The sequence below is a fragment of the Tychonema sp. LEGE 06208 genome, from assembly GCF_015207505.1.
Classification (GTDB): Bacteria; Cyanobacteriota; Cyanobacteriia; order Cyanobacteriales; family Microcoleaceae; genus Microcoleus.
Map to the genome: position 1 here is coordinate 1 of NZ_JADEWT010000030.1, position 55,959 is coordinate 55,959.

A 55,959-nucleotide genomic window follows, 5' to 3' on the forward strand; every position below is an offset into this window, starting at 1 on the left:
AGTAGTCAGTAGTCAGTAGTCAGTAGTCAGTAGTCAGTAGTCAGTAGTCAGTAGTCAGTAGTCAGTAGTCAGTAGTCAGTAGTCAGTAGTCAGTAGTCAGTAGTCAGTAGTCAGTAGTCAGTAGTCATACCAAATCTTAGTGACGCACTCCCTTTATGATGCGGTAGGGTGCGTCGCTACCGCATCGTTGCAAATAGCCAGAATTTTCGATGGCGACGCACCCTACTTTTACTCTTCCTCTGTGCTCTCTGCGCCCTCTGCGGTTCAAAAAAAAGAGATATCAGGTACAGAAACGCGATTTCTGGATATTTTTACGCAACGCCGAGTAAAGTTTTGTAACAAGTTTCGTGAAAATGCGTAAAAATCCCGCGCCAAGCCTGATATATAAATGCTGATTCATAGTACGGCGATCGCCCTAACTTTATGCCAGTTGGGGCGATCGCTTTTTTTACTAAGGATCGAAAACTTAACAACTTAAACACCTCCGACAGTCCTCTCTCCCGTAAGTTGCCAGATAAAAGGAGGCTCTTCCTCGCCCCAGAAGCATTACCAGGCAGAGCGAAAGTAACGAGCAATAACTGCTGACTGCTGACTAATGACTCATGACTACTGACTACTGACTACTGACTAATGACTAATGACTACTGACTACTGACAACCGTCAACTGTCAACTAGCTACTCGATCGCGCCCGCCCGACTTAGCCCGATAAAGCGCCTTATCAGCAGTTTCAATCAGCATCTTCGGCGAATTTTGATTTTCAGAAATCGTCGCCACCCCCATGCTGAGAGTCACGCAATCGGTGACAACAGACTTGGCGTGGGGAATTGCTAAAGCCTTGACGCGCTGGCGGATTCCCTCAGCAACAGCCTGTGCGGTCGCGATGTCGGTATTTGGCAAAATCACCCCAAATTCCTCGCCACCGTACCTAGCAGCTAAATAAAGGCGTTCTGCGGGTGCGTTCGTGCAACTATCCCCGATCGCGCGCGCGACTTGCTGCAAACAAGCATCCCCAGCCTGGTGGCCGTAGTTGTCGTTGTAAAGTTTAAAACAGTCAATGTCGCACATAATCAAAGATAGCGGTTCCGAACTGCTCGATAGTTCCCATTCGCGGTTAATCACCTCGTCAAACCGGCGGCGGTTAGCTAGCTGAGTCAGACTGTCCAAATTCGCCAAGCCATCCAACCGCTGGTTAGCTGCTGCTAGCTGCTGATAAAGTAAAGATTGTTCGATCGCCATCGCCACTTGAGTAGCCAACTGACTGAGCAAATCCATATCAAACTGCTGCCACTGGCGGGGGGCAGAACAGTGGTGGGCAATCAGCAAACCCCACAACTTCGGTAATTGACAAGTAGGATTACCGTTGCGATTTTCGATTCCCTGCTGCACGATGGGCACAACTAAATTCGCTTTCACCTGACACCCTGCCAAAAAATTGATGTGGCACTCAGCAAAATTAGAAGTGTGAATGTCCTCGACCGCTCGAATTCTGTTCTTCAAATACTGTCCGACATAAGTATTAGCAAAACAGCAATCCTCTACACCCATACCCATCAGCGGCATCCATTCTTCCCCAACCGACTCCACCACCACATCTCCGTTCCAATCGGGTCGGAAGCGGAAAATAATCACGCGATCGGTTGCCAAAAATTCCCGCACTTCCGCTACTGTAGTGTTGAGAATATCTTCGATATCCAGAGAAGAACGGATGCGCGATTGAATCTGCGCGATCAGGCGTTCCCGTTCTACCTGCTGCCGAAGCGCGACTTGCGCTTGCTTGCTTTGAGTAATGTCCCTACCTTCCGGCAGCAGCAATACTATTTTGCCAGTTTCATCCTCGACAGGTTTGAGAGAAAAATCAACTGTTGCCGTTTCATGTGCGCCTTGAACTTCCACTTCATAGCGGACAAATTCGCCTTTGGCCGATCGAGAAATTGCCTCTTGTAACTGTTCCCGAACTTCCTCAGAACTTCCCCACCACGGCCCCTCCCAAAACGGGCGGTTTGCCACATCCCGCAGCTTAATTCCCGCAAAATCCAGAGAAGTTTGGTTAGCTTCCAGTAGAGTGCCGTCCGGTTTTAACAAGCTGACAAATTGAAACGAAGAATCAAAAATTGCTCGAAAGCGCCGTTGAGAATCTCCCAACATTGCCGTCACCTTTTCGCGAGAAGTAATATCGCGGAAGCGCCACACCCTGCCAATAATATCTTGTCCGACTCGAATCGGCTGCGTGTAGCGCTCAAAAGTCCGACCGTCTTTAAAATCGAGAATATCGCAGCCTTCGGACTCCGCATCGCTATAAATTTCTTTAATTTTCTGCAAAAAAGCCCTCGGGTCTCTAACGTGCTTGGTGAGAAATGTCAGCCGCACCGTTCTATCCATCGAGTTTCTAACTTCTTCATGAATCCCCCACATTAAAACTAACTGTTCGTTAAAACTAATCAGTTCTCCGGCGGTACTAACGGCAAGAATGCCATCGGTCGTTGCTTCCATAGTAGCGTGCAGCAAAGAGCGCGATCGTTCTAATTCCGATGCTATTAATTTGCGTTCCGTGAGGTTTCGCACTGCTTTTACCTGCACTAAACGACCGTCGCAAACGACGAATTTACTCCGCACGTCAGCAGGAAAAGCAGTCCCGTCCCGCTTGAGAAAAACTGCTTCGCAGACTGTATTGGTGCTGGCGGAAATCATTTGTGGCGCTACTTTATAAGATTTTGGCGACAACAGTTCCAGCAAGCTCATTCCCACCATTTCCTCTGGATTGTAACCGAACATTTCGGCAAAATCGCTATTGACGCTCAACATTGTGTCGCGGTCGGCGATCGCCACTGCTTCAAAATAAGCTTCGCTTTCGAGCAATTGTGCTGCTGTCGTGCTGCCATTTCCCACAGTATAACTGCTATTAATTAGCTGTTGTAGTTGCGTATTTGCCGAATACAAAGCTGCCATTGCTTGCCGATACATAGCAGTCCTTTTCTCGACTTTTTCCGTGAGTCGATCGCGATATCTTCGCAGTTCCCTTTCGACTTTAATTAAATCTGTAATATCTACTGCAAACACGATCGCGCCAGCAATTTGACCTGTTTCATCCCGGTAAGGTATCCTATCTATTCGCACCCAGCATTTTTGACCGGAGACTGTGGGCAGAAGTTCGATTTTCCCCAGCTTGGGAACCCCCGAATTCATGACTTCCAAATCTTCTAAATAATATTGCTCTGCTTCGTCTGGATAGATTTCATAAAAAGATTTTCCTTCTAATTGATTGGCTGGCAAACCTCTCGATGCAGCGGCAGCTTTGTTAATTCGCAGCAGGCGACTTTCCCGATCTTTGTACCAAATCATCGCCGGCACAGAATCAAAAATAATTTGTTGTTCTTGGTGTTCCCGGCGCATTTCTGCTTCTGCTTGTTTTCTTTTAATTATTTCTTGTTGTAGTTTTGTGTTAGCTTTTTTGAGCTCTGCCGTGCGTTTTTCTACTCTTTCTTCTAGTCGGTCGTAGTATTTGCTCAGCAAGTTTTGTTGCTGTTCGCGCCGCATAATTTCTGATTTAGTATTTTCGCTAGCTAACAAACTTGAAGATACAAAATCTGCTAATATTTTGGTTAATTCCTGTTCTTCTTCCGTCCACTGACTCCCGAAACTTTCACGTTCGGCGCTGATTATTCCTACCATTTGACCTGCTAGCACAATCGGTACGTTTAACAAAGCAGTCTGACCGCGATCGGCAAAATAAAGATTGGCAAGTTCTTGCGTTCTCGGGTCATCTTCTGCCGCCACAGTGGCGATGGTAGTTGCGGATTTTAAGGCTTGAAAATAGGCCGGACAGTCGGCTGCTGTGACGATTATTTGTACTGAATGAAGTTTAGTATTTTCTTCGTAAAAGTCGATGCAGTGAAGCTGAGTTTTGTCTTCGTCGTACAGCCAAATGCTGGCTCGATCGCAGTTGACGATACTGATAGCGGCTTCTGTGACTTCGCGGATGAATTGTTCTATATTGTTGCGTTCTTTAAGTTGAGTTTTGGCTAATTTGGCGATCGCCAAAGTTGGACTGCGCCAATTTTTTCTCAGGTTTGGCGACGCTGCTACGGGCGAAGCCGCCTTAATTTCTTCGCAAACTAACAGTACAGTCGGTCGCTGGAAATTGACAATTGAGCGATCGCCATTATTGTCCTCTATTTTCCAGTCTACCCCAGCCAAAGCGCGCGCCGTTGCTTTGACCCAGATAATCCTGCCATCTTTGCAAGTCAAGCGACCTTCCCAATAGGCAACTCCAGCAGCCAGCTTACCGTTTTTTGCCTGTGTTAGTGCAGCAAATTCGGTCTGCATTTTCTCTTGATCTTGACAGTAAAATATGTTAAAAATTGAATGATAAATTAATTCCTGCGACCTGTAGGCGAGACGAGACTCGCCGAATTGATTGATTGAAAAAACTCTTCCCAAAGCGTCTAAAACGAAGTAAATGCCCGGAAAATTGTCGTAGAGAGTTCGATACCAATCCTGTTCAACTTGTTTGTTGCACGAAATGTTCGCTGCAGCGAGATCGCCGCCCGTACCGCCCAAGTGAGAATTGTGGTTTTCTGCGTTGCTTGAATGAATTTTTTTAGCAAACACTTTTAGCTTAACTCGACTGTAATTAGTTTTACTTTCTGGAATTGAACTTTCTTGTGAAACTAAATTAAACCTGTTATTTTAAAAAAGTTACAAATTGTAACAAAATTGCAACTTGCCCAGGGCGCTGGTTTTTGCTTCCCGATGCAAATCCTCTGTTTGTTTGTTTGTAGTTGGTAGATTGTCTGTTGGCGATATTTCCCGCTAGTTGCGGTGCTAGCAGGTTGAGTTGCAATTACCGCGTCTGTACTTGTAGTATCTCCGACAATGGAACAAACCGACACTCAAGGATTTTAAGTATCTATGATAACACTCAACTATCTAATCTTGGGGCTGACTTACTTGGGTTTCGGTTTGGGATATTTGCCGGGGCTGCGGATGAACCGGGCTGCGATCGCAATTGTCGGGTCAGCTTTTGCCGTAGCTTTGGGGATACTCGACCTCAAAACTGCTTGGGAGGCGATCGACCCCAGTACGATCGTTTTTTTGCTAGGAATGATGGTGATTAATTCTACCTTGGAAGCATCGGGTTTTTTTCAACTAGCTTTAGAGTTTTTAACTCGCTTTACTCGTTCTCCCTTCGGCATTTTAGTAGCTGTTACTTTTGGCAGCGGTATTTTATCAGCATTTTTTCTCAACGACACTACTGCTATGTTGCTCGCCCCATTAACACTCACTCTAACTCGCTCTTTATCCCTCAATCCTCTCCCTTATCTTTTGGCTTTAGCAGGAGGCACTAATTTAGGTTCGGTAGCAACAATCAGCGGGAATCCACAAAACATTCTCGTCGGTTCTTTTTCGGGAATTAGCTATTGGGAATTTTCCCGCTCTCTCGCACCGGTAGCGTTAATTTGTTTAGTGGTTCAAGTAATTTGGTTGTGGTGGCTTTATCCCGAAGTGCGCTCTTGCAAATCTTTGCCTGCGGTTTCTCAAGTTCGGTATCGGTTATTCAAGCCTTTACTAGCGAAAAGTTTGTTGGTAACAGCAGGACTTTTGGTAGCTTTTTTAGCCGGAGCACCTTTAGCCGAATCTGCCTGGATAGCTGCTAGTATATTGTTGATTACGAGGCGCGTCAAGTCCGATCGCATTTTGCAGCGCGTGGATTGGAATTTGCTAGTGATGTTTGCGGGATTGTTTATTGTGACCAAGGCCGTTCAACAACTCGGTTTGTTGGATAACTTAACTAATTTGACTGGTACGCCGCTAAGTTTGTTGGGAACAACAGTAATTCTTTCTAACTTAATTTCCAACGTACCGGCCGTGTTAGTTCTGCAATCGCTGATTCCGAAAACAGATACACAAGCTTGGCTGTTGTTGGCGGCGGGTTCTACCCTGGCAGGGAATTTAACTTTATTGGGTTCTGTAGCTAATTTAATTGTAGCTGAAATTGCCGAAAAAGCAGGCGATCGTTTGACATTTAAGGAGCATTTAAGATTCGGACTACCGCTAACTTTCGTGACGTTGGGAATTGCGTATTTTTGGATCTAATTTGCAGAACAGCACCAGCCTAAACTTAGCACTTAACCCGCCAAAAATCTCCTCATCTCTTCCCTTCCCTTTCTTCCTTTGCGTCCTTTGCGCCTTCGCGGTTCATTACAACAGTAAAACTTGCAATTTTCCAAGGCTCTATCTTAAAACCTCGCCCTTGAGACAACTTTTCAGACAAATTTGCAGGTCTTTCTAACAAATCAACTGACCCTACAATCTCCAATTGCAAATCGCTATCCAATTCTAGCACAGCCTCTTTCCCCTCCGATTCGCAACACCGCAAAATCCAAACATTAGCATCATCGTCCGACTGTTTAAACGCCATCAGCGCTAAATTTTTGGCAGACAAATCCAAGAACTTGCCAACTGCTGGTAAACTCTTGTTTCCGTTTTCCCCTAACTGCGGGAACACCTTTACTAGCAGCGGCAAATTTAACTCGTAACCCTGTCGAACTGTACCGGCATCTTGCCAATTTCCAGCGTGGGGATAGACTGCACAAGTAAATTCCGAAACTCCTTTATCTGCTTGTTCGTCCGGCCAAGTCGAACCCCGGAGTAAAGTCAGCCGGATTTGATTTTGTTGAATGTCGCAACCGTATTTACAATCGTTGAGCAAACTCACTCCAAAACCCTCATTGCTGATATCAGTCCAGCGCAAAATCGGTACTTCCCATTTGGCTTTTTCGGCGGGTGTTTGGGGTTTAGTTGTGCGATCGATCGCCCCGCCGGGAATTTCGCAAGTTACAAAATCTGCTTCTACATTTAACCCAAAAGCTGCTTTAACCAAAACGTGAGTTTCTTGCCAATCTACAACCGTCTTAATTTTCAGCAGCGGCGAACCTTTTTCTAGCGTGTAATCTTGGCAAAACTCCGATTTGCCAATTTGCAGAACAACCCGCAAACTCTGCCGTAATTCTCCCCGATCGATCCAACAAATCTCTTTGAGTATGGGCGCGGGTAATTGATGTTTTTGATAATTCGGATCGATGTTCCAAGCATCCCAATATTGACCGTTGTCTTGAAAGGCTTGCAGTTGATTGCCTCCGGCTGCATTCAACACTTCTCTATGATTGACTTTATCCCAAATGCTGGATAAACTGCCAGTTTCTCGGTCTATTTTTGCCAGAATAAGTTCATTTTCTAACACCATTTCTGGGGTGGTAAAATGCGTTTCTTGACAAAGTGCATTTTTTTGTGCTATACCGTATGTAAGTTTCGATAAATCTGTCTTGTTTTCGGTGGCTGGACTCGCGCCCGCATTACCCGCAGTTTGAGAGTCTTCGCGACACAGCCAAAACACGCGGTAGCCGATCGCCGGAACATCCTCTGCACAAAATAACATGATAAATTGCGATGGCGGTCGATCGCCCTTAACTATTTGCGAAACCAGCCTCTGTCCCGACAAATCGTAAATTTGCCAAGGTAAACCAGCAGAATCGGGAAGCGGTAGATTGACAACCTCAGAGCGCGACCAATTGAGAGGATTAAAAATCAGAATCGGTTGAGCGTCCGGCTGCGGGGGAGAAGGCAGAGAAATTTGAGCGGCGATCGCATCTAAGGATTTTAGCAGGATTTGGTGGCAAGCGCGATCGGCCTCGGCAAAGGCTAGATTAGCATCCGCGTAGACTTGGGCGATCGCCGAACCGGGCAAAATATCGTGAAACTGGTTAAACAACACTTGTTTCCAAGCCGATTCTAACTCAGATTTCGGATAAACCGCACCCGTGCAAATCGTTGCCAGCGAAGACAACAACTCCGCTTGATAGAGCAATTCTTCACAGCGGCGGTTTTGGCGTTTTTGGTCAGCGCGAGTCGTGTAACAGCCCCGGTGAAATTCTAAGTAAAGTTCATCCTTCCAAATCGGCAGAGTGCCGAGATTTTTGAGTTGCGAGATAGAAGGATTGGCAAATTCTAGCGCCCGCAAATTCTCCTGACTGTCAGATTCTGGAACATCATTTTCGGGCAAAGTTGCCGCAACTTCCGGCAAAAACTGACTCTCAATCAAAGCCAAATAATCAACCGCCTTGGCAAACTCCAACCTGGGGAAAAAAGGCGACAATTTCCAGCGTTTCGCCACCTCTAGCATATCGCGAGTCGGGCCGCCGCCGTGGTCGCCAACTCCCGGCAACCAAAGAGCATCTGGCAAATTAGTTTTAACTTGCCAATCAAAAGCATAACTTGCCATTTTTACAGATTCTATACTTTCGCCGATCGCCCCAGACATCATGCTAAATATTTTAGTACCATCCAACCCTTCCCACCAAAAAGCACCGTAGGGAAACTCCGTCGAATCATTCCAGCGCAACTTCTGAGTCACAAAATAATCAACACCGCCGCCGCGCAAAATCTGAGGTAATTGCCATCCAAAACCAAAAGTATCCGGTAGCCAAGCCACCCGCATCAATTCCCCAAACTTTTCCTTTGCATAACGCTGTCCGTAAACAACTTGTCGCACCATTGACTCAGCAGAAATCAAGTTTAAATCCGGTTCAACCCACATCCCGCCGACAACTTCCCAACGTCCGACAGCCACCTGTTTTTGAATCGCTGCAAACAAGTCCGGGCGGTGCTCTTCCATCCAAGCATAAAGCGCCGGAGTTGAATGGCAGAAAATCAAATCAGGAAACTCCGATTGCAATTTCAACACCGACTCAAAAGTTCGTTCAGCAGCTTCCCAAGTTTCCGGGACAGGCCACAGCCAAGCTAAGTCTAAATGAGCGTGACCAACCAAATAGATTTTACTTTTATATATAGATTGATCTCCGCCATTTTTCCCTATATATATAGATGTACTGTACTGATTTTCTCCCACCTCAAAAACTCGATCTATTCTTCCCTCTGTGTCCTCTGCGGCCTCTGCGGTTAAATCATCTAAATCCCCAGAAAAAGATATCCTCTCGCCATTTTCTCCCACCTCAAAAACTCGATCTATTCTTCCCTCTGTGTTCTCTGTGGCCTCTGCGGTTACATCATCCAACTCCCCAGAAAAAGCTCGGAGATATCCCAGTAAATTGTGCCGCAGAACAGAGAGAGAGCGATCGAACTTGGCGCGATTCGGAAAAGCAGACCAATCAATCAAATTAACCGCCAAATCAATCTCAGATTTCAGCAAATTCCCCTTGACAAACCAGGGATGATTTGCTATATTTTCGGTGGGGAGGTATTGGGAATTTTTATTTTCTGAATTACCAGCCAAAGATTTTTGCAAAATTTCTAATTCGTCGGCCACAAAACCCGGATCGAAACAAGCAGAATCTGCCGCTTCGTACAAGCAAATCGATCGCACTAAAGCACCGCTATCGTGGCCTGGACTTACCAACCGCAACATCACCCAAAATTCATCTCCCGGATTTGCCGACGCACTCAACAAAACTCGATCGGCACAATCGAACAAATCACCTTGTCCGACTAACTCGCCGCCGACAAAAATCTGAGCATCTTCGGCCCACCAAGTCAAGCCCAACAGCAACCGCAAACCAACCACAGGATAGCCGTGCAAATTGTTAGGAATGACAAATTTCTGCCCTAAATAAACAACTTGCTTCCCAGATGGCCAAGCAATATGTCCTTTCCCGTTCAGTTCGGCAACCGGCCCGTTACAAATACCTACCGAACCCGCCACCGAGTCACCGTCGCAGTACCTCCAGCCAGACTGAACCTCCACTTGACTGAGGCGGCGCAACTTCTCTACAACTTCAGAAATATTATTGCTAGCGGGTGTCACAGAAGCGTTCATTTTTAGCTAAAATAGGAATTGCGTAGGAATCAGGATCGGAATCGAACCGCGAAGGCGCAAAGGACGCGAAGAAATAATGGTTTCAGAGGGTTTGAAACTGCGATTAATATCTCGGTTTGATTTTACAGCAAAATTTAGCAATTCCGGCGCAAATCTAAAACCTGAATTCAATAATTAAACTTATGTCTAACGGTTACTACGGCCCATACCAAAGCCGAATATTAAATTTTATATCCAAACAGTCCCGCCAAGTCGCCGATAATTGCGATCGCACTTGGCGACAAATTAAACAAACAACCCTCAGCGGTACCCAAATTCTACTTTATCCAGCTTACTTGCTGGTGCAAAGTTCCCGAATGTTGACCAGACAGTTGCGGGAATCAAGTCCCAAGGTAGATTTACCTGAATTGCAAAAAGATGTTGGGGACGAAAATCCCGATTTGCTACCAAATTGGGATGAGGGAGAAACGTCGGAAAGTTCGATCGGCAAAATCCTGCACTTAGCCGAAAATCTTCTAAATCCGTCACAAACTGCCAAAACTTTAGCCAGTGCCCCGCTGTTAATAAATCAGACAAATTCAGCAACGGAGAAACCAGCTAGGGGTTTGCTTCCAGCTATCAATTTTTTCAGTGGAAAAACTGCCAAACATCAAACAACTTCCGCCTTAGAACATCCGCTAACCAAAACTCAATTAGACAGCAAACCACAAGTTAGCGCCATCGCGACTTTCATTCCGGCGCGCACTTTAGTTTTGGTGGGAAGAGAAAATCAGGTGTTAGATATTTTGACACCCCAACAGCAGGAATTGCTGGAAAATCGGATAACTTGGGAAGTCGCCAACAACGGGCCGGAACGGCGGCACATTGCCCAAAAAGAATTAAAGTTTAATCTCGGTTTGGAGTCGGCTGCTAAAAAATCTCAGTTAGCGCCGGTGCGTCGTTTTTGGGAATTGATGGCTTGGCTGCAGACAAGTCCGGTTGCGGTGAAAAGAAATCAGTTTGGAGAATCAATTTTCGCAGTCAAAAAATCGATCGACCGCAACGCTATCTTACTCCAAAAAGCCACAGCGCAGATGGCTGCTGCGACAACAACCGCACTGCAGCAGTCGATTTCTGCATCAAATTCTACTGATGACAATACGCCAAAATTAGAAACTTATTTTAACAACAAGCTCGATCGAGCGCCCAATCCTCTCTCCTTTGTCACATTACTCGATCGCGCCGCCCTCAACCTCGAAGAATTTACCGTCCCCCCAGCCGACAAAACCACCGCGGCCAATCCCGAGGTAAAACTTGATACATCAGTCGCGCCAACCAATTTAGGTCTGACCGCCCGCGAAATCCTGGAGAAATACGCTCAAAACATCGAAACAATGATTTGGTCGTCAGTAGACCACCTGCTGGGCAAAGAAACAGCAGCCAGTGATAGCACGGAGAAATCTGTAGCAATTAGGTATTATTTGCAACATCAAGGACAGCTAGAGAAAACCGAAAACACCCAAGAGGTCGATCGACCTTGGTTGAATTGGCAAGACTTATTCGGGGAACCAGGGCCGCAGCAGTCGATCGAGGGCAGTTCCGAACCCGACGGCGCAACAGATCAAATCTCAATATCACAAAACAGATCAAAAGTCAAGGAGGAAATGGCAGAAGGTCGATCGACTGCAGTCTCAATATCGCCCTACCCCAAATCAATTCACCGCCTGCTCGCCGGACTCAAGCAGAGCTTGCTCGCACCAGAGTCAAAAAGTCAACCCCAAAAAGCCTCAAATTTAGCAGTAACTCAAAAAAATAGCCCTGCACCCGCAACACCATCAACCCCTGGGGGGAAACAGGAAACCCAAGTGCCAAAATACACAAACCCCAACACCGCGCCAAACAGCCAATCCCCAACAGCAATCACCCAGCAAACCAGCAAATATACCCCAACAGCCACAGCGGCCCAACCAACAAATCGCAGCGCCACCGTCCCGCCCGCCGACGAATACTTAGAAACAAAATCCGAATCAATGGGTTACATTAAACACCCGCTAGAACAAGTGCTCGAATGGATAGACCTACTCATGGTGCGACTAGAAAACATCCTAGAGCAACTCTGGAACTGGGCAAAAACCAATTGGCCAACAATCCTCCAAACCAAAGATAAAATTGAGTAATCTTTAGCCTATGATAAAAAAAGTTGCACTCGCAGCAATCAGCTCAGTATTAAACCATCTTTGGAGGCTCCCACAGTGCTAACCCTCAAAATCGTAGTTAATGTAGTTGTCCTATTTTTTGTTTCCCTGTTCGTATTTGGATTTTTGTCCAATGACCCAGCCCGGAACCCCAACCGCAGAGACATGGAATAAGCCAGCTATCTGGGCCGCTAGTTCGGGGGGCCGACACCGCAGCCCCCGAACCAGGGCACGAAGCCACAACAATGAGTAAATCAAAACTTGACCTCGCACCACCAGCGAGGTTATCTTGTGGCAAAACAAACCCGTTTGCTAGGAAATATTCGCTGATTCCCGCGAAACATCTAGTAAGCAACCAAGTTTATAAAGATGAGCCAGCTAACAACTCCGCGCAGCAAAAAAATTTAGCTTAACTTTGAAACGCTGGCTGTTAAGTGCGAAAATTTGGACGATCGATTCTCAGCTATAAAAAACCTCTAAAATCTAAAATCTAAAATCTAAAATCTAAAATCTAAAATCTAAAATCTAAAATCGGATGACTCACCTGTTGTAACTATGCCATATCCGGTACCGCCGCCCGAACCACCTGCCATCATCTACATCGCGAAACCAAAGAAAGCAGCCCTAACTGTCGCAGCCAGTGATGGAGACACCCCCAGCAACTCCGTAGAAACACCGGAACCAAGTTCAGAAATCGTTCAGCCACCCCAGCAACCGGCCCAAGTAGAAGAAGCAGCAGTCCTCGATACCCCCCCAGCCAGCAACCAACAGCCTCCAGAAATCGCACACCCTCCAGCCATAGTCGAAAGCGACGAAGCAGTAGCGGGATTTGGGCACCCGGTTGCTGCGGAAAAACCCGAAACTCCAGCAGCTAAGCAAGATTCCTCATTTACTGCTTACCAGTTAGGTTCGGTAGAAAATGCTGTGGCAGCTCGGAATCGCCAAAAAATAGTAGGGGAGCAGAGAAAAGAGGACAAGAATGCGCTAAAACCGCAAGAAAGTTGGTATCAGGCCCAAGGCCGACAGTTAGAAGAGAACGCTCCCGTACCAACAGAGATTCCCGTTCCAGAACCCGCGCCAGAACAGCCTCCCACCGAGCAGCAACAGTTCGAGATTCCCACACCAGGAACCGCCCCCGCACCAAGAACCGCCCCCAAACCCGCAACAAGAGAGCCCAAACCAAAGCCCAAACCAGCCGCGCCGGGAGTCCGCACCGCACCATCTCAGCGGACGGTGCCTTTTCCGGTGAGTCCGGCCGATACCATCGAAATTAAGGCCGACCGCCAAGAATTTGACGACAAGCAGCAAATTGTCACGGCGGTTGGTAATGTTGTGGTGCGGTTCCGGCAAACTGTGATAGATGCCGATCGCGCGATCGTCAACCTAGTCACCCGCCAAGTGGTAGCATCAGGCAACGTCGCCTATAGTCGCGGCCAACAAGTAGTCCGCGGCCAGCAGATGGAATTCAATCTCGGCCTCAACTCCGGCGCAGTCGAACAAGCAAGTGGCGAAATATTCCTGCCCGCAGCAGGTAGCGAATTAACGCCCACACTACCCACAGATATTAGTGCCGGAACCATTCTCGAACAGCCTCTGAGCGATCGAATTACCAGCCAGCAGCCCCTGCGCCAAGTCAAATCCCCAGGAGCGGCCAGCGTCACCATCGGCGGCGGCGGACAGCTAGCAGCCCCCCAAGTTGTCGGCGCAGTCAACCGCATCCGCTTTGAAGCAGAACGCCTCGAACTTCTGCCCAACGGCGCCAGAGTCGCAACCAACATTCGGATTACTAACGACCCGTTTTCCCCGCCAGAATTTGAATACAGGGCGCGGAGGGCGACGATTAGAAGCATTTCGCCCACGGCTGAAGAATTAGTCACAAATTCGCCCCGCTTAGTATTTGACAACCGCATCAAAATACCCGTGTATCCCCGCAGACAAGTGTTTGACAGCCGACAGCAGAACGGCCCTTGTTTGACCTTTGGCTACGACGGCGGGGACAGGGGCGGTTTGTATGCCGAGTGCGGTTTTCAGGTGTTGCAAAACGGGCCGGTGCGGCTCACCCTGACACCACAAATATACCTTCAGCGGGTCGTGGCAGATCACGGCGGCAATCCGTTTTTTCCCGACAGCTACGGACTCAAAGCGAAGTTGACCTCTAGGCTAGGCCCTCGTACCAATATCGAAGCCTCGGCGATATTTCTGAGTTTCGAGGATTTCCCGAATTTGCCAGAAGACAGCTTTCGGGGCAATGTGCGCCTGCTGCAGTCGATCGGCACTCACTCTCTAGCGGCAGAATACAGTTACCGCGATCGACTGTTTAACGGCTCTCTGGGCTATCAAACCGTGCAGAGCAGCCTCGGGGCAGTCCTCACTTCCCCCGTCATCCCACTCGGCAGCACAGGCATCAATCTCAGCTATCAAGCCGGGTATCAATTTATCAATGCTGACACCGATAGACCAGACTTGCTCGAACCAGTGCGCGAAAACAACCGCATCGATTTAGGCCGCGCCCAAGCCAGCTTCGCCTTGAGCCGCGGCTTCAACCTGTGGGAGGGTAAAGCGCTACCCCGCACTCCCACCCAGGGTTTGAAGTACACGCGCAACCCAGTGGTTCCTTTCTTGCAACTAGCCTTGGGAGTCCGGGGAGTTGGCACTTATTACAGCAGCGGCGACACACAAAACTCGATCGCCAGCAGCGTCGGCATTCAAGGGCAGTTCGGCCATTTCTCCCGCCCTTTCCTCGACTACACTGGATTTAACGTGACTTACACTCAGGTAGCGCGGGACGGCATATCGCCTTATTTGTTCGATCGGCTAGTAGATTTGAAAGTCCTATCTTTTGGACTTGTCCAGCAAGTTTACGGAGGATTTCGAGTTGGCTTTCAAACAGCTATTAATTTAGAGAGCAAGGAAGCAATCAGTACGAACTACACTTTAGAATACAGCCGTCGCAGCTACGCAATTATTTTGCGTTTTAATCCTGAACGTCAAGTCGGCAGCCTGACTTTTAGAATTAGCGACTTCAATTGGAACGGCACTCCCCAACCTTTTTCTGGAGACGTGAAAACAGTAGAAGGAGGCGTGCGTTTATCCGATTAATTCAATTGGCTAATTGGGAATTGGTCAAACAGGGTATTTGGAACCAACAGTTAACAGACAACAGTCAACAGTCAACAGTCAACAGACAACAGACAACGAACCAATAACAAATGATAGAAGTGACGGCAATATCTGCACAAGCAGCGGCTCTGCTGGTTCACTACGGCTTTGACCTAGGTGGCAAAAAAGCCGAAAAATTGGCGGGTGAATGGCTGACCAAGTACCCCGGCTACTGGCTGCGTTTAGCAGTGGTTGAAGCGCTTTATCAAGGGCGCTACAAAGCTGTTTCTGTCGATCAGCTATTGAGTATGTGGCACCGGATAGGAGAACCGCTCTATCATTTTAATCGCGAGTTTGAACGCTTAGTCTGCAACAATTTTCCTCAAGATTTAAACTTTGAAAAAGAGCCTAAACTGCCGCAGGACGGTAGAGTTTTATCGAACCCCGCACCGGCAGTCAGTGTCGCAGAGTTAGATTTGCTTGCGCCGTCAGAGCCCGAAATCGATCGCGCGCCAGATGCAGAAGTCCCGAACATAGAAGTACAGGAAACAGAAAAATTACCCGATCGCGATCGTACAAAAGAAAATCAAGAAGTTGTAGTATATGAAGACCTAGCCCTTACCGCCCTCGCCGATAAAGCCGAGGTCGATCGCTTTTTACCCGACAAACCTGTGACAAAATCATTCCCAGTTGTCAAACACACTGATTTTCACACCAAGTTAAAAGCCATTGCCCTCAAAGGCCGAATCAAAAAGCGAGAAAGCAGAAAGAAAGTGTAAATTTTGGGCATTGGGCATGGGGCATTGGGCATTGGGCATGGGGCATACCTCATATCAAATCCGGTAGCATCGGAATGATTCAGATATATATTCTCGGACTCTGTGTACTCTGTGTTCTAATAAGGTTAAATCACCTGACGATACAAGCGGAAACGATATCACTACGCTTGAGAACCGCTATAGCAGATTCATCAGTGGGGTAAATCTCTGATTCCTCAATTATTCAATTGTTCAATTCTTCAATCGACCGAAAGTTAACTTTTCGCAGTTACTCCCATCCGAATTTCCGAACAAAAAGATGCCTGTTGGGTACCGTTAGCTTGCTTAACAACGCTAGTCCGCAGCCGCAGATTGGGCATGAGATACCACAGCCTTTCTTCGGCGCGGACAGTATCTGATTCTGTAATCAATGTCAGCACATCGTCATCGCCCATCACGTAGCGGGCGTTTCCCTTCTCTTGCAACACTTGACCTTCCCTAGGATTGTCGGGATTGGGGACGATCGCTAATATTGTAGAACCAATTTGTTTAGCTTGGTTGCGATCGGGAATACCGTCCCAAGAAATCCGAACGCCCTTTAGCTGAGTTGAGGTAGGGTTAATCGAGTGTTGTTGGCAAAGTTTGACAATTGCTGCATCGCTAGCTGTCACCATTTCTATTTTGAGGTCAGATTTACCAGCCTGTAATTCGCCAGACTGAAGATTGTGTACGGTACGCTGGGAAAACCATTTACCTGCACTTAACTCAAAAAACTCGATAACATCCATAAAACTTGTCTCTAAACTTAAATACTTCTTTATTTTCGATCGCCACGGGCGTGCTATAAACTCAGAAACCCGGTTTCTACCTGCGTACCTAGCGGTTAAACCAATGATTTTAGCTGATAAACCAGGTTTAAGAGTGCAAGTGCCACTCTATATTTTAAAGGAATAGGGCGCGCCTGCAAAACTTTCCGGGATTTGGGTCCAGCAGATTGCAGGTTTGGTTGAGGTACGAAACCCCACCGGGCGACAGCAGGCTGATGCAGCCGAGTTGACAGAAAATTAGATTCGGCATCGTATGGCGCTAAAAAAGTCTGATTCGCGCATCCAATAGGATTGCGGTACCTTAAAAAATTGAGCTTTGAGAGTGTTAGCCGATCGACAATCATCATTCCCAGACCAGCTATATTAAGAAAAACAACGATATATGTCAGGTTTTGTCGATCGGTAGATTTGGCGCTGCAGAGTTGAATTTTCACGGGCTGCGGTTGATAGCAATCGCACTCATTAAAAATTCTCAAAGCAGACACGGACTCAAATACCAGCGATTCATTGAACCATCAGCCTCATCGAGGGCAGTAGCCCGGTAGCAAATAGCCTTCAAATATGTCATCCTAAATAAACGAGAAAAGATTCTCGAGCGAGTTTCCAGCAACGTGCAGCTAGCGATCGCATACATTTAAAAAAAAGACATCAGCAAATTTATGAGCGAGTTTACGGAAGGGCTGGACACAATGCAGTCTGCAGAACAGACACACTGTCTGGAAATGCTGCCAAATCAGCTAGCAGCGACTTCAGACTCAGAAAAATTATACAGCTTACTAACAGATTACAAATTTATTGAATCCAAGCTGTCAGCATCAGGAGTACAAGCCCTAATAGAAGATTATGATTTAGCAAAAGATCCTGATAATATCACCGATCCAAAAACCGAAAATCTCAAGTTAATCCAAGAAGCAATCAGACTTTCTGCCCACATATTAGCCAAAGACAAAAGCCAACTAGCAGCGCAACTAATTGCCCGCTTAATGCGCTTTGAAACCCCCGAAATCAACAAACTCCTAACCCAAGCAAAACAGCAGAAAAACCCCTGGTTGCGACCCCTAACGCCCAGCTTTACCCCTCCGGGCGGCAGATTGCTACGTACCCTCACCGGACATACAGACTGGGTACAAGCTGTAGCTGTTACCCCCGACGGCAAGCGGGTAATTTCTGCATCCTCAGACCACAATCTCAAAGTTTGGCACTTAGAAACAGGAGAAGAACTTTTCACCCTCAAAGGTCATCTTACCTACGTCAATGCTGTAGTCGTCACCCCAGACAGCACTAAAGTAATTTCCGGTTCTTGGGACAACACGATTAAAATTTGGAATTTAGCAACTGGAACAGAAATATTAACATTAGCAGGCGATACTTTTGCAGTAGAAGCAGTAGCAGTAACTCCCGACGGCAAGCGAATAATTTCCGGTTCCTGGGACGGCAGCATACAAGTTTGGGATTTGTCAACAGGGACAGTGATTTTCAACCTGAAAGGTCACAGCAGTTTTGTCCAGTCCGTAGCAGTAACTCCCGATAGCAAACAGTTAATTTCCGGTTCGGGAGACAACAGTATTAAAGTCTGGAATCTAGAAACAGGACAAGAACTTTTTACCCTCACCGGACATACAGATTGGGTGAAATCAGTAGCAGTAACTCCCGACGGTAAACAAATAATTTCCGGCAGTTATGATGGCACTATCAAAGTGTGGAGTTTGTTAGAAGAAAAGCTACTTTTCACTTTAGGAGAACACAGCAGTTTCGTCCAAGCTGTAGCAGTCACTCCCGATGGAAAACAAGTAATTTCGGCAGCCGGCGACAAAACCCTGAAAGTTTGGAATTTAGAAACAAAAGCAGAACTTTTTACTTTTACCAATCACATCGCGCCCGTGAATGCTGTCGCTGTTACCCCCGACGGGAAGCAGATAGTTTCTGGTTCATCGGACAAAACCCTGAAAGTTTGGCGCTTAGAAACAGGCAAAGAAAATTTATCACCTGCAAGTCACGATGACTGGGTAAATGCTGTAGCAGTGACGGCGGACGGTACTAAAGCGATTTCTGGTTCAGGAGACAACAGAATTAAAGTCTGGAATCTCAAAAATGGGCAAGAAATTTTTACTATTGGGGGACATCAAGATTGGGTAAAAGCGATCGCAATCACAGCAGATAGCCAGCGAATAATTTCGGGTTCCGGCGACAAAACCGTGAAACTTTGGGATCTAGAAACCGGAACCGCAATCTTGACTTTCAGGGGTCATAGAGACTGGGTAAATTCTGTAGCTGTTACGCCTGACGGAACGATGGCAATTTCTGGTTCTGGAGACAAAACTATTAAAGTTTGGAGTTTAGAAACAGGAGACGAACTTTTTACATTTTTAGGTCATACAGACGGGATAAAAGCTGTAGCAGTTACTCCCGACGGAAAACGGGTAATTTCGGCGTCCGGCGACAAAACTCTGAAAGTTTGGAGTTTGGGGAAAGAAAAGAATATTTTGAAAAATATGTGGAATTTAGCCGTCAAAAATCAACTTTTTACTCTCAAAGGTCATGAGAGTTTTGTGAATGCTGTGGCAGTTACAACGGATGGTAAATGGGCAATTTCTGGCGGGCGGGAACCAAATCTGAGAGTGTGGGATTTGTCAAGTAGAAAAGAAATTTTTACTTTGGCAGGTCATGGGGATGCGGTAACATCTGTGGCGACTTTGGGAAATAAGGTGATTTCGGTTTCCGATGACAATACTCTGAAAGTTTGGGATTTGTTGAGTCGAAAAATAGTTGCTAGTTTCAGGGGAGATAGTGCTTTGAAAGCTTGCGCTATTGCACCGGATGGGGTGACAATTGTGGCGGCGGAAGCTTCGGGACAAGTGCATTTTTTGAAGTTGGAAGAGGGAATTAGTCATTAGTCATTAGTCATTAGTCATTAGTCATATCGTTTCCGCTTGCATCGGAATGATTTAACCTTACTAGAACACAGAGTACACAGAGTCCGAGAATATATATCTGAATCATTCCGATGCTACCGGATTTGATATCATTAGTCATTGGTCATTAGTCATTAGTTGTTGTGCCGATCGCACTTTTGTTAAAATTTAAAAGTGCGATCGCCCGCAGGCCCAATCCAGTCTACAATTATTCCGGGTCAATTCCCATCGATCGCAGTCTTTCCGCTAAGACAGCAACCCAAAGTGCGATACTTCTCAATACAATAACCTATTCATCTTGCTCTCTCCTCTCTAACTCCGCGCCCTCAGCGCCCTCTGCGGTTCATCAAAAAAAATCTCATTCAGCATCAAAAACAGGGCAGACACCGCCCGCCCCAGCCAACTAACGCCTCTGCAACTTCACCCCACGAATAGAATAATCCAAAAGCTCGATCGGGTGCATCAAAGTAACAGCCTTCCCCTGCAACTCCAAATGCTTCTTAATTTGCATAGAACAACCAGGATTAGAAGAAGCAATCAACTCCGCCCCAGTATTCAGCAAATTCTCCACCTTCTGCACACCCAACTCATCAGCAATTTCCGGCTGCAACATATTGTAAACCCCCGCACTCCCGCAACATAAAGCAGCATCCACAGGTTCTTTTAGCTTCACACCAGGAATTTGTTGCAACAACTGGCGCGGCTGCAAACTAATCTTTTGTCCGTGCAACAAATGACAAGCATCCTGATAAACAATTGTCAAATCTCCCTCAATCAAAGGATTGAGTTTAGCCGTAATGCCCGCACTTGCCAAAAACTCCTGCACGTCCTTAACATTGGCCGCAAAATTCTCAGCTTTCTCCCGATATTCCGGGTCATCAGCTAAAATGTGACCGTATTCCTTCAAAGTGTGACCGCAGCCAGCAGCATTAATAATTACAAAATCAACATTAGTATTTTCAAAACTGTCAATCATTTGTCGCGCCAAAGATTTCGCCTGTTCAGCTTGTCCTTGATGTTCGGGTAAAGCAGCACAGCATCCCTGACTTTTCGGAATCACAACCTCGCAGCCGTTAGCCGTCAAAACACGCACCGTAGCCTCATTAACCGGCGAAAACAACAACCTCTGCACGCAACCTAAAATCACGCCGACTCGATAGCGTTTCTCCCCTTGTGCGGGAATAACTTCCGGTAAATTATCCCGGAAAGAATCAACCGTTACCTTCGGCAAAATAGATTCCATCGCCGCCAAGCGAGGAAATACTTTTTTCAGCAAACCTGTTTTACGAATTAGTTTTGGCAGTCCTAATTTTTGATAAACAAACAGCGGTACAAGCAAAAGCCGCAACCTGTGAGGATAGGGAAAGAGATTAAAAATCAGAGTACGAATTACATTGTCAGAAAAAGTGCGTTCTTGATTTCTAGTAACTTGGTGGCGAGTTGCAGAAATTAGCTTATCGTATTGAACCCCAGAAGGACAAGTTGTCACGCAGGCCAAACAGCCCAAACAAGTATCAAAATGCTGCGAAGTTGCTTCGTTTAAAGGTGCATCGCCTTCGTTAATTGCATCCATTAAATAAATGCGGCCTCTGGGCGAATCCATTTCTTTGCCGAGTACGCGATAACTCGGACAAGTTGACAAACAAAAGCCGCAGTGGACGCAAGTATCAATTAATTTGGGATCCGGCGGATTTTTAGCGTCGAAACCGGGAATTTCCAGGGTTTGCAAATGAGGATTTTGTGCGAGGAAATTGCTTTCCTTAGCAGGCTTTAAATCATCGCTGGGAATTTGAGATGTTTCTGAAGTTTGCATATTTGAAGGAAGAAGGAAGTTCGGCAACGAGCAATGTACGGGATGTAACGGATGTAACGGATGTAACGGATGTAAGTCCGTCGGAAGAGGGAAGAAGGAAGAAGTAATATAATGGGTTTGCTAAATCAAGAAAAATCTAACTTTTAGAGAAGTTTCTAGATAGGAAGTCTACATCAGTCAATTAAACACAAACTCTTCTCTTATTTTCTTCTCTTTTCTTCCTTTGCGCTCTTTGCGCCTTCGCGGTTCGTTTAAAAAAAAATCAGGTTCACAAAAGACTTAGAAATAGATTCAAAAAGGACGGTCGTCCTCACTACGAACCTTTTAATAGAAAGCGATTTGGACTAAAAATATTTTCCGGGTCAAACTCTTGTTTGATGCGGCGCATTAAATCGATCGCACTTCCAGTATAGCCCCAAACATCTAACCCTTGCTTGATATTGGTCGGCGCTGCCAAAACAGTCAAAAAACCGCCTTTAGCTTCGCACCCCCTGCGTACCTGCAACAGCGTATCAGCAGTCGCCGTCTCAAACCGCAAAACCCCCAAACCGCTGCCGGCATGAATCAAAGCGTCCTGTACCGGCAACTCATTAATTGCCTTGACAGCCTCCGACGGTCTGATGCCTATTTTACAAATAATTGCTGAATTATTGGCAGAATTCCAGATTGTTTCTGGCAATCTTTGCCATAATTGATCCTCATCATTACCGCCGCAGCTAGTACCTTGCAATCCCAACTTTTCGCCAACTGACCGCAAGCGGGCTGATTGTTGTTTGACGCTTTCGGCGATACTTTGAAACCTGACGATTAATCCCGAACCTTTACCCAAACTCTGTTTTTCTACTAACTGCGGCGACAGAAAATCAACTGCTGTCGGAGTCAAGGCAGAGGATAATAAGATTTGAGCAGCTTGGGCTAAAGCATTAGTTTCCCCAGTCAATATTACAGTTCCCGATGATTCAGGTAATGGATAAACTCGGAAAGTTACTTGAGAAATGATTCCCAAGGTGCCGTAAGCACCGGTAAACAGTTTCATCAAGTCGTAACCGGCGACATTTTTAACAACTCGACCGCCAGCTACGGCAATTTTACCGTCCGATCGCACAAAGGTGATTCCCAACAACAAATCGCGCACCCCCCGATAGCGGTGCCGCAGAGAACCCGCACCAGCAGTAGCGACAATCCCGCCCAAAGTTGCCTGCTGCGGATATGCTGGATCGATCGGCAAAAATTGACCTGATTTACCTAAAATTTCCTGCAAATCGGCAAACTTCATCCCCGCTTCCGCAGTCACCGTTAAATCGCCCACAGCGTGTTCTACAAGGCGATTCAGGCGCGCTGTGCTCGCAGCCGCGAGTCCCCTGGCATCAGGAGATCCCCCTAAATCCCCCTTAAAAAGGGGGACTTTGACAACATCTTGCTCCCCCCTTGTTAAGGGGGGCTGGGGGGGATCCGGGTCTAATTTAACCAACCCCCCCCAATCGAGTTTGCTGCCACTCCCTGCCGGCAAGACGGCCCAGCGATTTTGCCGAGCACAAGCAATCACGGCCGCGAGTTCTGCCTGAGTATGAGGGTAAACAGTGCAGTCTATTGAAGTACCGGGGGCAATTGCTTTTTCTACCCGATTTTGCCAAACCGCCTCTGTGTCTTGCTGCAGACAGATGGCAGCAGTGCCGACAATATTTTCTAATTTTTGTGTGGTAACGTAATTTTCGGTAGATAAAGATTTCATCAAGGTTATCAAACGCCCGGTAAAAAAATAATTACAGCACTGCCTAAAACCATTAAATATTAATACTGGCCCGATATTCAAAACATGAACCAACAAATGTCTCAAAACCGACTTTCTGTAGGAATTGCCGGTCTCAACGAAGTGATTGGCGGCGGGCTGATTGCTCAGCGCTCTTATCTGGTGCGGGGCGGCCCTGGCACCGGCAAAACTACGCTGGGCTTGCACTTTTTGACCGCAGGTATGGCTGTGGGTGAAAAGCCCCTGTTTATTACTTTAGGAGAACCGGAAGCGCAATTGCGCGCCAATGCCGAAACTCTCGGTTTTGATATCGAATCGATGGCTTTCCTCGATTTGAGTCCCTCCTCGGAATTCTTTACAGAAATTCAAACTTATGACATTTTCTCCCCGTCGGAGGTTGAGCGAGAACCCACTACACAAAAGATTATCGAGCGAGTCCAAGCTGTCAAGCCTACTCGGGTATTTTTGGATGCGATTACTCAATTTCGCTATTTAGCTGCGGATGAGTTTCAGTTTCGCAAGCAAGTTTTGTCTTTTCTGCGGTTTTTGGTGGAAGGGGGGGCGACGGTGGTGTTCACCTCAGAAGGCACATTAAGTGCTCCCGACGACGATTTGCAATTCATCAGCGACGGAGTAATTTATTTGGAACTGCTGAGTGAAGGGCGCACTCTGTCTGTCAGCAAGCTGCGCGGTTCCAACTTCCGCAACGGCCGCCATTCGCTGCGCCTGACTCAGACTGGTATGGAGGTATTTCCGCGACTGCTACCGGACAACTATCAACAGGATTTTGTGGCTGAACCGATTTCTGCTGGGGTTCCTGAAATTGACGAACTGTTGCACGGGGGGCTGGAACGGGGGACTGTGACGGTGATTACGGGGCCTAGCGGTGCGGGTAAAACGACGGTGGGAATTCAGTTTATGAAGGAGGCGGCGGGAAGGGGGGAGCGATCGGTAGTTTACATTTTTGAGGAGTCAATTTCTACTCTGCTGCACCGCTGCGAATCAGTTAACATCCCGGTTGGCGCGATGATTGCGGGGGGAACTCTTTCGGTGATACCCGTGGAACCTTTGCTCTACTCGCCCGATCAGTTTGCTGCTATGGTACGCCAAGAAGTGGAGCAGGAAAAGACGCGGATTGTGATGATTGACAGTGTTTCTGGCTATCAACTTTCGATGCAGGGGCAAAATTTGGTGAACAATTTGCACGCTTTGTGCAAGTATCTCAAGAATATGGGAGTTACCGTGATCTTGATTAATGAGGTAGAAGAGATTGGTGGAGATTTTCGGATGACCGAGATCGGGATTAGCTATTTGGCGGATAATATTCTGTTGATCCGCTATCTGGAACGCCAACTGCATAATAGAACAGAAATCCGCAAGGCGATCGGAGTAATTAAAAAACGAGTCAGCGATTTCGAGAAAACTCTGCGAGAACTCGATATTACTCGCTACGGCCTCAAAGTCAGCAAGCCGATACGGGGGCTGCGCGGCATTTTGAGCTCTGCGCCGGTGTGGGTTGAGGGGGAAGTGGATGAAGATTGAATCGGGGTTGAAATGGTTCTGAATCGATTTCAATCGGCTGTTTGGCGGTCGAAAATTTAGGCATTAAGTTGATAGACGGCCTTGTTGATTGAGAGGGATTTTTCCTGAAGTACCCAGACGCTAACTTAAATATAAAATCTCCTACGGCATCAGCCTTATTCCGAGGAAGCTGACAGATGACTGGCAATTCAATAATTTTAGCAGTTGACCGCAATCACCGAAACTTGGAGCTTTTAGCACAATTTCTTCACAAAGAAGGATACCAGATGCTCGCGGCTTCTAGCTTTGAAGATGTGGCGCGAGCGATCGGTCAGCCTGCTAAAATCGGGATGGCTTTAGTAGATATTTCTGGTTTCGATAGCCAGATTTGGGAATGCTGCGAACAATTGCGAAATCACCAAATCCCTTTTCTGATACTTTCGCCCAAACAAAGCGCGGCCATTGGGCACGAAAGCTTCTCCCGCGGTGCTCGGAGCATTTTGGTAAAACCTTTGATCGTTAGAGATTTGCTATCCGTTGTTCACAGCTTGCTAGGAGAATCTGCGTGAGTCGAATTTTATTGCTTGTAGAACAGAAAGAAAATCGCCGCTTGTTATTAGAATGGCTGGCAGTTTACTATGAAATATTGCTGCCCAATTCAAAAGAAAATATTGACGATTTTTTAGGGTTAAATCAATCTTTCGATTTGGGGATAATTGACGGTCAGGCTCTGAAAAACCACTGGCAATGGGTAGCTGCCAAAAAACAGGCAGAACACCCCCTATGTTTGCCTTTTCTTTTGATTACATCTCGCTCGGATGTAAAGATGGCAACGCAATTTATTTGGCAAACTATTGATGATTTAATTATTGCTCCGGTCGAAAAGATAGAATTGCAAGCGCGGGTGGAAATTTTGCTGCGATCGCGCCAGTTGTCTTTAACTCTCAAATTGTCTCACGACCAACTCGACCGCACTCTGCAAACAGCCCAAGAACTCAACGAGATGAAAACATCTTTGCTGTACATGATTGCTCACGACGTTCGCAATCCTTTGAACTTCATCCTCGGCACTACGCAAGTTCTGACTAAATACAAATCGACATTAACAGATGAGAAAACACAAGAAATGCTAGACAAAACTCAAGCAGCAGCAAAAAGCATCGATCGGTTATTAGATGACGTTTTGCTGCTGGGCAAAACTGAGTCGGGAAAAATGGCGTTTTGCTTGCTACCGCTAGACTTAACAAAGCTTTGTGATGAGTTGGTAGCGGAATTTCAGAACAGCCTGAAGTTGAAGCCGCAAACTGAGCCGGTGACGCTGGTTTTTGTGAATCACAGTCAATCGGCGATGGCTTGTTTGGAGGAAAGTTTGCTGCGGTGCATTCTCAGTAATTTGCTGTCAAATGCTATTAAATATTCTCCTCCTAATACTCAAGTAGTTTTTGAATTAAAAGTTACTGAGGTTGAGGTAATTTTTTCGGTACAAGATGCCGGAATTGGCATACCTTTGGCAGACCAAGAACGGCTGTTTGATTCGTTTTACCGGGCGACAAATGTGGGTATAATTCCTGGTACTGGACTGGGGCTGAGTATTGTTAAAAAATGCGTGGACTTGCACGGTGGCGAAATTGTGTTGAGCAGTGAAGAGGGTGTCGGGAGTACGTTTACGGTAAGGCTGCCGATCGCCAAAATTGAAGAATAGTAGATGATTCGGCGGTTGAAACCGCCAGCAAGTCAAACGATGTCGGCCGGAGGCGACTGGTGCGTAAAGGAGATTCAAAACCCGGATTTGCTATAACAATTAGCAACTAATAACTGATAACTGACAACTAGATGATTCGGCGGTTGAAACCGCGTCTACACAAACGATGTCGGCCTACGCCGACTGGTTCGTAAAGGGGATACAAAACCCATATTTGCTATAACAACTAGCAACTAGCAACTGACAACTGACAACTAATACTAAATCTAGGTAACATACCCCCTTGATGATGGAACCGCGAAGACGCTTTAGGCGAAGTCGCGCGTCAGCGATCTTATCGCGAAGAGAAGAGAAGAGAAGAGAAGAGAAGAGAAGAGAAGAGTAAACAGAAAAGTCAGAATATACAGGAGTTGGAAAGCTCGGATTTGGTATTAGTTATTATTCTGATACAACATTGTGTGACTGCAATCAAAGTTCTACGGGAGCAACGGCGTTCAATAATTCTTCTAGAATAAATCGCAGCAAGGATTGAGTTGCTAATATTAAACCCAGTCTGGCTTGGGCGAGTTTTGGTGTTTCTGTTTTAACTTCGCCCCAAATCCGACATTGGCTGTAAAAAGTCTGAAATGCTTGGCTCAAATTATTAGCTGTTTTGAGATAATTGACTGGTTTTTGTTGGGTGCAATTATTCTGAAAAACTGGAGATAAATTGTCTAGGGCTGTGATTAGTTGCGAAATTAAAGTACGATCGCCCGGATGTACTAACCGCAGTTGCTGGCTGCTGTTGAGCCAGGGTATGGGATTTGGGGCCGCCAGCGACCAAATTTGCGGTGCTGTACGGACATCGGGTTGGGCGATCGAAATTAGGCGATCGCGGTGGGCCATTCGCAGCAGGGAACAGCAGCGGGCGTGGCTGTATTGAATGGGAAACAGTCGATCGCCTGACACAACAGGAGATAATATGCGAGATTCGGGATCTGGGAGGGAATTTTGAGCTAAACGCTGCAACCAGAGGGCTAAACCTGCATCAGTCAGCTCCAGCTCAATTATGCCCCCCGGTGCGACTTTAACGGCAAAATCTGGCTCGCACAGCGGTTTGAGAGTTTCGAGCAACTCGGCGGCGATCGCCTGCGGTGTCTGTTGCCGAGTTTTAGCCAATTTCAGGGCGATCGCAGAGACGTACAGCACCCCGGCGCTATCTTTACCCCGATTTAACGGAATTTGTGCCAGTGTGTCCTGTTGGGCGATCGCGCCCTGCAATCTTAAGAGCAAAAAACACTTCACTGTAACTTCGGGGCACTGCTCCATATTTGGTGTATCCATATCGGCCCATCATTAGGTAAAAATTACTCTCTGAGTGTTACCGCTGGCGCTGTTGTTGTACGTTAAACTGCTGATATTACAGATGAGCGATCGGCTCGCCCTGACCGGCTACATCCAATTAATCGACGTTTGAGCGATTTTTGGGCTACATAACAATAATTTACGTGAAACTCTTTGCTGAACTCTACCATTTTTATGTATTTTTTGCTACATTGAATTTTAGGTAAAACTGAAAATAATCAGCACTGTTAAGAAGCGTGCAAGTTCGATCGGGGGTTGGTTGTCTCACTTTGTATCAGAATGCTGGCAGAAGCTGTTTTTCTAACTAATTAAATATATCCCAGAGCCTCACTTATGCAATCAACTTCCACACATCTAGAGACGATCGATCGACCTTTTATCACTTGGCAGCGAATTATCGACTGGGCCCAGGAACACTACCGCTGCCGGACTTTTAGCAAAGACGAAAAGATTCCCGCCAGACCCGGACTGCTTTATTTAGTCCAGAAAGGTTCTGTGCGGCTTGTAGGTAGCGCTCAAGTTAGCGTCGGGGCGAAGCCGGGGCTAAAATCAGCTCGCAAAACTACAGAAGAAGCTTTTTTGGGCTTCGTCGGCGCGGGTCAACCTTTTGAGCTGGTTGCTCAGTCTCCGTTTACTCTCCAAGCTTTCGCTCATGCCGATCAAACTCACGTAGTGTGGATGTATTGGCACGATTTGGATAATTGGCCTCACTTTCGCCGGGAAATTTTGGATGCGTTTCGCTACCAGCACCAGCGGAAACTCCTCTGGCTGAGCACTTTGGGACAGCGCCGGACGATCGACCGACTGCTGGGTTTTCTCACTTTGTTGATCGAAGAGTTCGGCGAACCTTACGTAAGTGAGGCAGAACCGGATGTGGTTCGGGGCTACAGGCTGCCTTGGGTATTGACTCACGCTCAAATTGGCAGCGCTATCGGCTCAACGCGGGTGACTGTGACGCGACTGATGGGCAAGTTGCGATCGAAAGGTTTGATTAATACTGAGGATGACAATTTAATTTGTTTGCCGACTAAGGCTAATCCCCAAAAAAGTAAAAATCAAAAGCAGGATGTAGAAGCATTCCTCGAAGAGGATATCGAAGATTCTCTAGAAGACGATATCGAAGATGATATCGAAGATGATATCGAAGACGATATCGAAGATTCTTGATAAAATCTTCCGGGCCAGTGTCAGAAACAGCGTTTAGCTATTATATCAACCGCACCAGAGGGCGGGGAAGTTGTTCTCGCATTGCACGCCGATGCCGTCGATTGCTTCTGCTTTGGATCTAAACTAAAGCGTTATTTTGCAACGAAAATTCAAGGCTTTCTTCCCTCTTGTTTCTTCCTTCTTCCATTTCTCTTCTTGTCTCTTTTTACCCGAAGAACAACTGGTAGAGTGTAGCCGAAGGAAGCCGAAGCGAGCCTCCTTCCTGATGACCAATGAGTGTTGAGTGTTGAGTGTTGAGTGTTGAGTGTTGAGTGTTGAGTGTTGAGTGTTAGTTGTTAGTTGTTATTGGGAATTGAGAAGTGGGCGGAGCCAAGCGGAGGGATTGGGAATTCGTAGCAAGTAACCAATAACCAATAACCAATAACCAATAACCAATAACCAATAACCAATAACCAATAACCAATAACCAGTAACCAATAACCAATAACCAATAACCAATAACCAATAACCAATAACCAATAACTAATGACTAATGACTAATGACTAATGACTAATGACCAATGACTAATGACTAATGACTTCTTCGGTGTACGATGAATAGTGTAAACTTTTCCCGTTCTCTATCTTGTGCGACTGACAATGACTGATGACAAGCAAAATTCTCCAATTCCGAACGATCGGCAACGGGTGGTATTCTGCGATTTTGACGGCACGATCACTGTTGAAGAAACTTTTGTGGCAATGCTGAAGCATTTTGCACCGGAATTATCGTCTCAACTAATGCCGGAAATGTACGCAAGAAGGCTGAGTTTGCGATCGGGTGTGCGGCAGTTACTAGAGTCTATTTCTTCGGAACGTTACGGGGAAATTGTGGAATTTTCTAGGGGACAACTGATGCGACCGGGATTGGTGGAATTGCTGGATTTTTTGGACCAGCAAAAGGTGGATTTTGCGATCGTTTCTGGCGGTTTACGGATTATGGTAGAGGCGGTTATGGGTGATTTGGCACACCGGGCGATCGCTATTTACGCCGTGGATCTGGACTCTAGCGGCCCTCGCTTGCAAGTCAATTCTGAGTTTGAAGGAGATGCAGAATTGGTGTCTAAGGTGCGGGTAATGCGCCGTCACCCTGCAAAGGAACAGGTGGCAATTGGAGATTCGCTGACGGATTTTAATATGGCTTTGCAGGCTTCGTCTGTGTTTGCACGCGATCGGCTTGCCGAGTATCTAGACGAACAGCAAAAGCCTTATACTAAATGGGATAATTTTTTTGACGTGTTGGAAAATTTGTCCCAGAAATGGAGTTGAAACTATAGCCTTTCTCAGGTGAATTAGATTCTCTTGGGCATTGGGCAAACAGGGCATTGGGCATTGGTGTTTCCTGTTCGTAGAAGGGAATTGTGAATTACTTTCTTCGTACCTCACTCTGCGGTATGTGTATTGGTAAGGTGCACATTGTGCACCATACATTTAAATAGACTAGCGCAATTCTGATTAACGTAAAAGCTGGATAAAAAACTGAGGATTTGCAAAGAATGAGTGGCGATTTGAGACCGGATTTAATTGCAGCAGCCAAACATTTTTACGATCGCGGTTGGATGGTGGGGACTGCTGGCAATCTTTCGGCCCGCTTACCAGATGGCAGTTTTTGGATTACTGCTAGTGGTCGCGCGAAAGGGCAGTTGACTGAAGTAGATTTTATCAGAATGAGCTCCGAGGGTGCGATCGTCGAGCAGCCTGTTCCCGACAGCCGCCCTTCCGCCGAAACCAGCATTCATTTAGCCGTTTACAATAGTTTTCCAGACGCTAAAGCTTGCTATCACGTCCACTCCATCGAAGCAAATTTAGTTTCTCGGCTAACCGAAGGCGATGCAGTGCCTTTACCCGCGATCGAAATGCTCAAAGGTTTGGGCGTGTGGGAGGAAAACCCCCAAGTGGCGATACCCCTATTTGCAAATTATTTGGAAGTGCCTAAGATAGCCAAGGAAATCTGCGAATACTTTGCCATTTGTGCACCCTCTGTACCAGCTTTACTAATTCGCGATCACGGCATCACAGTCTGGGCAGACTCGCCAGCCGCCGCCTACAATTACGTAGAAATTGTAGAGTACATTTTTCGATACACGATCGCAGCCCGCCAATTAAATTTAGATTTGAAATATTAGATATGAATTTAGGAAATTCCTAAACGCAAAATCTAATATATCTAGGGTGTTTCGGGTGTACCTTACCGCTAAGTATCGTATCAAACACTTTTGATTTCAAAAGTGTAGCCAACAAGCAAATATCCAAAAAAGGAAACAAAAATTATGTCTAAATATAACAGAGTTTTATCCATAGACGGAGGCGGAATCAGAGGAATTATCCCCGCACAAGTTGCAGTTAGCATCGAGTCAAAGCTGCAACAGAAAAGCGGCAACCCAGATGCGAGAATAGCTGACTATTTCGATTTAATCGCCGGCACGAGTGCGGGAGGAATTTTAACTTGTATCTATTTATTTCCCGATCCCAAAAATCCCAGCAGACCTCGGTGGTCTGCCCTAGACGCTGTTAATTTTTCAATCAACAGCGGCCGCGACGTTTTTAAAAGTTCATTTTGGCAAAAAGTTCGCTCTATAGACGGTTTGATAGATGAGAAATATCCCAGCCCTCCGTTAGAAGAATTCTTTCGGAAAAACTTTAGTGATTGCCAACTCAGCCAACTGCTGAAACCTTGTTTAATTTCCAGTTACGACGTGGAAAGAAGAAAAGCTAATTTTTTCAACCAAATGGATGCGAAACAACATCCCGAAGCTGACTATTTTATCAGAGATGTTGCCCGAGCCACATCGGCCGCTCCCACTTACTTTGAAATTCCCAAAATTTACTCTTTGACAAACGAATGCTACGCTTTAATTGACGGGGGAGTATTCGCAAACAATCCGGCACTTTGCGCCTATGCGGAAGTGAGAAATAAATTCACATTTTCCGACGATCGCCCAGAGAGAGGCCCGACAGCAAAAGATATGGTCATTTTATCTTTGGGGACGGGAGAAGCTCAGAAAAAATATCCCTACGAAGAAGTGAAAAATTGGGGTCAAATTGAGTGGGTTGAGCCTTTGATTAATATCATGATGACGGGAGTTGCTGAAACTGTAAATTATCAATTGTTCCAAATTTATGATGCGATTGAAAGACCAAATCAATATTTGAGAATTACTCCCGATTTGAACCACGAACCACCGCTGCGGATTGATGATGCTTCGGAAGAGAGGATATTGGATTTGGTGAGAATTGGTAAGGATCAAGCCGAAAAGCATGACGAAGAGTTGGATAAGTTTATCGACTTGTTGCTTGCCGAGTAGCCATCAAATTTTAGATTTTGGATTTGAGACTTGAGATTTGACAATTGGGAAAAACTGAGGATGACCACAAAACTAATCAGTCTCAATCTAAAATTTAAAATGGTATAACCTACCAACGGCAAGGCTGGCAGACTAAAAATATGTTGACAAATCGCGCAGTAATTGCTGTAGAATTGGGTAAGTCTCTATTTAGCAATTATTTGCCCTGTTTGTAATTAATCGCGAGCTGTCAATAATATCGTTTCTGGTTGCATCGGAATAATAAAATCGAGTCAACAGTTAACACTCAACCATTCAGTTTTTCGACCCGCCAGTCAACAGTCAACAGTCAACAGTCACCTGACGGTGCAACCGGAATTGATATAATTGGTTAAAAAATACCAAGAAAAGCGCGATCGACATTTAGATGAAACCTTCAATAACAGGTGGTTTCAGCGGTTTTTAGTGACGCTGTTCCTGGGCGGTCAAGTGCTGCTGCGGATACTCCAATGCAAAATTGACCGCCGCAAAATCATGGAACATTTAGTAACAGTAGGCCTGGATTCTTTGCGTTCAGTGCTGCTAATAGCCTTTTTTGCGGGCATGATTTTTACTGTTCAATCGGCCAGAGAATTGATTCGGTTTGGGGCGATTGGGGCGGTGGGAGGTGCTTTTGCTCTGGCATTTTGCCGGGAATTAGCACCGGTTTTAACGGCGGGCGTGGTGGCGGGACAAGTAGGTTCGGCCTTTGCCGCAGAGATAGGAGAAATGCAGGTGACGGAACAAATAGATGCCCTGTATATGTTGAGAACAAATCCAGTTGATTATTTAGTAGTGCCGAGGGTGATAGCTTGCTGCATCATGCTGCCGATTTTAACAATTTTTGCGGTAGCGGTGGGGATTTTGGGCGGGCTGTTTGTGGCGGCTTATTTTTACGAGTTGGAACCGTCGGTATTTTTGGAATCGGTGCGGACTTTTTTGGGGCCTTGGGATTTAGTAACTGTGGCGATTAAGAGTTTTATTTTTGGGTTGATTATTGCCCTTGTCGGTTGCGGTTGGGGGTTGACAACGGCGGGCGGTGGGAAAGGGGTAGGTCAAGCTGCAACGGCGGCGGTGGTGACTTCTTGGGTGTTTATTTTTGTGGCGGATTTCTTTTTATCGCTGTTGATGTTTCACGAGTTGGGAATTACGAGAAGCGGGTAATTGTTGGTAGAAGACTCGGCGGTTTAAACCGCGTTTACACAGACAAAACCCGGATGGTGCGTGGGTTGAAGAAATAACTACATAAACTAACTTCGTAGTGAGGATTTTAGTTTTTCTTCATGGCGCAGGAATATCAGGAATATAAGGAGGGCGATAGACTCGAATTGCTTGAATGGGAACTGTGCCTTCTGTTTCAGGAATGATTTCAAGGATGTGTTTGGAGTTGCTTAAATTCTGAGCTAATGTTGTAGGATATTCGCGGTTGGAATCTGCAATTTGTGGCGGAATGTATGAATCTACAAACATCGGCTTAACTTGCCACGTAATCTCAAAGCCTTTTGGTGTAGCCTTTTTCGAGTAGTCGTAGGCATTTTGCAGCCACCAGTTTTTCGGTTCAATGGCGATGCGGCCAGATTTTGAAACGAACATTTTGTCGTTTGTACCGCTGCCGTCGTAACCTGTTTTGGAACCTATGACGTCAAATTTAAACTTGCTGGAGTCGCTGTTAATTTCGGTAATTACTGCTTTCCAATCTTCGACGATTAGCGGTTTTTGACTGGATATTTGGAGAATTGCGGGCCAAGCGACGCCCAGACTAGCGCTGGGTCTGGTGATGGTGTAAAGTTCGGGAAATTCTGAGGGTTTTTTGCCGTCGATCGCAATTTTAGCAGAAATCGCGCCGCCGTTGAAGGTTTTATCGGCGATCGCATCTATCCGATTTCCTTCAAACTCTAAAACCAACTTGCCATCTTGCCATTTAACATCAGTACCAACTGTATAGGTTTTGACTAACTCCGGCGGCGTTTGAGGAGAACTTGGGTTATATCGCAGGTGCGGTTTGATCAAAGCAGCTAGCAGAAAATTTCCCCACTCGTTGAGGTGAATGCTGTCGCTCAATAGCTGTTTTGGTTGCAAGCGATTGTCTTGCAAATACCTGCGCCAAGGTTCGCGAATTTCCGCAATTTCGCAGCCGTATTTATCTGCCAATTCTGGCAGCCATTTTGTAGAATGAGTATTGTGCCATTCATATCCTTTGACTTCATCTGGATTATCGCTACTGTTACCTGCGGGCAACCAGTTTATATGGTCTGAATGCAAGAGTATTTCGCTAGCGGTGCGGCTGCGGACATTGGCAATTATCGCTTCGTAATCCTCATCACCTCCGTAGACGTGAAAAATTAGCAAATCTGGATAAAAAGGATACAAATCGTGCTCGCTGGGACGGAGCAAAATCGGCGCGGCAAATCCTCCGATTGCCCGATTTTCAATAATCAAATCAGCGTAGGGAAATCGCTGTTTCAAATCCTTTGCGACATCTTTCCACCAATCTTGCTGAGTGATGGATTGACCGTAAAATAGGATGCGTACTTGGCGGCGTTCTGTGGGAGTGCTGGCAGCAAGTAACCCCATCGTTCTTTGAATTCTGGCCCCAAAATTAGCATTATTTGCAAGGGGAGCGGGCGGCGGAAATGGCGTTTCTGCCGATGTTTTGGGAAGGAGCGGAACTAACAGGAAGCTCAGACACAAACACAGCGGCCATAAGTAGCGATAAATTTTGGATTTTCTACTATTTCCCTGCCGTTTTGCCATTGTTTTATTTTTCCGTTCTCTAAAACTTATTCATAACTACCAACCGTAGCTGTAGGGTACGCTGCGGCGCACCTTCCGAAAGCTGTGCGGCCCATGAAAATGCGTTGTTACAATTAGCTGTACGGTAGATGACAATGCGCGCTTAAGGAGTTGCTTTTTTTCTTCGGTCTGCTATATTAGCAAGTTGAAAGCGACAAAACATGATATAATTCCAGCTAATTAATTGCAGGAGATCGATCGCACATCCAATGGATTACAAAACAGCCCGCAGTTTTCTGATCGACCAAGGAAGCGCCCTCGAAACTAAAAAAAATCCCGATGCCTTCCTGATGCGCCTCAAACAAGGTCAGCCACCGGTACCCGGACAGGTGACATCGATTTTATTAGCTTTAAAAATATTGTTTGAGGGCCTGCAAGAATCTCCCATGCTCGATCGGCAATTAATCTCGGCACTGCATTTACTCTCAGTAGAAAGTTTGCAGCAATTTGAAGCCGGACTCGACAAAGGAGTTTCTTGGCCCCCGCTGCTGAAAGAAGATTTAAGTCGAATTGCGATCGCAGTCAAGAATATTTTTGCCGGAGTGTGGCAATAGTTTAACTCAGTCAACTCCGGATTTTTAACAATCAAAGTTATCAAACTCTACTCGCGCAAGCTTTCCAAGGATGCCAAAAGAGCCGGCAGTCCCGCCAGCGAAGCAGATACCAAAGCCTCATCTTTGTAAACTCGCGATCGCGCATAGCTGATACTTTTACAGCCAGAGGCGACACCGCCTCCCTGTTCCAAATTTTCTGTTTCCAGCCGCCCTAAATTTTTAGTTTTTCGCGTCAGGCCCAACATAGCAGCATCCTCAATTAATCTCTAGATATGCGCCCGTGAGATTTCTCATGGCTTGCTCAATATTTCTATTGTTACTCAGATTCTTAATCGAGATGAAACCGTGAAATAATTATTCACGATAGACAGGGATCGAGTTAAACTGCATAACAACTCTTATTAATTTGTTACAGGCTGACGTTATTTCAGCCGATCGCCCGCAGCGCCACAGCAGGAACCAAAATCGCTGATTTCGCAAAAAAAACTCAGATAAATGATGCTAACTCTCAGTGCAGCCACCGTTATAGCTCAAATCAGGCCCGACATCCAAAATTTGCCCGATGGAGACTATCGCTTCCGAGACTCATTTGCGCTCGATCGACCTTTTCGAGAAATCCAATTTCGCAAACGAGATAAATACATCACCGGTAGCGACTCCGACAAACGCACCGGAAAAAGCTACTGTTTTCGGGGAATCCCGCAGCACAACAGCATTACGAACATCACGGTAGCGATCGATATTTCGCCGAAAACAGCGCAAAAAACCGAGTGGAAACTAGCACCGGGAAACCCGATTAATTTCGATCGGCTTTATCCGCTGCAAGCTGGGCCGGGATTAGAATTATACAAATGTCTGACCGCATTTTTACCGGAGTTAAAAAAACCATGAACCAGTCAATGTAACCTAAGAACCAGCATTGGCCAATTCTTCCCGCAGCATTTTTTTATAAACTTTCGGCAAACTCGAACTCATAGAATTGTTCTCAATTCCATATCCCAAACTCGTCCAAGTTCCCGAAAGCATCCGAAAAACATCAGTTAATCTGTCCTGCCGCAACATCTGTGAAATATCAGCTTTCCAAAACTTGCGATCGCTCAACCAAGCATAAACCACAGCATCCTGATATTCCGGTTCAAAACTGTAATCTTCCCAGAATAAAAAATTAGCGCGACGGGCGTGATAGCGCTTCGCCTTCTCCTTCCAAGTCGTAGTCAAAAATTGATATCTGCCCGCCGCCGTAGTACACTTACCTCGATTCGGGCCGTTAACAATTCTCACGCACCAGTCAGGATGGCGGCTCAAATCCAATACATATTTACCGCCGTAAACAACGTGATAAGGCCGAGAAACATTTGACTCGCTAGCAGAAATAGTACGCATCAAAGCTCGAATGTAAGGATCGCCGGTTTTCATAGCCAGCGGCGGCATTTGTCTCACCTCGCTTGCTGACTGCGAAAACGGCAAATTTCGCGGCAAATTGGCAACCAAAAAAACACTGCCGCCAATCACAGCGCCGATTAAAAGTAGAAATCCCAGGATTTGAATTTCCGATCGCCTCAACAAACCAGTGTGGCGACGGCCCCATTTCTGGGCTTCCAGCAAAGTCATTTCCATGTCCGCAATTTCGGCTAATTTTCTCGCCAGCCGCCTCCGGCGCACCCGAAAATCGTATTGATATAGCGGCGCAGCTAACAGCGTTAAAATCGATAAAACCCCCGCCAATTTGACCAGCCAGAAATCGAATTCACCCGCAATCGCCACATTTGTGAGATTAGAGATTCCTGCGAACAATTTAGCCGGATCGATCGCGCGCGCGGGCCAATAAAAAATCGCCAGTTGCACCAACAGCGCCAGATTAAACGCAAAAAAAAGCACTACAACAGCATTCAAGCCTTCTCGCAAGTGCGATCGCATACCAGTAAGCCCGCGCTTGAACTTGCGCCCTTTCCCCTTGGGGCCAGGTAGCATAATTAGTAACGGATTTAAGATTTTGACGGCGAAAAAGTGAGCGACAAAGAATAAAGGTAACTGAATCAGCCAAGCCGCCAACAACAAAGTCAGAAAGCCAATTTCATCGCTAGCGAAAGGAATGCCCCTGCGAAGGATAAAACTAAAACTCTGGGCGAGAGCAAATGCCCTTAACCACGAAATCGGATAGGGGAACCAAGCTGGCCACTTGAGAGTTTTCATCATGCTGAGAGAGGGAAATTTCAACGGCGGATGGTAAAACTATTAAGATTTTGTCAGATTTGGCGATCGAAAAATTGCTGCAGGGTGCGAAGCCTCAATTTTAAATTGGAGATTTTAGTTGCTGTAGTTGGTGTAGGGTGCGTCAGCCCAAATTTTTGACTCAAATCAGATTGTTTTTGCCTGACGCACCGAACCCAAACAAGCTTAATTCAATCAAACCACACCGGCAAACAACTCCTCAAAACTCTTTTGTGGGGCATCCGGCTTCGCCACAATTTCCACAATCTTGTTGCGAGAAGTCGGCTCAAACAGCGCCTCCACGCAGACTTGAGCTACCTTAGTGCGAGGAATGCTGTTCTCAAACAGTGTATCCGCACTGCTCATGACGATCGCATCTGAATTATCCTCATTTTTGAGACCGCCCGGTCGGACGATCGTATAAGTCAAGCCGCTTTTTTGCAAATACTCCTCCGCCTGTTTTTTCCACACCAGAATCAGCCAAAACAGATTTAGCGGGTGAAAAAACTGAGAAACGCACAGAGAAGTCACCAGCACAAAATGCTCAATTCCCTGAGCCTTAGCGGCCTCCACCAAATTTTTAGTACCCTCAAAATCCACCTTGTAAGGCCCTGTCGGGTCAAAACCAGGGGCCGCCCCCGTCGCGCACAGCAACACCGTACTATCGCCGATCGCGTCGCGCAGAGAAGTCGCATTTAATACATCCCCTGTCACTAACTCAGCCTCCGGTGGTAAAATCTGTCTAGCCGTCTCCAAATTTCGGACTAAAGCGCGCACGGGAATGCCTCGCTTGACCAATTCTGTGACAATTCGGCGGCCAGTCTGGCCTGTGGCTCCTGCTACAAATGCTTTCATAAGTCAGGTTATGCTGTTCTTGGGTAAATTTTGTTGCAATCTATTTCCCAATTGTAGGGAGGAAACTTCCTTACCGCATCCCCAAGCCGATCGATTGGCGTGTATTACAGGAGAGCATATTATGAAGCAGGATTCCGCTGAATATCAAACTACTGTTGAAGCTTCTGACGAAAATTGCTACCCAGATGCGAGTTTCCGACAGCCCGAAAGTGGAAGTGCGGATGCAGCAGAGGAAGTTGAGCCGATTTGGTTTCACGCCCATTTTGAAGACAGCATGGAGATGTACGCCGATGCTGCTACGGTGGCTGAGCATTTGAACAATCACAAGAGTTGGTTTTGTCAGTGCGCTTGGCCGATGAAAGCTGAGCCGATCGGCGAAAACGGCTACGATCTATTAATCGGGCGTTTTGGGGCTTTCGGCTACCGAGTTGAAGCGAGAATCGGTTTAGAGTTGCTGCCGCCGGACGCTGAAGGCTGCTATTTGATTAAGACAATCCCGGTTCCGAACTATACCGCGCCCGGATATGAAGTGGATTTTCGATCGGCAATGAACCTAGTAGAGATACCGTCTGACGAATTTGCCGCCGATTGGCCCGCGTCGGAACGCGCGAAGCTACCGCCTGCGATTACCAGTGCCGCGTGGAAGCTAGATTTAGCTGTGGGGGTTTGCTTTCCTAAGTTTATTCGATCGATGTCTCAACCATTAATAGAAAAAACCGGCGATGCGCTTTTGGAAAAAATCATCAAACAAGTTAACCGCCGCTTAACCTATAAAACTCAGCTTGTTTTTCACGAAAGTTTGAACATTCCTTTTCCCAAAAATCCTAAAAAACACTAACAAAACTTGCGCCCCAACTCACCTCTTCCCGGTGCCAGGGGCGCATCTTACCCTGAATATTACGAGCTTTCTGGCGGCTTTATCCTGACTAGATATCTTGCACTCAATCGCTTTCAAATTCTTCAATCATCTGCGTTTATCTGTGTTTATCTGCCTGACATCTGCGGTTTCTCAATCCAGCCAACACTTAGGCAAAATATCTAATCTTCTTTTCTCACTACCTTGAGAACGAAAATGTTTAACTCCAGCAAAACTGAGCGTCCACCATACCATATGTGCGTATTGAGCGCAGTCGAACCAAGTCACAGCGAAAACCAGATAAGCAATAGCAACTGCTGCCATCCCACCAATCGAGCATTGGAGCGCTAAAGATAAATAATATCCCCAAAGTGCGATGCCAGCAATCAGTCCCAAAACACCAAGTGAAACCGTTGTATCCAAAATCAAATTGTGAGCTTTATAAGTAGGAATTTCTCTGGTGCTAATTTCACCTTTTATGTTAATATAGTCGTAGGTAAACTCGTTCAAGTTGACAACTATAGGAGTTATTTGAGGATTTCTGATATAGGGATAGGCAATCCCTAATCCGTCAAATCCCCATCCAAATAGCGGGCGCTTTTTGATGCCTCGCGCTGAGAGTTCCCACATCGGGGAACGGCTGGACATGACTTGTTCGATGCTCGGTTTTTGCCAGTTGAGGGGTCGGTTGACGGTCATGATGCCCACAGCGAGGGCTCCTATCAGGGCTATGCCGATGAGAATTTTGTAATAAGGGCGATCGAGCAAATAAGCACTGGCAACAATCAAAGCTACAATTGCACTGCGGGTAGAAGTTAGCAGCAGTGCCGGAACAGTTAAAATCAAAGTAATTACAGTTAATTTAGTAGAGGTAAATCTCCAAAACCAACCGACAATCGCAGTAATCGCCGTCAGCACTAAAACTATGGATGCGTGTCCGCGATGGGAGTACAATCCTATAGGTTGCTGTTCTTGAAAAATGCTGCTGGCTAGAACATCTTCTCTGATTAGTCTGCCCATTGTAGCGGTGTAGTCAATCCGCCAGTCAATAATTTGAGGAAAGATACTCAGAGAAAGGATGATGCCACCAATTAGCAATCCTTGGAATTGGGAATTGATCAGTTGCGGGCGTGCGATTAGAAGCAAACTGTTGCTGAGAGTGAAGGCGGCGATTAACAGCCAGTAAAGCCAACCGTCTCCCATTTGGTCTTGACCGAAAAAAGATGTTAAAGGAAAGGGACTGTGCAGGGTAGAGATGGCTCCTATTGAGAGAAATATCGTCCAAAGTATGAAGCTATTTTTCCAGTTTTGGGGAATCGCGATGGATTTTTTTTGCGATAATAAAAGGCCGATGTTGAGGGAAATTATTAGCCAAACAATCAATACTTTGGGCGATGTCCAGATGAGGCCGCGGGTAGTTCCCCAGGGGTTGATGAGGATGATGCTGAGGGCATACAGGATGGTGTAAAGGGTTTTCATTACTCTTTGTTTTTCCTGTTTTTGAGCTTGAGAAGTAGACCTAATCCACCGAGTGCCAAGAGAGTACCTAAGCCGCTGGTGGGTTCAGGAACGGCTTCGGCGGGGAGGGCGTCGTCGTCAGGGTTTTTAGAAGCTAGGGAGTTGCTATCCTTTGAGGCTAGTCCTGGGTCTTCAAGTAAGTCGCCGCTGATGCCTGCTAAATCAAGTTCATTTTCGTTACTGTCAGTTGATGATAATTCTGGGTCTTCCAGTAAGTCGCCACTGATGCTGGCTAAATCAATTTGGTTTTCGTTACTGTCGGTTGATAATGATTCTGAATCAAGAAGTAGATTGCTGCTAATGTCAGTTAAATCTACCTTCTTTTCGCTGCTAGGAGTTGATGATAGTTCAGAATTTTCTAGCAGTTCGCCACTAACACTAGCTACGTTTACATCTTTAGAGTTGCTAGAAGTTGAGGATAGTTCAGGACTTACAAGTAACTCGTGACTGACGCTTGCTATGTCCACGTAATCAGTGGCGTAGTTATTGTTACCTTTGTTAGCACTTTCAAAAAGTGGCTTCAGGGCGAAGGTAACGGTATTAGCACTTCTGAGAGAAGAAGCGGGAACCGCCCGAATCGGACGACCGCCACCCCTGGGACTCGGTGCTGGACGCGGACTCGGTGCTGGACGCGGACTGGGGCTCGGCGCTGGACGCGGACTCGGTGCTGGACGCGGACTGGGGCTGGGGGCTGGGCGAGGACTTGGGGTAGGAGATCGTCTTGGAGTCGGGCGCGGACTTGGGGTAGGGGATGGTCTTGGGGTAGGGCGCGGAGAGGGTGTAACAGACACGCATCCGCCGCCACCGCTAGCACCGGAATAAGGTTTAGGGCTAGGATTTGGGGTAAATGTGCTTGTCCAACCCATGAAATACCATTGTAAATTTTGACAAATCCAACAGTTTTATTGTTGATTATTTTAGGCCCTATAAACTTAGCTAAGTAAAGTTCAAAATTCCAATCATTGTTATAAAAGTAACTTGGTTTTGGGTATTGTATAGAATTGTAAGGTACGTCGAACGCAGAAAACAAAAGCTCTCCTGTTTGAGCGTTGGTTTTTCCAGATGATCCTCCACCGGGATAGAAAGGGTTGAGAGGATTGGGAGTATCAATTAAATCAAAATAAGTTTTTGTCTGACCATAAACCGTTATAGGCTGACCGCCCGTATTAACAGTTGCTCTTTGAATCCAAAAAGTATTATTATCAATGTTTGGATTTGGTTCATCCTGACGGCTACGCTCGTAATCTACGGAGAAAGAAGCTCCTACTCCACCTTTATTGCCACCCGGTATAGGAAATGTCACTCCTGGATACTTACCAGCTAAATCACCTCCACAAGGAGTCAGAGGTTGACAGGGATAGTAACTTGTAACATTAAAATTCCCGTTTAAATTTGCACCTTTTTTGAATTGCCAGTTAGCTCCATAGCTTTGTCCTAGTATATTCAAAAAATCCCTGCTTCCACCCCGTTCTATTTCTTTTATATTTTTCGTTTTTACAGTAACAATGCCAGTAAGATCGCTATCGGGAATACTTACCTGTATAGAATCAGAAGAACTATTTATTTGACCTTTGATGTTAAACGCAAGGCTATGCTGACACATCGGCTCTGTCAGTACCGCTGTTGCTAAAATAATCACGGACAATTTTTGCGATCGCATTGTGGTATTTCCTTATTTTCAAAAAAGATTAGGCTTGGTTCAAATATGATGCCAAAGGCAATTGGGAAACAAATCTTGCTTAGGAAGAGACTAATTTAATTTCTACCCACGGAGTAGAAAATAGACCTTTCACAATTCCTCTTAACTTTCTAAGTTGTCGATTTTGTTGATCGAAGTAAGAACTCTCTGTATTAGCATTTTCGTAGGTAAATCGAACATGATAAGTACCGGGGCTGAAAGTTCCGAATGACAATGAACGATTTTTCCACCGATTATAGTAGGCTACAAATAGAAGGCTATTCTCATTCCAGTAGAATTCTCCTTCCCAAAATACTGTGAAGCTTTTTCCAGGTGGAACCAATGGAAAATCACGCTCAGTCAGAGGTATAAGACTCAATGCAAAGTCATCCATAAAAAGGGCTTTATCATTGAATCCTATGAATTCTGGGGTAAGGTGGTACTTATTGAAACGGATGGGTAGTGAGGTTTTGTTGGTAATGCGAATACCAAATTGCCAAGGGGTCTTTATATCTGGCATATTTTCTGGAATAGTCACTACCTGATTCGGCACAACAGTTTCAAAGATGACTCCATCTACTTCAACTGAATTGTTGGTATCAGTTAACTGAACAGATGTTAATTCAGTAGTTTTGACTGCTCTCATATTTATTGAAGCAAATACTTCGCTAGAAGCATGAGTTACTGCTAGTCCTCCAGACAGAAATAAAGCCACCAGAAATATAAAAAAATACTTCATATCTCGCCCTCTCAATTACCGGACAATCAGCGAACAAACCAGAACCACACCGCCGCACCAATTACCGTCAACCAAGATAATTTACCGCCACCGCTAGAATGTCGGGGCTGCTTCACTAAAGTGTATCGATAATATCCTAAAACAGGCTGACAATCATTTCGAGCCGACGCAGAACTAGGCCAATTTAGACTCAGATGTGAGTAGTCCTACATTCTGTGTGAGAGTAAACGCACTACTAGATGGGCCGGAAAGCACGATTATCGAGCTAGTTGATAATACGAAGAAAAATTTTCTGAATTGCATTGTTTTTACGTATGGGGGAAATTACACAAAAAGAAATAGTGATTCGCCATTCAAAGCTCGATTAAGCGGAATTCAACAAAGGGAGTATCCACCCACCCAGTCCAAACTTTTTCTATTGGCAGACTTTCAATCGACTCCCCAGCAAGATTTTTCTTCGGTATGGTATCACTCGTATTGTAATACTGGAAGCGGAAGTGATATATACCTGGCTTGAGTTGGTCAAAAGAGCATGAGCCACCATATCCGCTAGAGACACCAAGCGAAAATTGGCTATGGTTAGTCCAGAAGAGGCTGATATCTGGAAAAAATGTCACACTCTTTCCAGGTGTGACTAACAGAAAGTCAGATTCTTCAGGCCCTCTCATCCAGTCGGTAGCATAGCCTCTTCGCTGTACCTGACCATCTGGCATTATAAGTTCTGGGTAAAAACTGCCATAAAAGCTGAAGTAAAATGGGGTTGGTGTGTTGTTGGTAATCCGCATACCAATCTGTACAGATTGGTAGGAATTGTCATTCTTATGTGGCAGGGTTAACAATGGCTCAGGTATGAAAGTTTCAAAACGAATACCATCTACTTCCACGGCGCTGTTATGCAACCCAACAGGTTGAAGTAGGCGAAAATTAGCTAAGGGAGTTACCAACTGACCTGTCCCAGCTACTTCTATTCTCTCTAGCGGCATTTCTTTTTTTTCTAGTATTTCTTTAATGTTAAAAAGAGTGAATGGATTTGTGTATACTATTATCCCCGTCGGAGTTTCATAAGTGAATCGAACCTGATATTCCCCAGACCCAAGAATATCAAAAGACCAAGATTTATCGATATCAATAGGGCTTTCATCGTAGGTGGGGCGATGTAATATCAGTTGAAGTAAATTATTTTGCCAAGACAGTCTTCCCTCCATAGAGGTGGATATCTGCTGTCTGACCCCAACTAACGAGCCATGATATTCTCCGTTCCCAATTTGCCTATTTATCGGTTCTCTTCGGTGCAGTGCTTGACCATCTGGTCCGAATATTTCTGGAATTAAAGCATCATAATCTATAGCCAAGGGAACAGGGGCTGGTGTATTATTAGTAAGGCTGACAGTAAAGCTGAATTCAGCAGTGACACCGGGCTTGTTTTCGGGGATGGATATTGCCACAATTTTTGGCCATTCCATTTTCAGTTGAAGGCTATTTTCTTTCAGTTGAAGGTCATTTTGTTTAACTTGATTGCTGCGCTTAGATTTTCTAGATGCCATGTTTGTTACCTTTTCAACTTTTGAATTTTCATTGCCAACAGCTTGTATACTTCCATAGGTTACTACCAAAAGCGCGGCCATTAGTAAAGCTAATAAAAACCGGAAAAAATACCTCATTGCTCGCCCTCTCAATTACCGGACAATCAGCGAACAAACCAGAACCACACCGCCGCACCAATTACCGTCAACTAAAATAATTTACCGCCACCGCTAGAAGGTCGGGGCTGCTTCACTAAAGTGTATCGATAATATCCTAAAACAGGCTGACAATCATTTCGAGCCGACGCAGAACTAGGCCAATGTGACGAAGAAGAATTTGACCAATAATTGGACGGCATATTCTGCATTCTACCGGGGGGAAACCATAGGATAATTGCAGTTTTAAACGCTCTGGCAAGTGCTGTTGAGAGGCAATTTCCTTTTTAGTCGCTGCCACAAACTCATACTTCAGATCGATGGTGGGAGTTTGGCCAATTGTGTGATGGCAACTGCTACAAAACTGATTGCTAGCTAGCAAAAGATGGTTGTCTGCAATCACGTCTGTCGCAGTAATGTTTTTACCGTAAGCTTGTCCCCAGTAGTTCATAAGTCCTCCTGATGCCCCTGATTATAAATGAAAAGATTGATAACGATGCCACAAATGTATCTAGTTAAAAGCTCAATCAAAAATAGACAACATCATTAAGCTTTGTAACTGTTCTATTTACAGGACTTAACGGCTGGACTGAATTTCGATTACAAACACGCTATCAACATTATTAGAGTACATAATGAGTATTTTTACTGAACTTTTTGATGTTCATATTAAATCCCAATTTTATGCTCAACCGGGTATTTATATGTAGGTACAGTGAAGTTAAATTTACAGAATATTTACAATATACTCCGTTGACTTCACGCAATCTTCAAGAGTAATTGTTGCCTAGGATTATAAATTATATCCGGTAGACTAGAAAATTGGTGATTTTACAGCGGCACAAAATACAACTTTGTCTCTAACCTTGCTCAAGTGAGTCTAAGTGTTTTATGTAAGTAGTTTTATTTAAATGTGTGATGCAAGCCGAAACGTCGATTCCCTACGGGATAGCTGCGCTTCACGCACTTGTTGTACAATGGAACTCAAAAAGTCGATCGCACGTTTGGACAATTTACTCAAAAGGTCGATCGCACGTTTGGACAATTTACTCAAAAGGTCGATCGCACTTGTTGTACTATGGAACTCAAGAGGTCGATCGACAACAAACAGACAACAGCCTTCTTAATAAATACCTTTAAATTTAATTTTTGGGGCAGACTCTCCAGCCCACCCCACTCATGGTTTCAAGAAACAGGATGGGGAAAATTAGAGCCGCGCCAGCTTATCTTAATATCTGACGCTTAAATTTATTTCCGCACCATCACGGACTTAATCGCAGCATTTGGCTGATACTTGTTAGTCTGATAAAATCCATTTTTGCCAGCACCGTAAACTCCAGCAAATTGCTTTCCATCTGCTTTGGGAACAAACATAATTTTTCGAGTCGGTTGTTTGGCAAAAACCACTCCTTCTCTCATTTCATTGTCCACGTTATAAGATAAAGTAGCTTTGCCGTAAATTGCTTCTGCTTGTTTCAATTTCATTCCCGGCCCGACGCCCTGAACTGTTTTATAGTTAGGATTCTCAGTCATCAGAAGGTCAATAACATCGGTATCTTTCAGCTTTGTACCAGCAGCGTAGATAATCCGATACTGCACTTTGCCCGATCGACTAATCGCCACTGCATCAAAGTCTACCATAAAAGGAGACTCTACCTTAAACTGTGCGGTGGAACCGAGAGCTTGTTTCAGTTGTCGGAAAGTCATTCCCACTTTTGCTTCGCCAATTGCCCGATCGCTAATTGCTACACTTGTAGAGGAAGGTTTTGTCGCAGCATTGGCCGTTTCCCCCAGCTTATGTGCGCCCCCACGCGCCACAGCAGCCCCGGGAATCGAGATTAAGGTGAGGTAACTGCCGATCGCCAGCAAAACAGCTATCATCGATCCAGATAAAATTTTTAGATTCAACATGAGTAATTCCTCAAGATTTCAACTTCGATTATCAACCCGCATCTTCTTAACAGTTTTCGGGATAACTTTGTTAGTTTGGATTCTCCGAGGTGTTGGCCTCTTGACATTCCTTCCCGGCGGTGTTATTTGGGTACTGATTTTTTTGTCTTTTGTTACGGGTATCCTCAGCACTTTACTGCGCCGATAACCAAACATCCGGTATTTATTGCCTTTCTCAAAAAGGTGAAAATTCAGTCGATTTTAGATTTTAGATTTTAGATTGGGGATTGACAAATTTTAGACTTTAGATTGTGGGATTGAGCGATTGAAAAAGCGATCCATACCTCATATCAAATTCTCTATTCATCGGAATAGTAAATTCACTGTTGATTGTTGACTGTTAACTGTTAACTGTTGACTGTTGACTGTTGACTGTTGACTGTTGACTGTTATTTGTTGGTTGTTGGTTGCAATGCCCAATGCCCAATGCCCAATGCCCAATGCCCAATGCCCTATGCCCTATACCCTATCAATTGTTTCATAGCTTTTCCTACTGTCACGTTTAACTGAGCTCCGAGCAACATCGCCAAAGAAGAAAGATCGAGCCACAACAGCAACATAATAAAAGTTCCGATCGTCCCGTAAGCCCAAGTGAAATTGCTCAAATGCACAACATAAAACCGAAACAAAGCCGAAAACAGCGCCCACAAAATAGCAGCAAAAACTGCTCCCGAAAAAATCGGAATATTGGCTTGGTGGCGGCTGGGCCCGTAGCGATAAACAAAGGCAAAGGCAACTGATACAATCCCTAAAGCAATCGGCCACCGCCACAGCCCCCAAACAGCTAATAGTTGCGACTCTAAAGGGCAGTTTTTGGCTAGCAGCAAGCAATTTTGGACATCTTTTAAATCGCAATTGGCGACGGACTCCAGCAGGCAACTCTGGCGGGCAATAGCTTGTACAATTAAGTCGCTGACAAATACGGCGGCCGATGCTATAATTAACAGCACAATTGTACCGATACTCAGACCTATAGAAATGAGTTTCGCTTTCACAAAAGATCTAGTTCGATCGCTAGGGATTTTATGGATGCGATCGAGAGCAGCCATCGCCGCGCTCATGACTCCAGAAAATGCCCACAGCGACACTACAAAACTCACGGAAAACAGCCCTTTATTGCGAGTTAACAGAATTTCTTTGATGACGCCGCGAATCAAATTGCGAATGTCATCGGGTATTACTTCCCCCAAAAGACCGGCGATTTGATACAGTGTTGACTGCAAAGGTTCAAAAAGGGCGATCGCCGACAACACCGCCAACAGCCCCGGAAATAGCGCCAGTATAGAATTGTAGGCCATTTCTGCTGACAGCCCAGGCAAGCGCTGCTCTCCCGCTTGCGCGCCGACTTCCCTGAGCGTGCCCCAAGTCAAACACCGACAAAACACTAAAAAATCACTAAACTTTTTTGTGATGGCTCGAAGCTTCTTTAAAAGCGCCTTAAACAAAGCTAAACTCAGGTAGCGCAACCAGTAATAAATGTTCATAGGCACAGGAAAGGGGAAAGGTGAAAATGCAAAATGGATGTACGGGCGATCTTCTTCGAGGGCTCCGCTAACGACAATTGGAAATCAAGAGCGTTAATTAATTAAGCTATTACCCATTCTTCAATCTAAAATCTAAAATTAACAATATGGCTCAGGATGTCAGACAGTGGTTAGATGAAATTAAGCGGCTGCAACAGCAGTTAACAGAGGTTTCGCGCGATCGCGATGATGCGGGTGAAAGTGCGGCTCAGTGGCGACAGCTTTACAATACAGAAGCCGAACAGCGCCGGAATGATGCTAAATTAACTCAGCAAAGCATCGCTGCTTTGGAAGCACAAATAGAAGAGTTACAAAGTTTTTCGCCGATTGCGCCCGAAGGCGAAGATGCTGGAATTGCTCGCCAGCAGGAAGTCGCACAACTGCAAACAGTGGGCGAACTTAAAGCTAAGTTAGCAGAAGTTCTCGAAGAGCGCGATCGGGCGATCGAACAAATTAAACAATTGAGTCAAGCCCTCAAACAAGAAGAAGCCCGTCACGCCGATACTAGCAGGAATTTAACCACCGCCCTCGGAGACGCAGTTGACTTGCTGGCGAAAGCACAAACTGTTCCTACTACCAAAATGGAAACACCAGCATATTCTCTTGAAATAGTACCTACTCGCACTGCAAATCCCGGCGAAACTGCGATCGAAATTCGTCAAAATCCCGCTCCAAATGGTCGAAATTCCGCTCAGCTTCCACCTTCTAAAAACCAGTTAATAGATTTACCGCCCTTCGGGAATTAGGAATGAGCCAAGCGACTTGTGGCGAACATTTGTGGGACGGTTAGATTTTGTGCGATCGACTAATATAACAAAAACGGTTCGTAGTACGGACTTTATTCCGCAAAACAAGAACTACTAATATAACAAAAACGGTTCGTAGTACGGACTTTATTCCGCACTACGAACCGACTCAAGTCCGCACTACAAACCTGTAGTGTTGACTTTAACTGGTTCCCAGGCTCCAGCGAAAGGAACCCATATCACTCTTGCTCTGCCTCGCTTTATGTAACTGTTTCCCAGATGGAGGTAGAGCCTCGCCTATCTGCGTTACCAGGCAGAGTCTGGTAACAAGTAGCAAGTAGTTTCTTCCTTCTTCCTTCTTCCTTCTTCCGACGGACATCGGACTTACATCCGTTACATCCCGTACATTGCTCGTTGCCGAACTTCCTTCTTCCGACGGACATCGGACTGATGACGTTGGACGGAAAGCTCGGGGGGACAGCACTAATAACCAATCACTAATGACTAATCACCAATCACCAATCACTAATAACTAATAACTAATAACTAATAACTAATGACTAATGACTAATGACTAATGACTAATGACTAATGACTTCTTAAAATCCCATCGCCCCAGCTACAGCATCCAAACTAGGAGCAATTCCCTGTTTGAATTTGTTATTGCTGTGATTGATTGCTGTATCCGGGTCTTTTAAGCCGTTACCGGTGAGCACGCAAACCACTGTCGCTCCTGTCGGAACTTGGTCTTTTACCTTCAGCAAACCGGCTACAGAAGCGGCGCTTGCGGGTTCGCAGAAAATCCCTTCTTGGGATGCTAGCAGGCGGTAAGCGTCGAGAATTTCCTCATCCGTAACAGCACTAAAACTGCCGCGGCTGGCTTCCGAAGCGGCGATCGCCTGTTTCCAGCTAGCAGGGTTGCCGATCCGAATTGCTGTCGCCAAGGTTTCCGGGTTCGCCACCGCTTTGCCGGTGACTAACGGCGCTGCTCCGGCTGCTTGAAATCCCATCATCTGCGGCAGGCGCGAACATTTTTTTGCTTGGTGGTATTGACAAAAACCCATCCAGTATGCTGTGATGTTTCCCGCATTTCCCACGGGAATGCACAGCCAGTCGGGCGCGTCGCCCAAGGCGTCCACTACTTCAAAGGCGCCGGTTTTCTGCCCTTCTAAGCGGTAAGGATTGACGGAGTTGACTAAAGTCACGGGATAGCTGACGGCCATTTCGCGGACGATTTCTAAGGCTCGATCGAAGTTTCCCCCAATCGCAATTACTTCGGCACCGTAAAGCAAGGCTTGTGCCAACTTGCCCAAAGCGACGTATCCTTCGGGAATCAGCACGAAAGCCCGCATTCCGCCGCGTCTGGCGTAGGCTGCCGCGGCGGCGGAAGTATTGCCGGTGCTGGCGCAAATTACTGCCTCTGCGCCGGCTTCCTTGGCTTTGGAAATTGCCATTGTCATCCCCCTGTCTTTGAAACTACCAGTGGGGTTGAGGCCGTCGTATTTGACCAGGACGCGCACGTCTCTACCGATGAGAGAGGCGATCGCCGGTGCTGGAATCAGGGGAGTGTTGCCTTCTTGGAGCGTCACTACGGGCGTGGTTTCCGTCACCGGCAGGTAGGGGCGATAAGCTTCGATCAAGCCAGGCCAACCGTAGCGTTTCGGCGAGGCTGCAGGGGCAGCGGAGTTAGCCGCGGAGTGAGTAGCAGAGTCAGTAGCAGGTAGGATCGGGGTCACGATGTCAATGGTTTTAGGCAATGGCCAAAGAATTTACACTAATTTTAGCTCGATCGGTTAATTTGATGTTTAATACGATCGGTTCAGGTTAAAGTAACTTAATGGTGTGAATGCGTAGATATGTCTACTCAATTACTAATGTCAAATAATTCATCCACTCTTTCCCGGCCTCAAATCACCGCGAGCCATCCCGAAACGGCTAGTCCTTCTGCCCGATCGACCTGCTTGACTCGCAAATTAGATTTGGTTAAGTGCCCCTACCAAGCCGATCAGCAAGTTAAGTTCCTGCACTTACAAGCGGAAATTGACTCCTTGCTGTTGCAGGTACAAACTCTCAAACAGCAGCGCTCTGTTGCTTGCTCTCAATTGGCGATCGAACACAATTCTGTTGTCAGCAACGGCAATTAGTAGTGACAACTCGTGCTAATTGTGCCGCCCCTGTGGTATAAAAAGTAAAGTTTTGTTAACCCCAGTTAACCTGAGTGTTTTTTAAACCAAAAGCGCTAGCCATTATCAACGGCGGCTAGCGATAGCTAGCATTTGCTAAAACGCCCCTGCCTGTTGTTCAACTCGTCTGTCCCTAGCTGACAGCGAGCTGATATTTTACTGTGCTTTTGTACTGCGTTAATTTTGTTAAGCCATCCACATGGCATACGGAGAATCGAAATCAATTTATGACAGCATCGATCGAAAAACCACTAAAATTGACATCCGCAAGTGACACTTCCAACCTGCGCCTCAAAGATATTCTCAAAACCCTGCCGCGCGAAGTTTTTGTCAAAAACCCCCGCAAAGCTTGGACAAAAGTCATCGTCAACGTTTTATTAGTAGCTGTCGGTTATGTTGGCATAGCAGTATCACCTTGGTATTTACTGCCCCTGATGTGGATTTTCACCGGTACCGGATTAACGGGTTTTTTTGTCATCGGCCACGACTGCGGCCACCGGTCATTTGCTAACCGCCGCTGGGTAAACGATTTAGTCGGACATCTCGCATTTTTGCCCTTAATTTTCCCGTTCCACGCATGGCGGCACGGACACAATTATCACCACAAGCATACCAACAAAATTGGCGAAGATAATGCTTGGCAGCCGATGACAGCAGCCGACTATGCTGCTGCACCCAAAGCTTTACAAATAGCTTATAGTTTAATCTTCGGCCCGATGTGGTGGGTTGGCTCGATCGCCCACTGGGCAAAAGTACACTTCATGTGGTGGCGCTTCAAAGGCCAACAGCGCGAACAAGTGCGGTTTTCAGTTTTGGTAGTTTTAATCGGTGCTGCGATCGGATTTCCGCTATTAATTGCCACCACAGGCATTTGGGGATTTGTCAAATTTTGGTTGCTGCCCTGGATGGTTTACCATTTCTGGATGAGCACTTTCACCATTGTTCACCACACAGCACCAGACATTTCCTTTAAACCAGCAGCAGAATGGAACGAAGCCCAAGCGCAACTATCGGGAACAGTCCACTGCGACTATCCCCGCTGGGTAGAGTTTTTGTGTCACGACATTAACGTCCACGTTCCGCACCACCTTTCAACAGCGATACCCTGGTACAACTTGCGCCTCGCCCACAGCAGCCTCAAGGAAAACTGGCAACCTCATCTCTACGAAACCAAGTTTTCTTGGTCTTTAATGAAGCGAATTGCCGACAACTGTCACCTGTACAATCCTGCAGGCGGCTATCTGACACTAGAGGAAGTTAACGCTCAAACCAAGTAGTCAGCAGTCATTAGTTGTTGGGAATTGGTTAGTTGTTATTGGTTAGTTGTTATTGGTTATTGGTTATTGGTTATTGGTTATTGGTTACTTGCTACGAATTCCCAATTCCCAATGACAACTAACAACTAACAACTAACAATTAACAATTAACAACTAACAACTAACAACTAACAATTAACAACTAACACTTAACACCTAACAACTAACAACTAACAACTAACACCTAACAACTAACAATTAACAACTAACAACTAACACCTAACAACTAACAACTAACAACTAACAACTAACAACTAACAAATTATAAAATCCCTTGAGTTTTAATCCTAATAACTGTCGCAACGAAAGCGAAGTAGAAAGCAAACTCATTGTCACTTATCTGTTGCCAAAACTGGGCTATACCCCCGACAGTTGGCATCAAGAAATCGCCTTTGGGAATATTCGCCTAGACTTCCTCTCATTTCGCATCCAATACATCCCCTTAATGCTCGATGCAGACTCGCAGATGAGTATAGTCATCGAAGCCAAACATCCCAAGGAAAAATTAGACCGTCACGTCAGGAGACTGAAGCGTTACTTAACAAGTTTAAGCATTCGCTACGGAGTCATAACTAACGCTAAAGAAATTAGAATTTACGAAAAAGTCAACGATGATATTCAGTTAGTTTTTCAGTGTGCCGGAGAAGAGCTAGAAACTAGACTTGATGAAATTATCGCTTTAATTGGCAGAGATAGTTTAAAATCTCTAAAAGATCCAGCAAATCTCGAACAGGAAGATAGTAATATTGATTTATTAATTCCTGATTTAATTAACGAAGTATCAATACAACCGGACAATCTCGCCACCTCAGAACCACAGTCAAGTGACATCTCAGAACCCCAAAAAATACCGGAAAATAATGCAGTTAATCTGCAAGTTCAATCAGATGTAACTGTTTCATCTAACAAGCCAAATACTATGAAAATAATTGCAGTCTACCACAACAAAGGCGGCGTTGGCAAAACTACAACAGTAGTCAATTTAGCGGCAGCGCTGAGCAAGGAAGGTAAAAAAGTTTTAGTCATCGACTTAGACAGTCAAGCAAATACAACGTTTGCAACTGGTTTGGTAAAATTTGATGATGAAGAACAAGACGATTTGAAAGATAGCAATATTCTTCACATTTTACAATCAGAAGATTTTTATTCAATAGCCGAAGTAGCACGCAAGTCTAATTTTTGCAATCCCGCCATTGATGTGGTTCCTTCCCACATCGATTTAATGTACTACGAAACGGAACTAAATCAACTAGATTACAGCCGCATGATTTTAATTCAAAAACTAGCGGAAGTTCAAGATAAGTACGATATTGTACTGATTGATACGCCGCCGTCTTTGAATTTTTATGCGAGAGTGGCGCTGATTGCTGCGGATTATTTGATTATTCCTTCTGACTTAAAACCCTTTGCCAATCAAGGACTGATTAATGTCAAGGATTTTATTAAAAAAGTTAATGGATTCAAGAAACAAATTGGCAAGAAACCTCTAGCAATTTTAGGAGTTCTGCCTTGCAAAATCTCGACAAATGCTAAATTTGTACAGTACAGTTTGCCGAAGCGGCGGGAAACAATTCCCCAACGTTACGGTATTGAAATTATGGACAGCGTGATTTACGAGAGAGATGATTTGGCTAAGTGTGCAGAACAAATTCAAATCGTGGGAGATATGGAAATTTCCGATCCGATTTCGGTACTGGACTTTAAGCCAGATTCCATCGCTGCTCAAGAATTTGAAATGCTAGCAGTAGAAGTTTTGGAAAAAACAGGTAAAAATTAATGAAAAAATTATTTCCGTCGCTGGTTGCGGTGAAAAAGATTGTATCTGCTGTGCCTTCTTCCAATTTTGCTGAGCCGGATTTGGAGAAATTAGCGAGACTGATTTTAGATTTGGGAGGATTGATTAATCCGATAATTGTTCGCCGCACGGGTATGGATTCCTACGAAATAGTAGATGGAAATTTTGAGTATTACGCGGCGGCGAGAGCAAAGGAAATTGAACCTTTGAAGGGCGAGACAATCGGTGCATTCATTCTGGAACCAGAAAATGAAGAACTTCTCCTCGCACAACTGGAAATTCTCAGAAGCGGCGCTGTCAGTGAGAGTAGGGGTGAAAGTGCAACTCCCGAAGAGTTATCGATAACTGAAAGTGTGGGTGAAAATCCGGTTTCGGAACCGCCATCGAGTTTTGAGCAGCGGTTGATTAATATTGAAGCTAGGTTAGAAAATGAAATCAATGAATTGAAGGCGGAACACGCCCGCGAAAAACAGGTGTTGGCTGAGAGAATACAAGAAGTTGAGAATCTATTTTCCCAACAATTACCTGTGTTAATTGAGGCTGGGCTGGATCGCAGAATTGAGCGGTTGAAATTAGAGAGTGAAGTTGCAAAACCTCCGGCGGTAGAGCCGGAATCTGTTACACCGAGCTTGTCAGGTGCGATGCCGCTTTTGGAGGCATTGAATAATCAAGATAAAGCTCAACTGAAAGCGAGTTTAGAAGCCACTACGTTTTTGAAGGCTCCGGTGATACAATTAATACTTAAAGAGCGAGATGTGCGGCCGTTTTTGTCCTTTGCTAATGTGGTGGAACGCATTAAGGGGTTAACGGACAAAACAATGATTAAAATTATTGATTATTGGCAAAATACTCATAAGCTGTGATCTGTTTAAATTTCATTGTTGGGGCGGGCTAGAAGCTCGCCCCACAAGAGTTGAAATCCGAGTTGAAACCTGATTTTTGACAGGTAATTGACTAGGGCAAAAATACTTATCACTTGCAATTGCATTGTTGGGGCGGGCTTCTAGCCTATCCGACAAAATTTGAAACTGCCCGATCGCCCCCACAGCCAAAAAAAGCAAAGATGAGTAAAGCAATGTATAATTGGTGTGCCACAGGCAGTTAAACTCATCACAGTCGATTTTTTGTAGGAATTGCAGTAAGTTTTGCCGCCCATGCCATCAAATCCACCAAACAGGGGAAGAAACTGTAACTAAATTCTTAGACATCTATTGACATCCTTCCCGGATTGGGCAAGAATAATGGTGTAGTCTGTATCAGTTGAGTTGATGGAGAATACATCAGAAGTGACGGTCAGTATCGG

45 protein-coding genes are annotated in these 55,959 nt (G+C 45.6%); 24 read left to right on the forward strand and 21 right to left on the reverse strand.

Features of this window, described 5'->3' with window-relative positions; genetic code table 11:
* Positions 1 to 311: 311 nt before the first annotated feature.
* Positions 312 to 575 (reverse strand): hypothetical protein, encoded by a 264-nt coding sequence (locus IQ263_RS10480; protein WP_194067370.1) that lies wholly within the window; start codon positions 573 to 575, stop codon positions 312 to 314.
* Between the two features lie 93 nt (positions 576 to 668).
* Complete coding sequence (locus IQ263_RS10485) at positions 669 to 4,610, reverse strand: PAS domain S-box protein (protein WP_194067371.1); 3,942 nt, start codon at positions 4,608 to 4,610, stop codon at positions 669 to 671.
* 300 nt (positions 4,611 to 4,910) lie between these two features.
* On the opposite strand from IQ263_RS10485, the gene IQ263_RS10490 reads away from it, so the two are divergent.
* Positions 4,911 to 6,095, forward strand: coding sequence for an anion transporter (locus tag IQ263_RS10490; RefSeq protein ID WP_194067372.1), 1,185 nt, complete (start codon positions 4,911 to 4,913; stop codon positions 6,093 to 6,095).
* A gap of 52 nt (positions 6,096 to 6,147) precedes the next feature.
* Here IQ263_RS10490 and IQ263_RS10495 read toward each other — a convergent pair whose 3' ends face one another.
* Positions 6,148 to 9,831 (reverse strand): alpha-mannosidase, encoded by a 3,684-nt coding sequence (locus IQ263_RS10495; RefSeq protein WP_194067373.1) that lies wholly within the window; start codon positions 9,829 to 9,831, stop codon positions 6,148 to 6,150.
* A gap of 182 nt (positions 9,832 to 10,013) precedes the next feature.
* Here IQ263_RS10495 and IQ263_RS10500 point away from each other — a divergent pair, with 182 nt between their 5' ends.
* The 4 genes from IQ263_RS10500 (at position 10,014) to IQ263_RS10515 (ending at position 15,883) form a co-directional block, all read left to right on the forward strand.
* Positions 10,014 to 11,987 (forward strand): hypothetical protein, encoded by a 1,974-nt coding sequence (locus IQ263_RS10500; RefSeq protein ID WP_194067374.1) that lies wholly within the window; start codon positions 10,014 to 10,016, stop codon positions 11,985 to 11,987.
* Positions 11,988 to 12,062: 75 nt separating this feature from the next.
* Positions 12,063 to 12,179 carry a photosystem II reaction center protein I gene (locus IQ263_RS10505; RefSeq protein ID WP_106151135.1) on the forward strand — a complete coding sequence of 39 codons (117 nt, stop codon included), beginning with the start codon at positions 12,063 to 12,065 and terminating at the stop codon, positions 12,177 to 12,179.
* A gap of 381 nt (positions 12,180 to 12,560) precedes the next feature.
* On the forward strand, positions 12,561 to 15,104 hold the full coding sequence (locus IQ263_RS10510) for a DUF3769 domain-containing protein (RefSeq protein ID WP_194067375.1): 2,544 nt from the start codon (positions 12,561 to 12,563) through the stop codon (positions 15,102 to 15,104).
* A gap of 110 nt (positions 15,105 to 15,214) precedes the next feature.
* Positions 15,215 to 15,883 carry a hypothetical protein gene (locus IQ263_RS10515; RefSeq protein WP_194067376.1) on the forward strand — a complete coding sequence of 223 codons (669 nt, stop codon included), beginning with the start codon at positions 15,215 to 15,217 and terminating at the stop codon, positions 15,881 to 15,883.
* A gap of 254 nt (positions 15,884 to 16,137) precedes the next feature.
* Here IQ263_RS10515 and IQ263_RS10520 read toward each other — a convergent pair whose 3' ends face one another.
* Positions 16,138 to 16,650, reverse strand: coding sequence for a phycobiliprotein lyase (locus IQ263_RS10520; protein WP_194067377.1), 513 nt, complete (start codon positions 16,648 to 16,650; stop codon positions 16,138 to 16,140).
* A 698-nt stretch (positions 16,651 to 17,348) separates the two neighbouring features.
* Here IQ263_RS10520 and IQ263_RS10530 point away from each other — a divergent pair.
* Complete coding sequence (locus tag IQ263_RS10530) at positions 17,349 to 19,583, forward strand: hypothetical protein (RefSeq protein WP_194067379.1); 2,235 nt, start codon at positions 17,349 to 17,351, stop codon at positions 19,581 to 19,583.
* A 421-nt stretch (positions 19,584 to 20,004) separates the two neighbouring features.
* Here IQ263_RS10530 and IQ263_RS10535 read toward each other — a convergent pair whose 3' ends face one another.
* Positions 20,005 to 21,414: a (Fe-S)-binding protein gene (locus IQ263_RS10535; RefSeq protein WP_194067380.1), complete on the reverse strand. Its 1,410-nt coding sequence runs from the start codon at positions 21,412 to 21,414 to the stop codon at positions 20,005 to 20,007.
* On the opposite strand from IQ263_RS10535, the gene IQ263_RS29275 reads away from it, so the two are divergent.
* On the forward strand, positions 21,396 to 21,521 hold the full coding sequence (locus IQ263_RS29275; RefSeq protein ID WP_255515858.1) for a hypothetical protein: 126 nt from the start codon (positions 21,396 to 21,398) through the stop codon (positions 21,519 to 21,521). The genes IQ263_RS10535 and IQ263_RS29275 overlap by 19 nt on opposite strands.
* A gap of 206 nt (positions 21,522 to 21,727) precedes the next feature.
* Here IQ263_RS29275 and IQ263_RS10540 read toward each other — a convergent pair whose 3' ends face one another.
* A complete protein-coding gene (locus IQ263_RS10540; protein WP_194067381.1) occupies positions 21,728 to 23,146 on the reverse strand; it encodes an FAD-binding oxidoreductase in 1,419 nt (472 codons plus the stop codon).
* An 84-nt stretch (positions 23,147 to 23,230) separates the two neighbouring features.
* Here IQ263_RS10540 and IQ263_RS10545 point away from each other — a divergent pair, with 84 nt between their 5' ends.
* From IQ263_RS10545 to IQ263_RS10555, 3 genes are all read left to right on the forward strand, one after another.
* Positions 23,231 to 24,706 (forward strand): ATPase domain-containing protein, encoded by a 1,476-nt coding sequence (locus IQ263_RS10545; protein WP_194067382.1) that lies wholly within the window; start codon positions 23,231 to 23,233, stop codon positions 24,704 to 24,706.
* A 176-nt stretch (positions 24,707 to 24,882) separates the two neighbouring features.
* On the forward strand, positions 24,883 to 25,254 hold the full coding sequence (locus tag IQ263_RS10550; protein WP_194067383.1) for a response regulator: 372 nt from the start codon (positions 24,883 to 24,885) through the stop codon (positions 25,252 to 25,254).
* The gene (locus IQ263_RS10555) at positions 25,251 to 26,387 is read left to right on the forward strand and encodes an ATP-binding response regulator (protein ID WP_194067384.1); all 1,137 of its coding nucleotides are present in this window, start codon (positions 25,251 to 25,253) and stop codon (positions 26,385 to 26,387) included. The genes IQ263_RS10550 and IQ263_RS10555 overlap by 4 nt, the downstream gene beginning before the upstream one ends.
* A 468-nt stretch (positions 26,388 to 26,855) precedes the next feature.
* On the opposite strand, the gene IQ263_RS10560 is transcribed toward IQ263_RS10555, so the two are convergent.
* Positions 26,856 to 27,710 (reverse strand): DALR anticodon-binding domain-containing protein, encoded by an 855-nt coding sequence (locus IQ263_RS10560; protein WP_194067385.1) that lies wholly within the window; start codon positions 27,708 to 27,710, stop codon positions 26,856 to 26,858.
* 354 nt (positions 27,711 to 28,064) lie between these two features.
* Here IQ263_RS10560 and IQ263_RS10565 point away from each other — a divergent pair, with 354 nt between their 5' ends.
* The 5 genes from IQ263_RS10565 to IQ263_RS10585 all read left to right on the forward strand — a co-directional run bounded on the left by IQ263_RS10565 (position 28,065) and on the right by IQ263_RS10585 (position 33,424).
* A complete protein-coding gene (locus IQ263_RS10565) occupies positions 28,065 to 28,898 on the forward strand; it encodes a Crp/Fnr family transcriptional regulator (RefSeq protein ID WP_194067386.1) in 834 nt (277 codons plus the stop codon).
* 639 nt (positions 28,899 to 29,537) lie between these two features.
* Complete coding sequence (locus IQ263_RS10570) at positions 29,538 to 30,206, forward strand: HAD-IB family phosphatase (RefSeq protein ID WP_194067387.1); 669 nt, start codon at positions 29,538 to 29,540, stop codon at positions 30,204 to 30,206.
* A 227-nt stretch (positions 30,207 to 30,433) separates the two neighbouring features.
* Complete coding sequence (mtnB, locus tag IQ263_RS10575) at positions 30,434 to 31,063, forward strand: methylthioribulose 1-phosphate dehydratase (protein WP_194067388.1); 630 nt, start codon at positions 30,434 to 30,436, stop codon at positions 31,061 to 31,063.
* Positions 31,064 to 31,207: 144 nt separating this feature from the next.
* Positions 31,208 to 32,242, forward strand: coding sequence for a patatin-like phospholipase family protein (locus tag IQ263_RS10580; RefSeq protein WP_194067389.1), 1,035 nt, complete (start codon positions 31,208 to 31,210; stop codon positions 32,240 to 32,242).
* A gap of 366 nt (positions 32,243 to 32,608) precedes the next feature.
* A complete protein-coding gene (locus IQ263_RS10585; RefSeq protein ID WP_194067390.1) occupies positions 32,609 to 33,424 on the forward strand; it encodes an MlaE family lipid ABC transporter permease subunit in 816 nt (271 codons plus the stop codon).
* 117 nt (positions 33,425 to 33,541) lie between these two features.
* Here the strand turns inward: IQ263_RS10585 and IQ263_RS10590 are convergent, their stop codons facing one another.
* Positions 33,542 to 35,014, reverse strand: a complete 1,473-nt coding sequence (locus IQ263_RS10590) for an SGNH/GDSL hydrolase family protein (protein WP_194067391.1) — start codon at positions 35,012 to 35,014, stop codon at positions 33,542 to 33,544.
* Between the two features lie 248 nt (positions 35,015 to 35,262).
* On the opposite strand from IQ263_RS10590, the gene IQ263_RS10595 reads away from it, so the two are divergent.
* Entirely contained in the window at positions 35,263 to 35,607 is a 345-nt protein-coding gene (locus IQ263_RS10595; protein WP_194067392.1) for a Dethiobiotin synthetase, read from the forward strand.
* Positions 35,608 to 35,654: 47 nt separating this feature from the next.
* Here IQ263_RS10595 and IQ263_RS10600 read toward each other — a convergent pair whose 3' ends face one another.
* Positions 35,655 to 35,852 carry a hypothetical protein gene (locus IQ263_RS10600; protein ID WP_194067393.1) on the reverse strand — a complete coding sequence of 66 codons (198 nt, stop codon included), beginning with the start codon at positions 35,850 to 35,852 and terminating at the stop codon, positions 35,655 to 35,657.
* A gap of 250 nt (positions 35,853 to 36,102) precedes the next feature.
* On the opposite strand from IQ263_RS10600, the gene IQ263_RS10605 reads away from it, so the two are divergent.
* The gene (locus IQ263_RS10605; RefSeq protein ID WP_194067394.1) at positions 36,103 to 36,498 is read left to right on the forward strand and encodes a hypothetical protein; all 396 of its coding nucleotides are present in this window, start codon (positions 36,103 to 36,105) and stop codon (positions 36,496 to 36,498) included.
* Positions 36,499 to 36,513: 15 nt separating this feature from the next.
* Here the strand turns inward: IQ263_RS10605 and IQ263_RS29795 are convergent, their stop codons facing one another.
* Together IQ263_RS29795 and IQ263_RS10615 are read right to left on the reverse strand one after the other, a co-directional pair.
* Complete coding sequence (locus IQ263_RS29795) at positions 36,514 to 37,824, reverse strand: glycoside hydrolase family 24 protein (protein ID WP_333294310.1); 1,311 nt, start codon at positions 37,822 to 37,824, stop codon at positions 36,514 to 36,516.
* A 189-nt stretch (positions 37,825 to 38,013) separates the two neighbouring features.
* The gene (locus tag IQ263_RS10615; protein ID WP_194067395.1) at positions 38,014 to 38,673 is read right to left on the reverse strand and encodes an NAD(P)H-binding protein; all 660 of its coding nucleotides are present in this window, start codon (positions 38,671 to 38,673) and stop codon (positions 38,014 to 38,016) included.
* 121 nt (positions 38,674 to 38,794) lie between these two features.
* On the opposite strand from IQ263_RS10615, the gene IQ263_RS10620 reads away from it, so the two are divergent.
* Positions 38,795 to 39,511 (forward strand): DUF1997 domain-containing protein, encoded by a 717-nt coding sequence (locus tag IQ263_RS10620; RefSeq protein ID WP_194067396.1) that lies wholly within the window; start codon positions 38,795 to 38,797, stop codon positions 39,509 to 39,511.
* A 171-nt stretch (positions 39,512 to 39,682) separates the two neighbouring features.
* On the opposite strand, the gene IQ263_RS10625 is transcribed toward IQ263_RS10620, so the two are convergent.
* The 6 genes from IQ263_RS10625 to IQ263_RS10650 form a co-directional block, all read right to left on the reverse strand.
* The gene (locus IQ263_RS10625) at positions 39,683 to 41,008 is read right to left on the reverse strand and encodes an O-antigen ligase family protein (protein ID WP_194067397.1); all 1,326 of its coding nucleotides are present in this window, start codon (positions 41,006 to 41,008) and stop codon (positions 39,683 to 39,685) included.
* Positions 41,008 to 41,514 (reverse strand): PEP-CTERM sorting domain-containing protein, encoded by a 507-nt coding sequence (locus tag IQ263_RS10630; protein WP_194067398.1) that lies wholly within the window; start codon positions 41,512 to 41,514, stop codon positions 41,008 to 41,010. The genes IQ263_RS10625 and IQ263_RS10630 overlap by 1 nt, the downstream gene beginning before the upstream one ends.
* A gap of 53 nt (positions 41,515 to 41,567) precedes the next feature.
* Positions 41,568 to 42,707, reverse strand: a complete 1,140-nt coding sequence (locus IQ263_RS10635; protein ID WP_194067399.1) for a hypothetical protein — start codon at positions 42,705 to 42,707, stop codon at positions 41,568 to 41,570.
* Positions 42,708 to 42,786: 79 nt separating this feature from the next.
* Positions 42,787 to 43,464, reverse strand: a complete 678-nt coding sequence (locus IQ263_RS10640) for a hypothetical protein (protein WP_194067400.1) — start codon at positions 43,462 to 43,464, stop codon at positions 42,787 to 42,789.
* Between the two features lie 353 nt (positions 43,465 to 43,817).
* A complete protein-coding gene (locus tag IQ263_RS10645; protein ID WP_194067401.1) occupies positions 43,818 to 45,125 on the reverse strand; it encodes a hypothetical protein in 1,308 nt (435 codons plus the stop codon).
* Positions 45,126 to 45,261: 136 nt separating this feature from the next.
* Entirely contained in the window at positions 45,262 to 45,594 is a 333-nt protein-coding gene (locus tag IQ263_RS10650; RefSeq protein ID WP_194067402.1) for a hypothetical protein, read from the reverse strand.
* 467 nt (positions 45,595 to 46,061) lie between these two features.
* On the opposite strand from IQ263_RS10650, the gene IQ263_RS10655 reads away from it, so the two are divergent.
* Positions 46,062 to 46,283: a hypothetical protein gene (locus IQ263_RS10655; protein WP_194067403.1), complete on the forward strand. Its 222-nt coding sequence runs from the start codon at positions 46,062 to 46,064 to the stop codon at positions 46,281 to 46,283.
* A gap of 108 nt (positions 46,284 to 46,391) precedes the next feature.
* On the opposite strand, the gene IQ263_RS10660 is transcribed toward IQ263_RS10655, so the two are convergent.
* Both IQ263_RS10660 and IQ263_RS10665 read right to left on the reverse strand, forming a co-directional pair.
* Positions 46,392 to 47,054, reverse strand: coding sequence for a hypothetical protein (locus IQ263_RS10660; protein WP_194067404.1), 663 nt, complete (start codon positions 47,052 to 47,054; stop codon positions 46,392 to 46,394).
* Positions 47,055 to 47,545: 491 nt separating this feature from the next.
* Positions 47,546 to 48,577 (reverse strand): YihY/virulence factor BrkB family protein, encoded by a 1,032-nt coding sequence (locus IQ263_RS10665; RefSeq protein WP_194067405.1) that lies wholly within the window; start codon positions 48,575 to 48,577, stop codon positions 47,546 to 47,548.
* A gap of 146 nt (positions 48,578 to 48,723) precedes the next feature.
* On the opposite strand from IQ263_RS10665, the gene IQ263_RS10670 reads away from it, so the two are divergent.
* Complete coding sequence (locus IQ263_RS10670; protein ID WP_194067406.1) at positions 48,724 to 49,362, forward strand: DNA repair protein RecN; 639 nt, start codon at positions 48,724 to 48,726, stop codon at positions 49,360 to 49,362.
* A 202-nt stretch (positions 49,363 to 49,564) separates the two neighbouring features.
* On the opposite strand, the gene IQ263_RS10675 is transcribed toward IQ263_RS10670, so the two are convergent.
* Together IQ263_RS10675 and thrC are read right to left on the reverse strand one after the other, a co-directional pair.
* On the reverse strand, positions 49,565 to 49,846 hold the full coding sequence (locus IQ263_RS10675; protein ID WP_194067407.1) for a hypothetical protein: 282 nt from the start codon (positions 49,844 to 49,846) through the stop codon (positions 49,565 to 49,567).
* A gap of 115 nt (positions 49,847 to 49,961) precedes the next feature.
* Entirely contained in the window at positions 49,962 to 51,098 is a 1,137-nt protein-coding gene (thrC, locus tag IQ263_RS10680; RefSeq protein ID WP_194067408.1) for a threonine synthase, read from the reverse strand.
* A gap of 138 nt (positions 51,099 to 51,236) precedes the next feature.
* On the opposite strand from thrC, the gene IQ263_RS10685 reads away from it, so the two are divergent.
* The 4 genes from IQ263_RS10685 to IQ263_RS10700 all read left to right on the forward strand — a co-directional run bounded on the left by IQ263_RS10685 (position 51,237) and on the right by IQ263_RS10700 (position 55,519).
* Complete coding sequence (locus IQ263_RS10685) at positions 51,237 to 51,506, forward strand: hypothetical protein (RefSeq protein WP_333114921.1); 270 nt, start codon at positions 51,237 to 51,239, stop codon at positions 51,504 to 51,506.
* A gap of 266 nt (positions 51,507 to 51,772) precedes the next feature.
* Positions 51,773 to 52,822, forward strand: coding sequence for a fatty acid desaturase (locus tag IQ263_RS10690; protein ID WP_194067409.1), 1,050 nt, complete (start codon positions 51,773 to 51,775; stop codon positions 52,820 to 52,822).
* A gap of 313 nt (positions 52,823 to 53,135) precedes the next feature.
* Positions 53,136 to 54,638 carry an AAA family ATPase gene (locus tag IQ263_RS10695; protein WP_194067410.1) on the forward strand — a complete coding sequence of 501 codons (1,503 nt, stop codon included), beginning with the start codon at positions 53,136 to 53,138 and terminating at the stop codon, positions 54,636 to 54,638.
* Positions 54,638 to 55,519, forward strand: coding sequence for a ParB/Srx family N-terminal domain-containing protein (locus IQ263_RS10700; RefSeq protein ID WP_194067411.1), 882 nt, complete (start codon positions 54,638 to 54,640; stop codon positions 55,517 to 55,519). The genes IQ263_RS10695 and IQ263_RS10700 overlap by 1 nt, the downstream gene beginning before the upstream one ends.
* The last annotated feature ends 440 nt before the right edge of the window (positions 55,520 to 55,959 follow it).

Bases quoted from the DNA above. Each gene is read 5' to 3' on its own strand.
- IQ263_RS10490 (WP_194067372.1), top strand. From the start codon at position 4,911: ATGATAACACTCAACTATCTAATCTTGGGGCTGACTTACTTGGGTTTC.
- IQ263_RS10495 (WP_194067373.1), bottom strand. From the start codon at position 9,831: ATGAACGCTTCTGTGACACCCGCTAGCAATAATATTTCTGAAGTTGTA.
- IQ263_RS10500 (WP_194067374.1), top strand. From the start codon at position 10,014: ATGTCTAACGGTTACTACGGCCCATACCAAAGCCGAATATTAAATTTT.
- IQ263_RS10510 (WP_194067375.1), top strand. From the start codon at position 12,561: ATGCCATATCCGGTACCGCCGCCCGAACCACCTGCCATCATCTACATC.
- IQ263_RS10515 (WP_194067376.1), top strand. From the start codon at position 15,215: ATGATAGAAGTGACGGCAATATCTGCACAAGCAGCGGCTCTGCTGGTT.
- IQ263_RS10520 (WP_194067377.1), bottom strand. From the start codon at position 16,650: ATGGATGTTATCGAGTTTTTTGAGTTAAGTGCAGGTAAATGGTTTTCC.
- IQ263_RS10530 (WP_194067379.1), top strand. From the start codon at position 17,349: ATGAGCGAGTTTACGGAAGGGCTGGACACAATGCAGTCTGCAGAACAG.
- IQ263_RS29275 (WP_255515858.1), top strand. From the start codon at position 21,396: ATGTTTCTGAAGTTTGCATATTTGAAGGAAGAAGGAAGTTCGGCAACG.
- IQ263_RS10535 (WP_194067380.1), bottom strand. From the start codon at position 21,414: ATGCAAACTTCAGAAACATCTCAAATTCCCAGCGATGATTTAAAGCCT.
- IQ263_RS10540 (WP_194067381.1), bottom strand. From the start codon at position 23,146: ATGAAATCTTTATCTACCGAAAATTACGTTACCACACAAAAATTAGAA.
- IQ263_RS10545 (WP_194067382.1), top strand. From the start codon at position 23,231: ATGAACCAACAAATGTCTCAAAACCGACTTTCTGTAGGAATTGCCGGT.
- IQ263_RS10550 (WP_194067383.1), top strand. From the start codon at position 24,883: ATGACTGGCAATTCAATAATTTTAGCAGTTGACCGCAATCACCGAAAC.
- IQ263_RS10560 (WP_194067385.1), bottom strand. From the start codon at position 27,710: ATGGATACACCAAATATGGAGCAGTGCCCCGAAGTTACAGTGAAGTGT.
- IQ263_RS10565 (WP_194067386.1), top strand. From the start codon at position 28,065: ATGCAATCAACTTCCACACATCTAGAGACGATCGATCGACCTTTTATC.
- IQ263_RS10570 (WP_194067387.1), top strand. From the start codon at position 29,538: ATGACTGATGACAAGCAAAATTCTCCAATTCCGAACGATCGGCAACGG.
- mtnB (WP_194067388.1), top strand. From the start codon at position 30,434: ATGAGTGGCGATTTGAGACCGGATTTAATTGCAGCAGCCAAACATTTT.
- IQ263_RS10580 (WP_194067389.1), top strand. From the start codon at position 31,208: ATGTCTAAATATAACAGAGTTTTATCCATAGACGGAGGCGGAATCAGA.
- IQ263_RS10590 (WP_194067391.1), bottom strand. From the start codon at position 35,014: ATGGCAAAACGGCAGGGAAATAGTAGAAAATCCAAAATTTATCGCTAC.
- IQ263_RS10595 (WP_194067392.1), top strand. From the start codon at position 35,263: ATGGATTACAAAACAGCCCGCAGTTTTCTGATCGACCAAGGAAGCGCC.
- IQ263_RS10600 (WP_194067393.1), bottom strand. From the start codon at position 35,852: ATGTTGGGCCTGACGCGAAAAACTAAAAATTTAGGGCGGCTGGAAACA.
- IQ263_RS10605 (WP_194067394.1), top strand. From the start codon at position 36,103: ATGATGCTAACTCTCAGTGCAGCCACCGTTATAGCTCAAATCAGGCCC.
- IQ263_RS10615 (WP_194067395.1), bottom strand. From the start codon at position 38,673: ATGAAAGCATTTGTAGCAGGAGCCACAGGCCAGACTGGCCGCCGAATT.
- IQ263_RS10620 (WP_194067396.1), top strand. From the start codon at position 38,795: ATGAAGCAGGATTCCGCTGAATATCAAACTACTGTTGAAGCTTCTGAC.
- IQ263_RS10625 (WP_194067397.1), bottom strand. From the start codon at position 41,008: ATGAAAACCCTTTACACCATCCTGTATGCCCTCAGCATCATCCTCATC.
- IQ263_RS10635 (WP_194067399.1), bottom strand. From the start codon at position 42,707: ATGCGATCGCAAAAATTGTCCGTGATTATTTTAGCAACAGCGGTACTG.
- IQ263_RS10640 (WP_194067400.1), bottom strand. From the start codon at position 43,464: ATGAAGTATTTTTTTATATTTCTGGTGGCTTTATTTCTGTCTGGAGGA.
- IQ263_RS10645 (WP_194067401.1), bottom strand. From the start codon at position 45,125: ATGAGGTATTTTTTCCGGTTTTTATTAGCTTTACTAATGGCCGCGCTT.
- IQ263_RS10650 (WP_194067402.1), bottom strand. From the start codon at position 45,594: ATGAACTACTGGGGACAAGCTTACGGTAAAAACATTACTGCGACAGAC.
- IQ263_RS10655 (WP_194067403.1), top strand. From the start codon at position 46,062: ATGCAAGCCGAAACGTCGATTCCCTACGGGATAGCTGCGCTTCACGCA.
- IQ263_RS10660 (WP_194067404.1), bottom strand. From the start codon at position 47,054: ATGTTGAATCTAAAAATTTTATCTGGATCGATGATAGCTGTTTTGCTG.
- IQ263_RS10665 (WP_194067405.1), bottom strand. From the start codon at position 48,577: ATGAACATTTATTACTGGTTGCGCTACCTGAGTTTAGCTTTGTTTAAG.
- IQ263_RS10670 (WP_194067406.1), top strand. From the start codon at position 48,724: ATGGCTCAGGATGTCAGACAGTGGTTAGATGAAATTAAGCGGCTGCAA.
- IQ263_RS10685 (WP_333114921.1), top strand. From the start codon at position 51,237: ATGTCAAATAATTCATCCACTCTTTCCCGGCCTCAAATCACCGCGAGC.
- IQ263_RS10690 (WP_194067409.1), top strand. From the start codon at position 51,773: ATGACAGCATCGATCGAAAAACCACTAAAATTGACATCCGCAAGTGAC.
- IQ263_RS10700 (WP_194067411.1), top strand. From the start codon at position 54,638: ATGAAAAAATTATTTCCGTCGCTGGTTGCGGTGAAAAAGATTGTATCT.